The sequence below is a fragment of the Ruegeria sp. ABV3_008 genome (genome assembly GCF_056161185.1).
Map to the genome: position 1 here is coordinate 1 of NZ_JBSWYP010000011.1, position 57,671 is coordinate 57,671.

45 protein-coding genes and 3 pseudogenes (1 of these 48 running past the window's edge) are annotated in these 57,671 nt (G+C 56.3%); 16 read left to right on the top strand and 32 right to left on the bottom strand.

Annotation, left to right across the window (positions count from 1 at the left end; all coding sequences use genetic code 11):
* Positions 1-203 precede the first annotated feature (203 nt).
* Positions 204-1,115 (bottom strand): LysR family transcriptional regulator, encoded by a 912-nt coding sequence (locus ACXAH8_RS17495; RefSeq protein WP_475220037.1) that lies wholly within the window; start codon positions 1,113-1,115, stop codon positions 204-206.
* Positions 1,116-1,222: 107 nt separating this feature from the next.
* Between ACXAH8_RS17495 and ACXAH8_RS17500 the strand changes: the two genes are divergently transcribed.
* The 5 genes from ACXAH8_RS17500 to ACXAH8_RS17520 all read left to right on the top strand — a co-directional run bounded on the left by ACXAH8_RS17500 (position 1,223) and on the right by ACXAH8_RS17520 (position 5,784).
* Positions 1,223-1,999 carry a CmcJ/NvfI family oxidoreductase gene (locus ACXAH8_RS17500; RefSeq protein ID WP_475220038.1) on the top strand — a complete coding sequence of 259 codons (777 nt, stop codon included), beginning with the start codon at positions 1,223-1,225 and terminating at the stop codon, positions 1,997-1,999.
* A 13-nt stretch (positions 2,000-2,012) separates the two neighbouring features.
* Positions 2,013-2,978 (top strand): TIGR03571 family LLM class oxidoreductase, encoded by a 966-nt coding sequence (locus ACXAH8_RS17505; protein ID WP_475220039.1) that lies wholly within the window; start codon positions 2,013-2,015, stop codon positions 2,976-2,978.
* 12 nt (positions 2,979-2,990) lie between these two features.
* Positions 2,991-3,779 carry an SDR family NAD(P)-dependent oxidoreductase gene (locus ACXAH8_RS17510; RefSeq protein WP_475220040.1) on the top strand — a complete coding sequence of 263 codons (789 nt, stop codon included), beginning with the start codon at positions 2,991-2,993 and terminating at the stop codon, positions 3,777-3,779.
* Positions 3,780-3,871: 92 nt separating this feature from the next.
* A complete protein-coding gene (locus ACXAH8_RS17515) occupies positions 3,872-4,717 on the top strand; it encodes an enoyl-CoA hydratase/isomerase family protein (protein WP_475220041.1) in 846 nt (281 codons plus the stop codon).
* Between the two features lie 80 nt (positions 4,718-4,797).
* The gene (locus ACXAH8_RS17520) at positions 4,798-5,784 is read left to right on the top strand and encodes a zinc-dependent alcohol dehydrogenase family protein (RefSeq protein WP_475220042.1); all 987 of its coding nucleotides are present in this window, start codon (positions 4,798-4,800) and stop codon (positions 5,782-5,784) included.
* Between the two features lie 233 nt (positions 5,785-6,017).
* Here ACXAH8_RS17520 and ACXAH8_RS17525 read toward each other — a convergent pair whose 3' ends face one another.
* The 6 genes from ACXAH8_RS17525 to ACXAH8_RS17550 all read right to left on the bottom strand — a co-directional run bounded on the left by ACXAH8_RS17525 (position 6,018) and on the right by ACXAH8_RS17550 (position 13,341).
* Positions 6,018-6,809 carry a hypothetical protein gene (locus ACXAH8_RS17525; RefSeq protein WP_475220043.1) on the bottom strand — a complete coding sequence of 264 codons (792 nt, stop codon included), beginning with the start codon at positions 6,807-6,809 and terminating at the stop codon, positions 6,018-6,020.
* 216 nt (positions 6,810-7,025) lie between these two features.
* On the bottom strand, positions 7,026-8,426 hold the full coding sequence (locus ACXAH8_RS17530; protein ID WP_475220044.1) for a TRAP transporter large permease: 1,401 nt from the start codon (positions 8,424-8,426) through the stop codon (positions 7,026-7,028).
* Between the two features lie 11 nt (positions 8,427-8,437).
* On the bottom strand, positions 8,438-9,070 hold the full coding sequence (locus ACXAH8_RS17535) for a TRAP transporter small permease subunit (protein WP_475220045.1): 633 nt from the start codon (positions 9,068-9,070) through the stop codon (positions 8,438-8,440).
* A gap of 67 nt (positions 9,071-9,137) precedes the next feature.
* Entirely contained in the window at positions 9,138-10,148 is a 1,011-nt protein-coding gene (gene dctP / locus ACXAH8_RS17540; RefSeq protein ID WP_475220046.1) for a TRAP transporter substrate-binding protein DctP, read from the bottom strand.
* Positions 10,149-10,273: 125 nt separating this feature from the next.
* A complete protein-coding gene (locus ACXAH8_RS17545) occupies positions 10,274-11,614 on the bottom strand; it encodes a sigma-54-dependent transcriptional regulator (RefSeq protein WP_475220047.1) in 1,341 nt (446 codons plus the stop codon).
* Entirely contained in the window at positions 11,611-13,341 is a 1,731-nt protein-coding gene (locus tag ACXAH8_RS17550) for a sensor histidine kinase (RefSeq protein WP_475220048.1), read from the bottom strand. The genes ACXAH8_RS17545 and ACXAH8_RS17550 overlap by 4 nt, the downstream gene beginning before the upstream one ends.
* A gap of 130 nt (positions 13,342-13,471) precedes the next feature.
* Between ACXAH8_RS17550 and ACXAH8_RS17555 the strand changes: the two are divergent.
* Positions 13,472-13,964: pseudogene (locus ACXAH8_RS17555) on the top strand (transposase family protein); the annotation flags it as partial.
* Positions 13,965-14,350: 386 nt separating this feature from the next.
* Here the strand turns inward: ACXAH8_RS17555 and ACXAH8_RS17560 are convergent.
* Both ACXAH8_RS17560 and ACXAH8_RS17565 read right to left on the bottom strand, forming a co-directional pair.
* Entirely contained in the window at positions 14,351-15,418 is a 1,068-nt protein-coding gene (locus ACXAH8_RS17560) for a ParB/RepB/Spo0J family partition protein (RefSeq protein ID WP_475220049.1), read from the bottom strand.
* Positions 15,411-16,796 carry an AAA family ATPase gene (locus ACXAH8_RS17565; RefSeq protein ID WP_475220050.1) on the bottom strand — a complete coding sequence of 462 codons (1,386 nt, stop codon included), beginning with the start codon at positions 16,794-16,796 and terminating at the stop codon, positions 15,411-15,413. Before ACXAH8_RS17565 ends, ACXAH8_RS17560 begins: the two co-directional genes overlap by 8 nt.
* A 580-nt stretch (positions 16,797-17,376) precedes the next feature.
* Here ACXAH8_RS17565 and ACXAH8_RS17570 point away from each other — a divergent pair.
* Positions 17,377-18,639, top strand: coding sequence for a replication initiation protein (locus ACXAH8_RS17570; protein ID WP_475220051.1), 1,263 nt, complete (start codon positions 17,377-17,379; stop codon positions 18,637-18,639).
* A 1,495-nt stretch (positions 18,640-20,134) separates the two neighbouring features.
* Here the strand turns inward: ACXAH8_RS17570 and ACXAH8_RS17575 are convergent.
* From ACXAH8_RS17575 to ACXAH8_RS17590, 4 genes are all read right to left on the bottom strand, one after another.
* Positions 20,135-20,479 (bottom strand): nucleoside/nucleotide kinase family protein, encoded by a 345-nt coding sequence (locus tag ACXAH8_RS17575; protein WP_475220052.1) that lies wholly within the window; start codon positions 20,477-20,479, stop codon positions 20,135-20,137.
* 323 nt (positions 20,480-20,802) lie between these two features.
* On the bottom strand, positions 20,803-21,585 hold the full coding sequence (locus ACXAH8_RS17580; RefSeq protein ID WP_170429655.1) for an ATP-binding cassette domain-containing protein: 783 nt from the start codon (positions 21,583-21,585) through the stop codon (positions 20,803-20,805).
* Positions 21,585-22,655, bottom strand: coding sequence for an ABC transporter permease (locus tag ACXAH8_RS17585; protein WP_170380653.1), 1,071 nt, complete (start codon positions 22,653-22,655; stop codon positions 21,585-21,587). The genes ACXAH8_RS17580 and ACXAH8_RS17585 overlap by 1 nt, the downstream gene beginning before the upstream one ends.
* A gap of 116 nt (positions 22,656-22,771) precedes the next feature.
* Entirely contained in the window at positions 22,772-23,791 is a 1,020-nt protein-coding gene (locus tag ACXAH8_RS17590) for a sugar ABC transporter substrate-binding protein (protein ID WP_170380654.1), read from the bottom strand.
* Between the two features lie 188 nt (positions 23,792-23,979).
* Between ACXAH8_RS17590 and ACXAH8_RS17595 the strand changes: the two genes are divergently transcribed.
* The 7 genes from ACXAH8_RS17595 (at position 23,980) to ACXAH8_RS17625 (ending at position 32,690) form a co-directional block, all read left to right on the top strand.
* The gene (locus ACXAH8_RS17595; protein ID WP_170667793.1) at positions 23,980-25,179 is read left to right on the top strand and encodes an ROK family transcriptional regulator; all 1,200 of its coding nucleotides are present in this window, start codon (positions 23,980-23,982) and stop codon (positions 25,177-25,179) included.
* Positions 25,180-25,363: 184 nt separating this feature from the next.
* Complete coding sequence (locus tag ACXAH8_RS17600; protein ID WP_170474867.1) at positions 25,364-26,494, top strand: substrate-binding domain-containing protein; 1,131 nt, start codon at positions 25,364-25,366, stop codon at positions 26,492-26,494.
* Positions 26,495-26,515: 21 nt separating this feature from the next.
* Positions 26,516-27,871, top strand: coding sequence for an ABC transporter substrate-binding protein (locus ACXAH8_RS17605; protein ID WP_170380657.1), 1,356 nt, complete (start codon positions 26,516-26,518; stop codon positions 27,869-27,871).
* Positions 27,872-27,929: 58 nt separating this feature from the next.
* Positions 27,930-29,165 (top strand): carbohydrate ABC transporter permease, encoded by a 1,236-nt coding sequence (locus ACXAH8_RS17610; protein ID WP_475220053.1) that lies wholly within the window; start codon positions 27,930-27,932, stop codon positions 29,163-29,165.
* Positions 29,165-30,373, top strand: coding sequence for a carbohydrate ABC transporter permease (locus tag ACXAH8_RS17615; RefSeq protein WP_475220054.1), 1,209 nt, complete (start codon positions 29,165-29,167; stop codon positions 30,371-30,373). The genes ACXAH8_RS17610 and ACXAH8_RS17615 overlap by 1 nt, the downstream gene beginning before the upstream one ends.
* Positions 30,374-30,378: 5 nt before the next feature.
* Entirely contained in the window at positions 30,379-31,626 is a 1,248-nt protein-coding gene (locus ACXAH8_RS17620; protein WP_475220055.1) for an MGH1-like glycoside hydrolase domain-containing protein, read from the top strand.
* On the top strand, positions 31,626-32,690 hold the full coding sequence (locus tag ACXAH8_RS17625) for an ABC transporter ATP-binding protein (RefSeq protein ID WP_475220056.1): 1,065 nt from the start codon (positions 31,626-31,628) through the stop codon (positions 32,688-32,690). Before ACXAH8_RS17620 ends, ACXAH8_RS17625 begins: the two co-directional genes overlap by 1 nt.
* A gap of 668 nt (positions 32,691-33,358) precedes the next feature.
* On the opposite strand, the gene ACXAH8_RS17630 is transcribed toward ACXAH8_RS17625, so the two are convergent.
* Positions 33,359-35,002 carry a N,N-dimethylformamidase beta subunit family domain-containing protein gene (locus ACXAH8_RS17630; protein ID WP_475220057.1) on the bottom strand — a complete coding sequence of 548 codons (1,644 nt, stop codon included), beginning with the start codon at positions 35,000-35,002 and terminating at the stop codon, positions 33,359-33,361.
* A gap of 4 nt (positions 35,003-35,006) precedes the next feature.
* Positions 35,007-37,487, bottom strand: a complete 2,481-nt coding sequence (locus ACXAH8_RS17635; RefSeq protein ID WP_475220058.1) for a CoA transferase — start codon at positions 37,485-37,487, stop codon at positions 35,007-35,009.
* Positions 37,488-37,569: 82 nt separating this feature from the next.
* Here ACXAH8_RS17635 and ACXAH8_RS17640 point away from each other — a divergent pair, with 82 nt between their 5' ends.
* Positions 37,570-38,511, top strand: a complete 942-nt coding sequence (locus ACXAH8_RS17640; protein WP_475220059.1) for a GlxA family transcriptional regulator — start codon at positions 37,570-37,572, stop codon at positions 38,509-38,511.
* A gap of 381 nt (positions 38,512-38,892) precedes the next feature.
* Here ACXAH8_RS17640 and ACXAH8_RS17645 read toward each other — a convergent pair.
* The 14 genes and pseudogenes from ACXAH8_RS17645 to ACXAH8_RS17710 all read right to left on the bottom strand — a co-directional run.
* A pseudogene (locus ACXAH8_RS17645) lies at positions 38,893-39,576 on the bottom strand (ATP-binding cassette domain-containing protein); the annotation flags it as partial.
* A 75-nt stretch (positions 39,577-39,651) separates the two neighbouring features.
* Positions 39,652-40,534, bottom strand: a pseudogene (locus tag ACXAH8_RS17650) (ABC transporter permease subunit).
* A gap of 67 nt (positions 40,535-40,601) precedes the next feature.
* Positions 40,602-40,937, bottom strand: coding sequence for a glycine betaine ABC transporter substrate-binding protein (locus tag ACXAH8_RS17655; RefSeq protein ID WP_475220060.1), 336 nt, complete (start codon positions 40,935-40,937; stop codon positions 40,602-40,604).
* 27 nt (positions 40,938-40,964) lie between these two features.
* A complete protein-coding gene (locus ACXAH8_RS17660) occupies positions 40,965-41,114 on the bottom strand; it encodes a hypothetical protein (RefSeq protein ID WP_475220061.1) in 150 nt (49 codons plus the stop codon).
* A gap of 143 nt (positions 41,115-41,257) precedes the next feature.
* Complete coding sequence (locus ACXAH8_RS17665; protein WP_475220062.1) at positions 41,258-41,716, bottom strand: glycine betaine ABC transporter substrate-binding protein; 459 nt, start codon at positions 41,714-41,716, stop codon at positions 41,258-41,260.
* A 289-nt stretch (positions 41,717-42,005) separates the two neighbouring features.
* Complete coding sequence (locus tag ACXAH8_RS17670) at positions 42,006-42,305, bottom strand: hypothetical protein (RefSeq protein WP_475220063.1); 300 nt, start codon at positions 42,303-42,305, stop codon at positions 42,006-42,008.
* Positions 42,306-42,684: 379 nt separating this feature from the next.
* A complete protein-coding gene (locus ACXAH8_RS17675) occupies positions 42,685-43,611 on the bottom strand; it encodes a 3-hydroxyacyl-CoA dehydrogenase NAD-binding domain-containing protein (protein WP_475220064.1) in 927 nt (308 codons plus the stop codon).
* Positions 43,611-44,357: an SDR family NAD(P)-dependent oxidoreductase gene (locus ACXAH8_RS17680; RefSeq protein ID WP_475220065.1), complete on the bottom strand. Its 747-nt coding sequence runs from the start codon at positions 44,355-44,357 to the stop codon at positions 43,611-43,613. Before ACXAH8_RS17680 ends, ACXAH8_RS17675 begins: the two co-directional genes overlap by 1 nt.
* Complete coding sequence (locus tag ACXAH8_RS17685) at positions 44,350-45,771, bottom strand: aminobutyraldehyde dehydrogenase (protein WP_475220066.1); 1,422 nt, start codon at positions 45,769-45,771, stop codon at positions 44,350-44,352. Before ACXAH8_RS17685 ends, ACXAH8_RS17680 begins: the two co-directional genes overlap by 8 nt.
* A gap of 12 nt (positions 45,772-45,783) precedes the next feature.
* Entirely contained in the window at positions 45,784-46,713 is a 930-nt protein-coding gene (gene kce, locus ACXAH8_RS17690; protein ID WP_475220067.1) for a 3,5-dioxohexanoate:acetyl-CoA acetone transferase, read from the bottom strand.
* A 154-nt stretch (positions 46,714-46,867) separates the two neighbouring features.
* Positions 46,868-47,662, bottom strand: coding sequence for an SDR family NAD(P)-dependent oxidoreductase (locus ACXAH8_RS17695; RefSeq protein ID WP_475220068.1), 795 nt, complete (start codon positions 47,660-47,662; stop codon positions 46,868-46,870).
* A gap of 1 nt (position 47,663) precedes the next feature.
* Positions 47,664-49,196, bottom strand: a complete 1,533-nt coding sequence (gene betC, locus ACXAH8_RS17700; RefSeq protein WP_475220069.1) for a choline-sulfatase — start codon at positions 49,194-49,196, stop codon at positions 47,664-47,666.
* A gap of 96 nt (positions 49,197-49,292) precedes the next feature.
* On the bottom strand, positions 49,293-50,432 hold the full coding sequence (locus ACXAH8_RS17705) for an aromatic ring-hydroxylating oxygenase subunit alpha (protein WP_475220070.1): 1,140 nt from the start codon (positions 50,430-50,432) through the stop codon (positions 49,293-49,295).
* Positions 50,433-50,528: 96 nt separating this feature from the next.
* On the bottom strand, positions 50,529-51,566 hold the full coding sequence (locus tag ACXAH8_RS17710) for a GlxA family transcriptional regulator (RefSeq protein WP_475220071.1): 1,038 nt from the start codon (positions 51,564-51,566) through the stop codon (positions 50,529-50,531).
* A 442-nt stretch (positions 51,567-52,008) separates the two neighbouring features.
* Here ACXAH8_RS17710 and ACXAH8_RS17715 point away from each other — a divergent pair, with 442 nt between their 5' ends.
* Positions 52,009-52,149 (top strand): hypothetical protein, encoded by a 141-nt coding sequence (locus tag ACXAH8_RS17715; protein WP_475220072.1) that lies wholly within the window; start codon positions 52,009-52,011, stop codon positions 52,147-52,149.
* 165 nt (positions 52,150-52,314) lie between these two features.
* Here ACXAH8_RS17715 and ACXAH8_RS17720 read toward each other — a convergent pair whose 3' ends face one another.
* The 3 genes from ACXAH8_RS17720 to ACXAH8_RS17730 form a co-directional block, all read right to left on the bottom strand.
* A complete protein-coding gene (locus ACXAH8_RS17720) occupies positions 52,315-54,498 on the bottom strand; it encodes an esterase-like activity of phytase family protein (protein ID WP_475220073.1) in 2,184 nt (727 codons plus the stop codon).
* A 1,404-nt stretch (positions 54,499-55,902) separates the two neighbouring features.
* On the bottom strand, positions 55,903-56,676 hold the full coding sequence (locus tag ACXAH8_RS17725; RefSeq protein WP_475220074.1) for a heme ABC transporter ATP-binding protein: 774 nt from the start codon (positions 56,674-56,676) through the stop codon (positions 55,903-55,905).
* Between the two features lie 2 nt (positions 56,677-56,678).
* Positions 56,679-57,671, bottom strand: the 3' portion of a protein-coding gene (locus tag ACXAH8_RS17730; RefSeq protein WP_475220075.1) for a FecCD family ABC transporter permease. Its footprint extends 81 nt past the window's final position; 993 of the gene's 1,074 nt are visible here — the last part of the coding sequence; its start codon lies off the right edge, out of view — the gene reads right to left on this strand; it ends in the stop codon at positions 56,679-56,681.

The window sequence follows — 57,671 nt, forward strand, 5'->3', positions numbered from 1 at the left end:
ACCACCCACTGACTGAAGGGCGGCTTTGTCCGAGCAATAGGCCTTGATGAAACACGTGGCGAAGGTCCGGATCGAACCCACTTTGCCTGAAGCTGTGATGCCCACAAATGTCCGGTCTTAAACAGGTGGCTACAAACCTAGCGAAACAACCGTTTCGCTAGAGGGTTTGTGTCCACGAGGTTTTTCTTCAATGTATGATACCCTTATGTTTCCCAAGGAGGCTTTGCGCCTATCTCTGCAACCAGAAAGTCCATGAACACCCGTACTTTGGGGGACAATACGTTGGACTTGGGGTAGATCAGCCACAAGACATTGTCTTCACTGGCCTCAAAGTTTGGAAGAACCCGTACCAATCGGCCTGACTTCAGTTGGTCATGCACGCTCCATCGAGCATTCAAAGAAATACCTGCTCCGGCTAGTGTGGCGCGAACCTGGCTTTGGCCGTCATCGAAAATCAATTGGCCTTTGGCTGATGCGGGATCGAAAACAGCGTTTTCGCCCGCCGGTCCTGTCAGCGACCGCGGTTGGAGGTTTTGGAAAGCGATCAGACGGTGGTTTGTCAAATCGGCTGGTGTATCGGGAACGCCATGCGTTTCGAGGTAGTGTGGCGCGGCACAAAGGATACGCTGGTCATCAGCCAGTTTGCGGCCTTTCAGGCTGGTGTCGACCAGTGGCGCATTCCTGAGCGCTAGATCATAGCTTCCTTCGATCAGATCGAACTGCACATCGGACAGGCGCAGATCGAGCGTGAGATCGGGGTGCCGTTCAAGGAACCTTGGCAGGATTGGCGCGATGTAGAGCTGTGCAAAACTGCTTGGCGCAGCAAAACGCAATGTACCCTTGACCGTTGTCGTTTGCTTGCCCAAAGCAGCAAATGCCGCCTCTTCCTGCGCAATGATCTCACGGGCGAAGGGCAGGAAATCCGCTCCTTCCACCGACAACGACACTTTGCGTGTCGTGCGGTGCAAAAGTTCGAAACCGAGGTTCTGCTCCAGCTTGGCAAGCCTTGCGCTGGAGACCGCTGGGGCCATGCCCAAGTCACGCCCCGCGGCGCTGATGTTCAGCATGTCTGCTGCCCTTATAAACAATCGAAGCGCGTCTGTGTCTAAACCCATTATATTCGTATTCCGAATTATCAATACATGGTTGGGCAGTTTATCTTCAATTTGATCGAGGTTAAATCCTTTTCACAGAGACAGCACAGATTAGGCAGGAGGCGCAAATGACACGGACAGCCACCGTCAACTACCATGTTCACAAATCCTACCGGCAAGCCTTTGAGCTTGATGCTGGCGGGGTCGCTGGCAACCTGATTTCCCCTGAACTGGTCGCGACATCCGTTGTGCTAGCAGATAACCGCAAAACGACCTCGTCAGTTTCATTTGCGTGTGATGCCGTTGAAATCATGCCACTTGAAACGCAGGTCCGAGACTTTGCAGGCAACAGCTGGAAACCGATTTACGATGCGGAACTCAAGGCTATGCTGAAGGACAAGCTGGGTGCGAGAGAGGTCGTGGTTTTTGATCACACTGTTCGTGTGGATGACCCCGAAGCAATACGTAAACCGGCGCGCAATGTTCATAGCGACTACAGCAAGGATGGAGCCGAACAACGGCTTGTCGACTTGCTGGGCGCCGAGACCGCAGCAGAGTGGGCGCAAGGTCACTACGCTTTTGTCAATGTGTGGCGCCCTGTGGATCATCGGATCAATTCGGCACCTCTGGGCTTTGTACGGCCGTCGTCTGTCGACCTGTCTGACTGGATTCTACTGGACCTGATCTATCCTGACCGCGTGGGGCAAATCATGGGGCTGGCGGGAAACCCCAAACATGAGTGGATCTATCAATCCAAAATGACGCCGGATGAGGTCGCGGTCTTCAACATATATGATAATCAAGGCCTGGCTTCGATTGCTCATAGCGCACTCGATATGGTCGAGGATCCAAACATCGCTACCATTCGCAAAAGCATAGAAAACCGCACTTTGGTGCGCTATTAAAAGAGGGCCAGACATGTTGGATGAAACGCAGCCGTCTGGGTTTGAGCAAATCAATTTGGCCTACAACCAGGTGTTCCGTCCCGGACGACTGAGCGTCGGCCTTGTATTGCCTCTCGAAGCCTATGCCGTCGGGGCAGAACCGACGCTACGAGGGCATTTGGAAGCGGCTCAGAAAGCCGAGGAGCTTGGGTTCGCAGCACTTTGGCTGCGGGACGTGCCCTTCAATGTTCCAAGCTTTGGCGACCCCGGGCAGGTTTTCGATCCATTTGTCTATCTGGGAGCGTTGGCAACGGCGACGGATCGGATTGCGCTTGGAACGTCGAGCGTGATCCTGCCATTGCGTCACCCCGCTCATGTCGCCAAGGCAGCAGCGACAGCAGATGTGCTCTCGAGCGGGCGGGTGTTGTTGGGTATCGCGTCCGGTGACCGGCCCGAGGAATATCCGGCGATGAACCGGAGCTTTGACGACCGTGGGGCACGTTTCCGCGATAGTGTTGAGTATATCCGCGCCGTTGGATCGCCTTACCCCAAGCATGAAAGTGCACAGGGCAAACTGCATGTTGGGATTGATCTATTGCCAAAGCCGCATGGAACGCGCCTGCCGATGCTCATTACCGGTGGCAGCCAACAATCACCTGATTGGGTAGCGCAGAACGGAGATGGCTGGATGACATATCCGCGCAATGCGGCGGCTCAGGGTCAAGTCATCGCAGATTACCGCAGACGCGTGAAAGCTGCAGGTCAACCGGATAAGCCTGTGATGCAATCGCTCTACGTCGATGTTGTAGCCGACGCTGCCGCACCACCACGACCAATCCATCTTGGGTTTCAGTCGGGCACCGACTTCCTGCGCAGTTATCTGCGCGAGATTGAAACGCTCGGGGTCAATCACGTCGCGCTGAACCTAAGGTTCAATCAAGCACCGATCGACACAACCCTCGAACATCTGGCGGACACTCTGCTGCCTGACTTTTCCTGAAGGATCAGACCGATGACCAAGACTATTCTCATTACAGGTTCAACCGACGGCATTGGCCTGCTGACAGCGAAGAAGCTGGCTGCCGGTGGGCACAAGGTGCTCCTCCATGGACGCAGTGCATCAAAATTGAAGAACGCGGCTGCCGCCGTCGGAGGCGATGTCGAAACCTATACCGCTGATCTCAGCGATCTGTCCGCGGTTCGAAAACTGGCCGAAAACGTTCGGGCCAGACATGACAAACTGGATGTGTTGATCAACAACGCAGGTGTGCTGAAAGCCCCACACGCCGTGCTTGAAAATGGTCAGGACATCCGCTTTGTCGTCAACACCCTTGCGCCATATCTGCTGACCGAATTGCTTTTGCCGATCATTCCTGCTGACGGGCGGGTCGTGAATCTGTCATCGGCGGCACAGGCCCCGGTAAACCTCAAGGCCCTGCAGGGCAATGTGCAACTGGCGGATATGGAGGCCTACGCCCAAAGCAAGTTGGCGATCACCATCTGGACCCGCGAATGGGCCAAATCGCTGTCGAATGCACCAGTGATGGTCGCCGTGAATCCCGGATCTCTTTTGGCATCAAAAATGGTGAAAGAAGGCTTTGGCCTCGCCGGGAACGATATGAACATCGGCGCTGATATCTTGATTGATGCGGCCTTGGGTGCTCGGTTTGCGGACGCGTCAGGAGCCTATTTCGACAATGACAGTGGGGCTTTCGCTGATCCCCATGCCGCAGCGCTCGATCAAAACCACGCCGCCGACGTCATGAACACCATGAATCACTTGATCAGCCAGACGGGCTGACCATCCCGGCGCGAAAACGCCGAACACTTCCACCTTTAACACTACCATACCCCTCAAGCGCGCTGCGTCGAGGCCCAAGAAAGGACTGCCTGATGAAATACGAGAACTTTCAAACCTTTGACGTAACTGTTGAGAACGGCATCGCCACGGTCACCTTCAACTTTGGCTCTGTAAATGTGCAAGGCCAGGAAATGCTGGCCGACCTCAACAGTCTGGCAATGCGGCTAGAGCGGGACCGCGACACCAAGGTCGTGATCTTTCAATCGGCCAATCCGGAAATCTGGGTCTGCCACTACGATACCGAGCTACTCAAGGATATGTCGACCAAAGCCGTGTCCCGCGAGGACGCTCAGCTTTTGGACCTGCAATCAGTTTGCGAACGGATCAGCAAGGTGCCACAGGCCACCATTGCAAAGCTGGAAGGCTTTGCGCGTGGTGGCGGGCACGAACTGGCCTTGGCCTTGGATATGCGCTTTGCCGCGCGGGGAAAGTACAAGTTCATGCAGATGGAGGTCGGAATGGGCATCCTGCCCTGCGGCGGTGGCGCCTCGCGCATGGCCCGCCAAACCGGCCTTGGCAAAGCGCTTGAGATCATCCTGAGCGCACAAGACTACGACGCGGATGATGCCGAACGTCTGGGCACCATCAACAAGGCTTTGGAGCCTAATGAGATCGGCCCGTATGTAACCGCACTGGCCGAACGGATCGCACAATTCCCCGCAGAGTCGATCAACGCCTGCAAACAGATGGTCTATGAATCCATCGATAAACCCATCGATGAGGCGCTGAAGGCCGAAGCCTATTGGCTGTATCAGGCGACCAGCAAAACTCCGGCAGTCAAACGTTTCACGATCGCGGATGAACAAGGTTTGGAACACGACATCGAGAACCAGCGCAAATGGGGCGATCTGGTGATGCAGGTGCAGGACATCAACTGACCACCCCCAAGACAATAATCTCGTCAGGCGTGCGTGGTTCCGACGTGGGCCTGACAGCATCTCACAAAAGGAAAATCTCAATGAAAGCAATGGTTCTCAACTCTTACGGACCCGAGGCGCTGTTCGAGCTTGCTGAAATTCCCGATCCGGTCGCGACACCCGGACATGTTGTCGTCAAAGTTGCCGCGACCAGCGTCAACACCGTCGACACAATGATCCGAAGCATGGGCGCGGACTTGCCTCTGTCCCCTCAATTGCCCGCCGTACTTGGCATGGATTTCGCTGGTACGGTCGTCGCAGTTGGCGAAGGCGTGACAGACTTCGCCGTAGGTGATGACGTATATGGCTGCGCGGGTGGATTGATGGATCTCCCCGGCGCTTTGGCGGAGTACATTAACGCAGATGCGCGCCTGATTGCACACAAACCCAAGACGCTGAGCATGCGAGAAGCCGCAGCGCTGCCTCTTGTTGGCATTACCGCCTATGAAGGGCTGACCCGCACTGGTGTTGGCGAAGGGCAGACCGTGCTGGTGCAAGGCGGTGCCGGTGGCGTTGGTCATATTGCCATCCAAATCGCCCGCCACCTTGGTGCCAAAGTATCCGCAACGGGTCGCGGCGCGGATCAGATGGCGCAGATCCAAGAGCTGGGCGCGCGGCCGATAGATTTCACAACGCAAAAGGTTCAGGACTACGTGGCTGAGCACACCAGCGGTTTGGGCTTCGATGTAGTGTTCGATAGCGTTGGCGGTCCGAACATGACGAACTCGTTTGAAGCCGCCAGGCTCAATGGCCATGTCGCCTCAACGGTCGCGATGGTTGAGATTGATTTGACGCCTGTGCATTTCAAAGGTCTGTCTCTGCACGTCGTTTTCATGCTGATCCCGATGATGCACGATGTCGGGCGGCAAACCCATGGCGACATACTGAGGATACTGGCGGGTTTGGCGGATGACGGCGCGCTCAAACCGATTGTTGACGAACAGAAGTTTGGGTGGACCGACGTCGGCGCAGCTTATGCGCACCTGACGAATGGATCTAAGGTCGGAAAAGTCGTAGTGGAGCAGTGACAGGATTCAATTGGGGTTGGTGCGCGCATAGTGACTAATCGCACCAACTCAGTCTGAGCTGTATTTGATGACGCACATCTTGCATTGCTGACCTTTGAGCCGATTGCATCCTATGTTACTTTGGGTTCGCAGCAGCAGATCGCCGCGATCTGCTCGAACGGTCGGTTCGGTGTTTTCGAATGTCCGATTCCCTCAGAGCGTTTGGCGGAAGTGCAGGCAAAGTCACCATTCAATCAAAGGTCGGGTTTATGAATTCCGAAAGCGATGCGCGCGCGCTCGTAAAAACGTGAAAGAAGTGCTCCTAAAAGGTTGAGCCATGTCATCGGAATTAAAACGACAAGGCCATGACCCTTTGTAAAACCTGGATTGCGTAGCTTAAAGAACTGCACGTCTGATGGATCAAGCCGTTCATTGAGACGTTTTTCTTGCGGTGTTTCGATAGTGACCCATCCGACGTCACGCACAAACGGGTCTTCTGGACGAACCGCCGGATCAGAGAAGCTTTCTATGAGCTGGCGAGCGATTACCTGAGTATCAGCGGGCGGCTTAACATTCGGGTGCGGGAAAATTCGCCGAAAATACTTGCAGAACAGGTGATAGCTCGACGTGTGAACGAGTGTGCCGAGATAGTACACTGGGGTGAATGGGTGGCTTAGCTTTTCAGTTAAAGCACGTACGATCCCGAAGCCGTAAGTTGCGCCGCGCCCGCGAAACCCAGGGGCCAACCCAGCCTCTGCCCGCAATACAATGACGCTGCGCCCATGCACTTGGCGTCGATAACGGTGAACTGCACAATAACCAATAACACTTTGGTCTGCCGCGCAGTAAAGCTGGATGGATGTTGCTTCTGCCGGCGGTTCTATCACATGCTGATGAAACTCTTCGGCGGAAACACCCGCAAAGATCTTTTGGTGTACTGAATACAGTTTGTTCGACAGAGCTCGCCGCTCACAGGTCGACAGTTCTGCCGGCACAACAATCCTGCCTCGGGCAATCTTAGGTTCTTTTCCGTTATAGCGTTCCATTTCGTTTGATTTTAGTGAGATGTTGTGGAGATGTCTCTGCTACGCTCTCTCCAGTCATTTGGTCATCCGCAGCATAGATAGACCATGGCACTAACCGTCCCGGCGAGGATGGCCAAAACCGGACATTGAACAAGTGTCATGAATTCTTACACGCAGCTGATTGATGCAAGTCTTAACCGCACCGGCGAACCGCACTCCAAAACCATCCCATGTGGTTCAGACCTGTCCTGGAAGCCATAGAACAATCGCAGGGAAGGCAACAAGCATCGCGATGGTCGCAGCATCCGCTAGAAAGAAAGGCGTTACACCCTTAAAGACATCCTGTACGCTTAGGTCATCACGCACGCCAGCCACTACAAAGCAATTCAGCCCGATAGGCGGGGTGATCAGGCAAAACTCGGCCATTTTGACAACCAGAATTCCAAACCAGATGGCACACATGGGCCCGGACATACCGAAGGTGCTCTCGGCTGCGCTAACGACCTCACCACCGTTCAGAGCCATGACAGCAGGGTACACGACCGGCAGCGTCAGCAGCAGCATCCCAATCGCATCCATGAACATACCCAGCACTGCGTAAGCCAGAAGAATACAGATCAGGATCAGCATCGCAGACATTTCTAGCGAGGTGATCCAGTCGGAGAATGCACTTGGCAGTTCGGCGAAACCAAGAAAACGAACGTAAACCAAAACGCCCCAGATGATCGTGAAAATCATGACGCTCAGCTTGGCGGTTTCCAAAAGCGCGTCTTTGAGTTCGGCCCATCGCATGCCCCGATACAGCGCCATCAGGAACACGACAAATGCTCCAATTGCGCCGCCTTCGGTTGGCGTACCCCAGGCATCGCCGCCGAAGGGGTTGTAGACAAAGAAAATGATGGTGACGACGACAATCACGATGGGCAGTGCGGGCGGCAACGAGAGGAAACGTTCTTTCCAAGTAAATCCGGTCACTGCGGGACCAAATCCTTTGATCACGACGGCCATGCCGATGATCAGCAAGCCATAAATCACAGCCGAGAACATGCCCGGGATGAATCCGGCCAACAGCAGTTTGCCCACGTCCTGTTCAACGATAATCGCGTAAATGACCAGAATGGCCGAAGGCGGGATGAGCGAGGCAAGTGTACCGCCTGCAGCGACGACACCTGCAGCGAAACGCTTGTCGTAGCCGATCTTCAGCATCTCGGGGATGGCGATACGGGCGAACACAGCGGAAGTGGCGACCGAGGCCCCGGATACCGCCGCAAACCCAGCGGTTGCAAAAACGGTCGAAACCGCCAGACCGCCGGGGACCCACGCCAGCCAACGCTTTGCGGCTTCGAACAAGGCTTTGGTTAGCCCCGCATAGTAAGCGAGGTAGCCAATCAGAATGAACGTCGGGATAAGGCTCAACGCCTGGCTTGAAATTTTGGAGTGCGGCACCTGCCCCGCTGTTTTGACGGCCACAGTCACAGCCTTACCGAACCGCGCTGGGTCATACCCAAACTTGGCCCAGAAGATCCAGATCAGACCAACCATGCCAGCTGTAGCGGCGGCGAAGGCCACGCGCATCCCCAACACCACAAGAACAAGCATGCCGCCCGAGACAATCAGACCAATATCAATGGGTTCCATCAGATTTAACCTCAGTTGTCGTGGCCCGAGACGTGCTCGGCTTCCATTGCAGCTTGGGTGGCTGCATCGGCTATCAGTGGGACGGCAATTGGTGCCTGATCGGGGTGCCGGATCGCACGACCGTAGGCCCAGAGTTGCAGAACAAGCCTCAGGCAAAGCACGCTGAAGGCGACAGGGGCCAACAGCTTGGCAGGCCATAGCGGGATACCAATGTCGATGGAGCTGTCGCGGCTCCAGAGTGGAGCACCAAAGTCAAAGCTGCGTGCGAAATGCGCCCAGCTGCCCCAGATCAGCAAGACGATCAGCGCCAGAATGACAGCGGTTGTGATGAACTCAACGATATAGAGCGTCCGGCCTCTGAGCGCTCCAACAACCATGTCCATTCGGATATGACCGCCATCACGCTGCGCATAGGAAATCCCCATGAAGGCGATCAACGGCATGGCCTGCTCGATCCAGTCCACGTAACCGGGAAGCGGCGCATTGGCGAAATTCCGGCCACCAACGGAGACCACGGCCATAACCATCAGCGAGAATACTGCAAAACCGCTGATCAGAGCCAGAAAGCTCTCCAGTTTGTAGAGGCATTGATCGAGAATGCTGAGACGGCTGTCGTCGGACAGCACCAGGGATGACCCGGCCATCGTTGAACTCCGCTGTCAGGGAAAAGGCACCCGACGCCAGCTTGGCCAGCGCCGGGTAGTGAGTGGATTAGCTGCCGTTTGCGATCTTGCCAGTCACAAGGTCATAGAGCTCTTGTGCTGGCAGGCCACGCTCGGTGTTTTCTGCAATCCAGGCCTCGGCAGCTGGGGCGGCAGCGGCTTCTTTGAACGCTGCGATTTCTTCATCACTGAAAGTGACCCGTTCGATGCCGCGTTGATCCAGCTCAGGGCCCCACGCTTCCATCGTTTTGGTCTGGTAGTGGCTCACGTAGTGATCCAGTGCCTCTTCCACCGATCCCAGCAGAGCTTCGCGGTGTTCGTCAGATAGATCTTCCAGCGCCAGCGTGTTCACCACGACAGGGCAGTTGACGGTTCCGGGGTTGAGGTTCGTCGTCCACCACGTGCCATTTTCAATGGTGCCGAAGGACATATGCGCATGTGGCGCAAAGCTGACAGCCTTAACGATGCCGCTGTCCATTGACTGGCGCACTTCGGATGCAGACATTGATGTCGGAACCGCCCCAACCGTCTCCATCGCTTTGCCGATGCCACCTGTCGCCCTTACGCTCAGACCTTCAAAATCGGTTAGAGATTTCGGCGCCTCACCGACACCAACAAGGTTGTACTGCGGCAGCGGCGACGGCATTAGCAGAGTCGCGTCCCAGCGGGCCAGATCCTCAACAACGGCCGGATGTTGATAAACGGCCATCGACAGATCGACTTCTTGTTCAAGGGATGTCACGCCTAGAAACGGCAGCTCCAGGACGGTGATCGAGGGGTTCTTGTCGCGGTGATAGCCTGCGCAGAACTGGGCCATTTCAAACGCACCAATCGAAATCCCATCGAGGTTTTCTTTGTTCTTCGACAGACCGCCATAGCTGATGTTGAGAGTGAACTCACCGCCCGTCTTTTCGCTCACCAGTTCGGCAAGCTTCTCGACATGTTCGGTAAAGGCACGACGCTTGCCCCACAGGGAAACGTTCCATTCGACAGCCAGCGCTTCGGATGCAACGGTCAGTGAAAGGGCTGCAATGATCGCCCGGTTTAGATGTTTGCGCATAATGGCTCCTCCCAGATCACGCAATTCGCTTGGGTGGAGTATTCAGGATGCGCAGCAGCCTGCCTATGAAGGAAAACGCGCGGGAAATTTCTGTTTCCCTGCGGATATCCGCAGAGTGGTTTCGCTTACAACAGCGCCTCTTTATCGAGACCGAGTTTGACGATCTTTTCATTAAGCGTCCGGCGGCCAATCCCTAGCGCTTCGGCGGCGGCATCCATGCGGCCTTTATGTGCCTTGATGGCTTTGCCAATGAGCTCGCGCTCAAAAGCAGCAACCGCCTCGCGCAGTGTATCCGGTACTTCGTCAAAGTGTTGATCGCTGTGTATAGCCTGCGCCATCGACCCTCCTCCGCGTCGCGCCGCTAAAATGCGCCGTTCGCAGACATGGCGCAATTCTCGCACATTGCCGGGCCAGTCATGGGCAAGCAGAGCGGCCAAATCGTCCTGATCAAGCTCTGGCGCGTCAATCTCGTATACCTTCGCGTATTCGCTCAAGAAATGCGTTGCCAACAGAACCAGATCATCTCGTCTTTGTCGTAGCCGGGGCAAGGACAGGACGACAGTATTTAGTCGAAACAATAGGTCCTGACGCAGGCGGCCTTCCTCGGCGGCCAGAACAACGTCTTCGTTGGTTGCTGACACGACCCTGAAACGTATCGGCACTGGCGACACAGCCCCCACCGGAAGGACCTGCTGATCTTCGATGACTCTTAATAGCTTGGCCTGCACCGCCGGTGGGCACGAGCAGATTTCATCCAAAAACAAAGTTCCGCCCGAAGCCGCCACCAGCCTTCCGTCGGATTCACCCGCGACGCCGAACATTTCCGCTTCAAACGTATCGGCCGACAAGGCGGCGCAATTCAGCGCCAGAAACGGTGCCTCCGGCGAGCGGCCCAAATCATGTAAAGCATGGGCAACCAGCTCTTTCCCAGTGCCGGTATCCCCCTGCAACAAAACCGCAACCGAAGTATCGGCAAGATCAAGTACCTCTTGTCGCAAGTCTGCAATGGCGTCTGTTTGGCCCAGCAGGATGCGGTCAAGACCTGACAATTTGAACAGCCTGTCTTTGAGGCGGGCATTGCTTTTCCGCATGCGGTTTTGTTCAGCCGCGTGCCTCAACACCGTCAACAATCGCCTAGGTTCATATGGCTTTTCGATAAACCCGTACGCGCCTTCCTGTATGGCCTGAACCGCCATCGGGATGTCACCGTGCGCCGAAATCAAGACCACCGGAGGCGCCACTTGCCTGTCCAGACTGGCCAGCAATTCAAGCCCCGACATAACGGGCATACGAACGTCGGACAGAATGACATCGGGCGACACGCTAGCCAGATACTCCGTCACCTGGGTCGCGCGCGACAGGGCGCTAACAGTCCAGTCAGCAGCTTCGAGCAACTCGACCAGGGATTGTCGCATCGATTTGTCATCATCAACGACCAGAACTTTGAAGGGTTGCTGCTGGGTCATTCGTCCGTTTCTTCAGTATTTGAGGCCATAGGGAAGGTGACGCGGAAAATTGTTCCTCCGCCATCACGGTTTCGGGCCGTCATTTTGCCATCGTGATCTTTGACAATGCTGGTGGAAATCGCCAGTCCTAAGCCCATGCCTCGCCCGCTCTCTTTTGTGGTTACAAATGGCTCTTGCAACTCAGCCAGCGTTGCCTCGCCCAACCCGTGACCGTTGTCCTGAATTTCCAACACTGCCTCATCATCAGAAGCCCTGATAGAGATTTGAATTTCAGGCGCATCCGCATCGTACGTAGCGTCTATGGCATTGCGCAAAAGATTGGTGATGACCTGTTCGATCCGCAGGGCACTGCCCCGGATAAAGACCGGATCGGTCGGCGCATCAACTGAGATTTTCACCCCACCCTGCTCGATGTTTGGCGCAACCAGAGCCAAAGCGGCATTGACCGAAGTGCATAAGTCTACGTCGTCGAACGCCTCATTCTCGGACCGTGCAAAGAACCGCAATTGGCGCGTGATCCCTTCCATCCTGTCGACCAGGCTTCCGATTTTTTGCGGCAGTTTTGTCTCACCGGAAGATGAGATCTCTGCTGCCACCAGATGATTGCGCATCGCAGCGATGGGCTGGCCCAGTTCATGCGTGACCGACGCGGAGAGTTGCCCCAGAGCCGCCAGTCGGCTTGCGCGCTCCAACTCGCTCTGGGTGCGTTTGAGGCTCCGCTCGGCTGTCTTGCGGTCGTCGATTTCGATTGCAAGCCTTTCATTCGCCTCGCGCAGTTTTGCTTCTTCTTCTTCGGACAGCGCCAAGGCCGCGCTTACGCGTCTCGCGCGTTGTATCTGGAAGAAGATAAACGTGAGCCCCGCCAAAAGGACAAAAATTGCAGTTACAAGCCAACTGCGCGCTACGGCCTGATCGTCACTCGCAAAGTAGTGAAGCGACCAGACATGGGGTAGATCCTTAGCTGCAAGATGCAGGCGCTTCGTCCCCGCAATTCTGGCCTGATCTCCCGGCAACTCAACCCAATCCAACGCATCTAAGTCTTGCCCCGGAAACTGCCTGGCATCTCGAATTCGCTCTCGTTGTGGTTCGGACAATGGCGTCAACGCGCGATATTGCCACTCCGAGTTCGAAGAAAGCAGAACGACGCCGTCTTCATTTGCCAAAAGAACCTGTTCGCCCGAGTTTTTCCAACTGTCCTGAAGATCAGAGAAATCGATCTTAATCGCTATGACACCAGTTGAAGCTCCCTTGTCGTTAAACACTGTGTTGGCGATGAAGTATCCTGGCAGACCAGTCGTTGCCCCGATGGCGTAAAAACGGCCTTGTTCCCCGGAAATGGCGCTTTGGAAATACGGGCGGAAAGCGTAGTTCTGGCCGACAAAGCTCCCTGTGTCGCGGTAGTTCGATGCGGAAATCGTGATCCCGTCTTCGTCCATCAGGTAGATCGCATCCAGACCGGCCTGCTCTGCAAAATCCTCGAGGCGTCGGTTTAAGGTTCCGGTGCCATCGCCTTCGGCTGTTCCAATTACAAAGGAATCCTGCGACAGTACATATGTAAGGTGGGAAAATCGTTCGAGCTCGCTGTTCACCGAACTTTGGTAAAGAGAGAGTCGGCCCTGAGCTTTCGAAAGCTCCTCCGAAACGAAGTACTGGTAAGAAACCAAATAGAGGCCAATGCTAGCGGCAATGGCTACTACAATACCTAAAAAATAAGAAGCTGATCGCATTGACTGCCCATGAACTGCGACAGCATAGGATCACAGTAGGTTTTAGCCGTCCATCCCAAGAGTTATGGGGTCAGGACCCATGATTTCCTTCGGACGGTATGATTCACGTTTTGAAAACTGAGATTTGAACATATCAGATCAATTTCGGCTGACAGAAGCGCAGATGGCTTGTCCTGGGCCTTTCTTGCCCAAGTCCCATGGCAAGCCATGCGTTGATGACCGGCGCGTATTGAGCGGGTTTCTCGTCATCAAAATCGAAGGCATGCGATAGCGTGATGCCCCGGTGGTATCTGGGCCTCATTAGACGCGGTACATCCGTTTGAAGCTATGGAGCGATAAGGGCATCTTCGCCCGGATGATGGCTGCTCTGGCCACCACCCATAGCGAAGAGAATACCCTAAAGATCGACGCGACTTACCTGAACACGCAACGCACAGCGACCAGATTAGAGATCCAAAAGGGGGGCGTAGACGCCTAGTGGGTCGGAGACAGCCGGCATTAACACGAAGCTACATGCCATCTGCGATAGTCTGGGCAGACCGATCAACCTCTTTGTTACTGCCGGTCAGGTCAGCGTTTACACTGGTGCACAGGTGTTGCTTAGCAGCCCACCGTCCGTTCGAGGCGCACAGGTAAGGCATACATGAAAATGAAGGGCGTTGGTTTTCAAATACTAATTTAGATAGTTAGACGAAAGTACCCCAACAACACTGTTGGAGAGGACCGCCCTTTCGATACACGTCGGATCAGGTCCTTTTGGGGGTTAAAACCTCTCGATTCAGCAATTTCTCCAGCTGGCGGGACAATTGCCTTGCCAATCCCATTCACACATTTCTGAAAGAAATTTGCGGCAGAACCGTCAACAGGCAAAGGTTTGCAAGAGTGCCTGGCTGTCCAACGCAAAATAGCCATGCAGAATGCAGTGCTCATTATTTTGATATTTTGCGCACTTCTGAAAAATTGCTTTTCTGCCCTCCTCTCTACCAGCCTCCTGCACCCCAACCACTGCCTACTCAAATTGCTCACAAAGTTGGTTCACCAAGGCTTCCGCATCCGCCAGCGCCAGTTCACGCCCCTTGATTTTTAGCCGCAATTCACCGGATGCGACTTCTGCCAAAACCTCTCCTCCACCTTTCAATGGTCTCTTTGGGAGGCGTAGAACTTCTGTCGGGCGACCACCTCGGCTTTTGCTCTGAGACGCATCCGACGAGTCACTCATTGCTTTTTCAAGGATACCCCATTCGGCCTTAGCATCCAGTGGACCTACTCCTGCCAAAGCGTCGCGAAGTACCGCTTGCGCTCCACTTCGAATGGCCGATGCCAGCTTTAGACCCGCCTTCTCTGACAAGGCGACCGGGTGCTGGAGAAGGTCGCCTAGGCTTTCATGGACCATTGCAAAGCTTCGGACCTTCGAACGCTTTGCTTTTGACGCAGCGGCGAACAGCACATCAACAGCCGCTTCAGTCGACGGGAAAACCCCCTGCCCTGCCGCCAGAACGGCTATGCGTCCTCTCTCATATGGTGTGAGATTGGCGCGAAGCTCGTTCTCTTCGACCATGGAGACATAGGCGCCCTGCCCCGTCCCCGCGTTGCGAACAAAAGCTGGGATTTCGGCAAATCGGGAATCCGTTCCCGCCAGCCGTCGGAACGCTTCGAGCCGTCGAAATCCGGAAATCAGACCGAAGCCATCCCCTTCGGGAGTAACCTCAATCGGGGTTCTCAGACCATTGACGCGAAGGGATTCCAGAAGCTCTGCCATGGCTTCTTCATCCTCGACCATACGGTCACGTCGAATGAAATCGGCGTCAATCTGGTCAAGTGGCAGCATCTGGGCCACCAACCCGGCCTCTTGTGCATCCCGCCACCGTGCTGCATCGCCCTGGTCCTGAGCCAGCGCAACACGGTCTGTGACAGCTGCCATTCCTCCAAGCGATGCTGCCTCCGCTGCGACTTGGGCGATGGGTGGCGGAGCGGATTTGGTCTCAAACGGGCTGACTGAGGGTTTCGCCGCGAAACCGGCCTCTAGTTGTTCAAGCGCCTCTGTATCTGGTGCAATCAGTCTTCTGCGTTTAGCCATCTGCCTGTCCTCCCATCTGCGCATCGCGCCACCAGCATCCGATCAGAACTTCTTTGAATTCGGCATAGGTTCTGTCGAAGGTTTCACGCCCGCGCACATATGTCTCGCGGTTGAAATCGCGATAATCCGCTTCGTAAATGCCGTTCACTTGCTCACCCGCCTGCCCTACCAGCGCTGTATAGTCTTGCCTGTAGGCATTCATGAAATCCCCGAAATATGCCTGAATGACATTTGCCATATCGGTCTGCTGGCTCGCGTCAAACCGCGTGATGATCGCGCGTACTACATCCCATTCGAACTTCAGTTCGGGTAAACCCGCCGCACGTTGCGCTGCGTTCTCACCATCTTCGATGCTGGCGAATGTCGTATAGAGCATATCGAAGAAACGACCGGTGGAATCGAATTCCAGGAACGAAGCCCCCAGCGGCACCAATAAAATGTCGGCCGCAGCCAACGCATTGATCGTTAGGTACCCAAGAGCAGGAGGCGTATCCAGGAAGACAACGTCATAGTCATTCAAAACGCCTTCATCCTGAAGGAAGTTCGTCAGACCGTCCCACAATGGCCAGCTTCTCAGGCCCATACGCCAGACGGGGATTTGGAACTCCGCCCAATACAAGTTCAGCTGCGCCCCGATCAGGTCGATGTTGGGCCAATGCGTTTTTTGAATCACGTCCTGAGGCGTGGTTTTCAAAGCTTCCTGCAGGGTTTCATCCAGAGGAATTTCCGGCTGAGCCGCAGCAGAACGCACCCGATTCTCCTCCTGCACCGCGCGGGCATAGTCTTTGGCGACCAAAGGGAATACGGTTTGCCACTCATCAGCAACCTGGCCTCCAAGTATTGATGTCATCGAACCTTGGCTATCAAGATCGATAACCAACACCTTATACCCATCTAGGGCTGCGGACATTGCCAGATGCGCCGCTGTGGATGTCTTGCCGACACCTCCCTTGAAATTGGCTACTGCCACGACCTTGGCCGGCAGGCCTTCGGGTCGGTAGGGCAGATATTCCTTGGTGCTTACACCTTCCGCCGCAAAGTGCTTGCGCAGCGTTAGTACATCTTCAAGGGTGAACCACTTGGAGCCCGCCTCACCTTCGCCTTGCGGTAAATCTGGGTTCGCTTTTAAAACACGGCGCAGATGTGCCGGTGCAACCGGAATCAGATATTTTGTTATTTCCCAAATTGAAAATCGGCGCAGTCGCTTTTCGCCATCCGGCGCATAGCCTCTACGGGCAAGGTCCTCGCGTCCTTTTGCACAGAAAGCCGCTGCTTTTGCGAATCGAGATGTGCCGATAGGATTGGGCAACTTCTTCGCTGCGATTTCCGGATCGAGGTTCAGATATGGGGGCAGGGGAGGTTGGTTGGTTTTACTCACTGTCGATGCCTCAGAAAATGTTCGTCTTTGCGACGTATATCGGGAAATGTAGCGAACATTATTGGAGATGACTATCCTCTTCCGGTGTTTTTTCCACAGTTGATTACAGCAAGAGGCGGTTTCGTGGCGAAACTAAACATAATGAAAGGAAATCAGCACAAAAAACGTTTTATTTTTTTAGATGTTTTAGAATCTTTACCGTGGAAGAACGTAATAAAAACAATGTAATAGATATACTTGAGTATCCAAATACGGTTCCAAAAGAACCATTTTACGGGATCATGGGTATCCGTTTACAGGACATCAGGGGCCAATGATCAGGAAGTAGGGGACTGATTCTCGGGATACTCAAAATCCTTGGAAAAGAGACACTAATTCGACGGTTTTTCTCGCGACTGGCCGAGGCCGAAGTAGGGTTCGGACTCGGATTGAATCAATTTCTGTGGATAACTTACGTGCGTGATTCTTAAGGTACCTGAATACGGGATTGCCTTCATCCCGTGTTTGGGTACCCAAAAACTATTGAAGCAAAGGTACCTTTTGTGTCAGGCTTTTGCAAAATGAGCAGCCGGGCAGAATCATGCCGGATACACAATTGAACATGGATCAGCTTTCGGGCGCTTTGCGTCGAGAGACTGTTAAGAAGAATGTCGCAGCGATACACATCAGCGGCAAACTTTCTCTGCTGCAGAGAAAGCTTTCGAATGTTTTGTTGATGAACGCCTATGATGCACTGACGACCGCGCAGACCCACACGATTGATGCGCGGACGCTTGCTATGATGGTCGGGTACAATTCAAACGACTTTGACACTCTGCGTGCCAGCCTGCGGGCATTGGCGGAAACAGTCGCGGAATGGGACATGCTGGATGAGCAGGGGCGCCAGGAATGGGGCGTCTCATCCCTGCTGAGTTTTGCCAAACTGAAAGGGGGAGTTTGCGAGTATTCATACTCACCCGCGCTGGCGCAAAAACTGTACGATCCGAAGATCTATGCGCTGATCAACGTGCAGATTCAGCGAAATTTCAGTTCCGGGCATGGGCTTGCTTTGTATGAAAACTGCTACCGATTTGTGCGGACAGGGTCGACTGGTTGGTGGCCCCTGGACGTGTTCCGAAAGCTCATGGGTGTTGATGGCAGTGATTATTACGCCAGTTTCAAACACCTCAACGCAAAGATCATCAAACCAGCAGTCACGGAGGTGAACAAAAGCTCGGATATTTTGATCGAGCCCGAGTTTCAAAAGAAGGGTAGAACCGTCACCGACATCCGTTTTCTGATCAAAGGCAATCCGCAAAAGGCGATGTTTGAGATCGACGATAGTGATGGGGTGCGCAATCTCGCCGTGTACAAAACTCTGAGGAAGCAGGGTGTATCGGATCGCTTGGCGCGGCAATGGATCGCGGAACACGGCGAAGACTACGTCCAGAAGAAGCTCGATTACGTAAAAGGGCAGGGCGGTGTAAAATCGACTGTCGGATACTTGTCGGCTGCTCTGCGGGATGACTACGAAGATCCGAAGGAAGTTCCAACGGCTGAGCCCAGTCCCGAAGCCGTCGAGGCCGCGCGTAAACGGGTCGCGGAAAAAGCGTCAGAAGAAAAGGCATATGCTGCCCGAACAGCCGAAAGGCAGGCAAGGGCACGCAAGCTTGCCATCGTAGAAGACCTGGTTTCGCGGCGAAACCCTACACAGCGAGATGCAGACAAGCGGTTGTTCATGGCCGGTTTGGACAATGACCTCGACCGAGAGCATTTTCGATCTCACGGCTGGCGTTCGGGCTTGAACGCCACAGCTATCTTCGAGTTTTGGGAAGACCTGGAGCCAGAAGCCTTCGCCGTTTAACGCTCTGTTGTGAAGTTTTTTCCTGAAAGAAAAGCTGACACCGAACTCGCGGCTCATGCCTTCAGAACTGCAAACTAACGGAAGTGAAAGTATCTGGGCGTGAATTCAACTTTGCAGCTCATGAGTACCACCTCGCTTCCGTCTGGAGTTGTTGTCACTGAAGTGAGTGTCTCCAACCACAATTTCTGTCGAGTGTGTCTTTTGTTGGAGCTATGGTTCTTTCCCACGACCTCACTCAGATGTTTCCCCGCGACCCTCTTGTTTGGGATTGGGCCGCCTAAGCCAATCAGCATATTTTCTTTGGCCTTGATACCTGCTGCCTTCTTCCCGCTTGCGTCGACACAAACTGTCGCGCAAGATCACTGCGTTAAATCAATTGAGCGACGAGTTCTTAAGCAGCAGGTTTCTTCCGACGCTCTGAAAGCATGAAGCCCAGCGTATTGCCGTGTTTGCCCATAGCTTTATGGAGAGTGACCGTGTACCTTTCACGCTTGTTTAAGTTTCGTCCATCCGCAAGGAGCGGTCACTCGGTCCCTTATACCCGTATGCGACGTCGGCGATTTCACTAACGTATTTTGTGATCCAACGGTTCAGCGTCGGGTGTTTCACCCTAACGCCAAGGTAGGGCATGGTCTCTGTAAGATCTTAGCAGGGAACGCTGTGTCGGACACAGAAGAAGACGAAAATTAGGATCACGTCCTCGGGATGTTTCGCGCCTTCGAAGGAGGTCATGAGTTGGCTTTCGACCAGTTGGGACTGAAGGTTCACCACGTACTAAAACCAAACGGGGCAAGCCAGAGCTTTGAAACAAAGCCTCAAAAGTGGGTGAAATTGTCGAAGCAGATGTAATGTGCAGAACGTTCGAAAAAATACCATAAAATTGTTTGTCAAACTAATTTCGTACACTCTTAGGTCCTGTAGCAAAGTTCCTTGCTGAGTACAGATATCGCGCTTTCCCCACGGGTTAAGCAGCGAATCCCGCGAACTGTAGAAACAGACAAATTCTCTGCGTGAACTGACCTTTACGGATCATCTGCGACACTTTGATTCCTGCAAGAATTGAGGGTGCAGATGCAAAAGGCTTGAAGCCGAGCTTCGTGCGAGTTCGTCTATAGATGGAACGATGGTCCTTTTCCATGATGCTGCCTCTATAAGAATGGGGCGACCAAAGCCTTTGAGCATTTTGTTGATCGCCTCGATACCAGCTGCCTTCTTCCCGCTTGCGTCGACAATACTCTTTCGCGGTAGACCGTTGACAGCAAGAATCCAAACAATGAGCTTTGTGGGACTGTCTAGTTGGCCGTTCGGACAGCATGCAATCCTATATTTTACCGCGTTCAAGCACTTCCAGCAATGATCGAGCATACATGCGCTGCTTCTGGATGCATTCGCACGCTCGTGACCAATTTCCGGATACCGGATCGGGTGACTTGGATTGTACCTGAAGCTGCCCAGAAGCCCTGCCTCAAGGGCTTGTTGAAGCCAGTGCACAGGTTCAGAACGCGTAGCGCATCCCGAATTCGGTGTAGTTTTGACTCAATGTAAGATCGGCTTTCCGGCTATCACGCATGACACGTTCTGCGTTGGGCAGATCGTTGGTTTTCGCGCGTTGTAGCGCGGTTTCCGGGTCAAATCCGTGCTTAATCCAGCGCTGCTGCAATCTGCTTTCGAGTTCTTCCAATGTGGGGCTGACGAAAACCGTTGCGGCGAAAACATCCTCCAACGCCCTCCACGGGTCGCTTTTCATCAAAAGGTAGTTCCCTTCTACAACCACAATCGGAGTTTCAGGGTGAACCGCAACCGCATTGGCGATGGCAAGGTCCATTTGGCGGTCGAACATGGGATGAAAGGATTCATGTCGCGCAGATTGCAGCGCCCCAATTGCCGTGCAAAACCCAACAGCGTCGAAAGTTTCTGGTGCGCCTTTTTTTGCCCGTAAGCCGCGTGTTTCCAAAACGCGATTGTCCAAATGGTAACCATCCATAGGCACGAGTGTGGCTGAAGGAACCGCGGAACTCTGTTGCGCGTTCAGCGATTGCACAACGGCGTCCGCCAAGGTCGACTTTCCGGATGCAGGGGGGCCGGCGATTGCAACAATCGTCCGAACCCCTATCTGCCTCCGGGAGGAGATCAGGTCGCAAACGTGCTTTGCATCCTGCTTGATCACGCGGCGTCCTCTTTTGGAGGTTCCTTGGCGCCGGTCATGAAGGCCACCGCATCGGACATCGTGTAGTCCTTGGGGTCGATTGTGCACAGGCGTTTACCCAACCGGTGCACATGGATGCGATCTGCGACTTCAAAGACATGCGGCATGTTGTGGCTGATCAGGATGATCGGAATGCCACGCGCCCTTACGTCCTGGATCAGCTCAAGCACCTTGCGGCTTTCCTTCACGCCCAAAGCCGCCGTCGGTTCGTCCATGATGATGAACTTGGTCGCAAAGGCAGCTGCGCGCGCAACGGCAACGCCTTGGCGCTGGCCGCCGGATAGTGTCTCTACCGCCTGATTGATTGACTGCACGGTCATCAGCCCAAGCTCGGTCAGTTTTTCGCGGGCGAATTTTTCCATGGCAGGCCGATCCAGCTGACGCATGTATTTGCCCATGAATCCCTGTTTGCGAATCTCGCGCCCCATGAACATGTTGTCCGCAATCGATAGGGCAGGGGACATGGCAAGCTGTTGATAGACGATCTCGATGCCCATGTTCCGGGCATCAATCGGCGAGGTGAAGTTGACCTTTTTGCCCTCGATCAGGATCTCGCCTTCATCCGGGATCGTGGCGCCGCAGATCGCCTTGACGATGGACGATTTGCCCGCGCCGTTATCCCCGATCACCGCAAGGATTTCGCCTTGCCGCAGTTCAAAATCGGAATGGTCGATGGCGGTAACGTGGCCATAGCGCTTCACGATCCCGCGGCCTTGGACGACTGGAGTTGTGTCTGACATTAGCCCGATACCTTTCTGATCCACTGGTCGACTGCGACCGCTGCGATGATGAGAAGTCCGATAAGCAGGAAGGTCCACTGCGCGTCCGCGCCCAGAAGCCTGAGACCCAGAGTAAAGACACCGACGATGAGAGCCCCGAACAGGGACCCCAGAATGGAGCCACGCCCGCCGAACAGTGAGATACCGCCAATCACGACCGCAGTGATGCTTTCGATATTGGCCAATTGACCGGATGTAGGTGAAACCGACCCGATGCGCCCGATCAGGGCCCAGCCTGCAAAGGCACAGATCAATCCGGACAACATATAAACCGACATCAGCGTTCTGTGGACGTTCACACCGGATAGTTCGGCGGCCTCGGGATCATCCCCCACCGCATAGACATGACGGCCCCAGGCCGTGTGCTTAAGCGCGTAGGCCAGCACGAAAATCAGAACGAGCATGAATATCACACCAACCGTAAAGGTCGCGCCACCGACGCTGAATTTTGTGCCAAAGAATTGCAGGAACGGGGCGTTGGCCTCGATATCCTGACTGCGAATTGTTTCGTTGGCAGAATACAGGAAGTTTGTCGCGAGAACGATCTGCCACATGCCGAGCGTGACAATAAATGGCGGCAGCTTTACGCGACTGACCAGCCATCCATTGAGAGCCCCGATCAGAGTCCCCATGGCCAGCCCGCACATCACCGCAATGGGCACAGGGATGCCGTAGCGGAAGGTGAACTGACCCATAATGACGGAAGAAAACACCATAATCGCACCGACGCTTAGGTCGATGCCGGCGGTCAGAATGACAAGGCTTTGTGCCGCGGCCACGATGCCGACGATCTGAACCTGCTGCAGGATCAGCGTCATCGCAAAGGGTGAGAAGAACTTTGAGCCCAGCAGAAGGCCGAAAATTACGATCGCGCCAACCAGAACGATCAAGGGCACAAAGGATGGATTGACGTGGAGAAGATGCTGCAACTTCCCCAGAACACCACGCCGGTGATCTTCAAACTCCGCAACGGTTTCTGACGCGTTGGCGGCGGTTTCGAATTCCTGGGCGTTTTGGTTTGCTTCAGACATATCTCCCCCTTTTCGTGGCTGGCATCGCGTCCACGAAATCAGTGTACAGGAAGTTTCGGTTTGCTGGTGAAAGGATTGATGAGGCGCTGCGGCGCGCCTCACCTAAAGAGCCGTCTTTAGCCCCAGCAGAGATCCAGGCCTTCTGCGACCGACAGCGACTCAACCCCATCAACCGGCTGGTCGGTGATGAGTGCAACGCCCGTGTCATAGAAGTCTTTGCCGGGTGTGTTTTCGGGCTTCACGCCCTCTTCGGCCCATTTCTTTACGGCCTCAACACCAAGCGACGCCATCAACAGCGGATACTGCTGGCTTGTCGCACCGATCACACCGGCTTCGACGTTTTGGACGCCGGGGCATCCGCCGTCGACCGAAACGATCAGAACGTCGTTTTCACGCCCGATGGATTTCAGCGCCTCATATGCGCCCGCAGCGGCCGGTTCGTTGATCGTGTGAACAACGTTGATGGATGGATCCTTGGCCAGAAGGTTTTCCATCGCGCGGCGGCCGCCTTCTTCGTTGCCGTCGGTCACGTCACTGCCGACCAGACGCGCATCGGTTTCGTCACCGATGACATTCGGGTCCGCCAGGTCCACACCGAACCCGTCGAGGAAACCCTGATTGCGCAGAACGTCCACTGTTGGCTGACTGACGTTCAGATCCAGCGTTGCGATCTTGGCGTCGGCAGCGGCGTCGCCCATTTTAGCCTTGGCCCATTGACCGATCAGCAGACCGGCTTTGTAATTGTCCGTCGCGAATGTCGCGTCCGCTGAGTCAATCGGGCTAAGTGGTGTGTCCAGCGCAATGACCAGAACACCTGCATCCCGGGCCTGTTTGACCGCAGGAACGATCGAGCTTGTGTCAGATGCCGTTAGCAGAATGCCTTTTGCGCCGTCGAGAATGCAGGTCTCAATAGCCTGGACCTGAGTTTCATGGTCGCCATCAACCTTGCCGGCAAACGCCTTGAGCGTCATGCCCAGCTCTTCTGCCTTGGCGGTTGCGCCTTCTTTCATCTTAACGAAGAAGGGGTTGGTGTCGGTTTTTGTAATCAGGCAGACGGTTTCCCCGGCAGCCTGCGCAGATGCTGCAGCCAAAGTCAGCGCTGTGGCGGATGCGGCAATCTTAAATAGATTTCTCATTTAGTTTCCTCCCAGAAAATTGTTGTGGCCTTGCGCGAATTAGCGACAAGGCGCGCCTCCATCCTCCAATGAAGGTCCTGCTCAAGAAACCGTGATTCTAGCCTCCGTGTCAATAAATAAATAAAGTTTATTTATTAATTTGACTGCGTGTCTTTTCATAAGAAAACAAGGTGTTTATGTTTAGGTTAATGGAAAGAGAGGCGCTGAAAATACTAACCGGCGGAGTAAGCCAAAGCGGTGTTCGTGATCACAACGAACGCCTGATTCTGACGGTTTTACAACGGCATGGACCTGCTGCCGGGGCCGATGTCGCGAGGCTGACGGGCCTGTCCCCGCAGACCGTGTCGATCATTCTGCGCAAGCTCGCAAAGGACGAGATTCTCAAACGCGGGACGCCGCTAAAGGGTAAGGTGGGGAAACCTTCGATCCCCATGGAGCTCAATCCCGAAGGCATTCTGTCTGTGGGAATGAAGATCGGTCGCCGCAGCGCCGACCTTCTATTGATCGACTTCACTGGTAAGCCACGCCAACAGCTCTCGACGACTTATGACTACCCGCTGCCCGAAGCTGTGTTCGGTTTTTTGGAGGAGGGGTTGCAAGAGCTTCTGGCCAATGAACCCCAGAAGCTTCGCGACCGTGTGTGCGGGATAGGGATCGGTACACCGTTCGAGCTGTGGAAATGGCACGACCTGTCTGGGCTTGCGGCTCAGAAATTCAAATCCTGGAGAAACGTGAACTTTTTTTCCGAAGTGGCCAAGTTCAGCGACCTACCGGTTTTTGTCGTCAATGACGCGACGGCCGCGTGTCACGCCGAACATCTCTATGGCCGCGGGGCCGAGTATCGAGACTATTTTTACTTTTTCATCGGCTCAATGATTGGCGGAGGCGTTGCCTTGAATGGCACCGTATTCGAGGGCAACCAAGGCAATGCCGGTGCCTTGGGCGCCATGCGGACAACGGGTCCCTTGGGTGAAAGCCAGCAACTGATTGACACTGCATCTCTGTTTCTGCTCGAGGACAGGCTGATAGAAGCGGGTATTGATCCGGTAATTTTGTGGAAAAAGCCGCAGGATTGGAGCAGCATTTCTCGCTATGTCGAACCCTGGATCGGTACTACGGCACAAGAACTGGCCAAGGCTGCGCTGTCTATTTGCGCGGTCATAGACTTTGAGGCGATTTTCATCGACGGCGCATTTCCACCTGAAATACGGGAAGAGCTGGTCTCACGGGTTCGTCGTTACCTGGCCAACCAAGACAAACGCGGTTTGATTCCTCCGGTTGTTGAAGCTGCAGCTGTTGGAGAAAATGCCCGCGGTATTGGAGCGGCAAGCAGCCCAATTTTCCGCCAGTTTCTATTGAACACCAATGCTGGGCTTTCTGGGATGTAGCCACCCTCGAACAGGCACCTCCTAGTCGCACCAATGCGACTTGTCCCAACGCTACGACAAAGCGCTTACGCGTGTTCTTTAAGTGTTGTGACGAAATTCAAATAACGTCCAAAAAATAGCCAGATTGCACTTTTTTTAACTTTTTTGTTGCCGAAACCGGTTTCGGAACGAACAAATAGCTTCAATGACTGCGAATCTTTCATATCCACCGCGTGACCAGTCAGGGAGCGCAACCGTCACGGGCCGGGTGAAACTGGACGAATTGGCAGCGCATCTGGGCTTGTCCAAAAGCACGGTTTCACGTGCGCTAAACGGGTATCCAGATATTTCGTCGGCGACGCGCGCACGGGTGGAAAAAGCAGCTCGGGTGTTGGGATATCGGCCACTCAGCCATGCGCAGGCGATCCGTACCGGGCAAGTTCGTTCGATAGCTATGGTTATCAACAGCGAGGAGCCGGATCAGCATAATCCCTTCTTGCAGGATTTTCTGGCCGGAGCTTGCGCAGCGGCAAGTAGCCTCGACTGGACCATGACCATTTCCACGGCGACCTCCGAAAAAGACACATTGAAGGTGCTGAGCCGCCTTTACGAAGAACGGAAGGCCGATGGATTCATTCTCCCGCGGACTGCGGTGAAGGATGCGCGTATTGGCCTTCTGCGCAGTCTCGGGGTGCCTCATATTCTGTATGGGCGCACCGGCTATGGACAACCAAATAACTGGGACGAGACTTCGTGGTTCGACATTGCTGGGGAAAGCGCAATGCGTAACGCCGTTTTGCGACTGAGCAATTTGGGACATACACGCATAGGCTTTGTCGGGAGCGATCCCAAGTTCAACTACGCGCATCTACGCCGTGACGGATATGCCGAAGGTTTGCATGCTGCTGGTCTACCCTTGGATCCGGAATTGATCCTGGAGGGCGCGCGAACGCGTGAAGATGGCGCGGCGCAGGGACGGGCGCTGATGGCTTTGGATCAACCTCCAACGGCGATTGTCTTCGCGACCGACCTGGCCGCGCTGGGATTCTGCGCGGATGCGCAGGATCAGGGTTTCGAGATCGGGCGCGACATCTCGGTGATCGGCTATGATGGAGCTCCTGAATGCCGCTACGCGCGCCCTGCACTGACGACATTTTCCGTCGATTCTCGTGCGGCCGGCGAACGGCTGGCGACCCTACTGATAAGGCAAATCCGTGGCGAAGCGGCTGCAGACTTGCGAGAACTGGCCGAGGCCGCCCTGATCGAAGGTGACTCTGACGGGCCACCAAACCTGACGTCACACGAATTGGCGCAGAAACTAAACCATCTGACGTGAACATAACCGGGGAGGACACCGATGAAACTAACACCCAAAGCTGCGAAGCTGATGCTTGGCTCGTCACTTGCGCTGGCACTGACAGCGCTATCCGTGCAGGCCGACACGATCCGTTTTTGGACCACCGAGGAGCAACCTGAACGTCTGGCAAAACAGCAAGAGATGGCGGACCAGTTTAAAGCCGAAACCGGTACCACGGTTGAGGTGATCCCGGTCACCGAAAGCGATCTGGGCACGCGCGCGACTGCCGCTTTTGCTGCTGGCGACCTGCCGGACGTTGTCTATCACACGCTGCAATATGCCCTGCCTTGGGCCGAGGCTGGTATTCTGGACACCGAAGCCGCGACCGAAGTGATCGAAGAGTTGGGCGCAGACACTTTCGCCCCCGGTGCTTTGGCGATGGCTGCGTTCAACGACGAAACCGCCTCGGTGCCAGTCGATGGCTGGACCCAGATGGTGGTCTACCGCAAGGACCTGTTCGAAGAGGCCGGTTTGGAGGCCCCCGATAGCTTCGCTGATATTCAGGCCGCGCTTGAGGCTCTGCACAACCCGCCGGAAATGTACGGTTTTGTCTCGGCGACCAAGGTTGACGAGAATTTCATGAGCCAGGTGTTGGAGCATGTCTTCCTCGCCAATGGTGTCAGCCCTGTTGGTCCCGATGGGTTCCAACCGCTTGACGAAGCCAAAACTACCGAGGTTCTGGATTTCTACAAAGCAATCTCCAAGGCGTCGCCTCCGGGTGAACTTTTCTGGAAGCAATCGCGCGAACTGTATTTTGACGGCAAGGCCGCAATGATCATCTGGTCGCCCTTTATTCTGGACGAATTGGCCGGCCTGCGTGACAGTGCCCCGCCAACCATCAACGATGATCCGACCTCGCGCGATCTGGCCAGCAAGACTGGCATTGTGACCAAGCTGTCCGGTCCCTCGAACCCGGATGGCGCGGCGTGGGGTGACGTGCGGTACTTCGGTATCACCAACGACGCCGATACCGATGCGGCGATGGAGTTCGTGAAATTCGCCATGGACGACGGCTACACCCAAACGCTTGCAATCGCGCCTGAGGGCAAGTTCCCGGTCCGTCGTGGCAATGCCGACAACCCGACCGCGTTCTCGGAAGCCTGGGCAGAACTGCCCGTGGGTGTCGACCGCAAAGCGCCCCTGGGTGATCTGTACGAACAATCCATGATCGACGAGATCGTCGGTGGTTTGGACGTGGCTCAGCGCTGGGGTGTGGCCGAGGGTCAGCTGGCGCTGGCATCGAAGATGATAAACAGCCAGGCCATCAACCGCGTTGTGCGTCAGTATATTGACGACGAAATCGACGCGGCCGCAGCCATTGCGGCGATGAACGAAGAGTTGGCCAAGGTTCAGTAACCAACCGGCACCTGCAGCGGCGTGCGCGCCGCTGCCCCTAAACCCTTCGAGGTAACCCATGACTTCGGCCTCCCCACCGACAGGAACCGGGGCGTTAGCCAAACGCGAGGCGCGTCTGGCCTGGACGCTGCTGGCTCCGACCATCATCAGTGTGTCGCTGGTTGTGATCCTGCCTTTGCTGGCGATCTTCTGGATCAGCTTCAAGCCCTTCACCCTGTCTGACCTGCGCCCGCCTGCTCCGGTCGTGCGTGAAAGCCTGCGCGGATCGGGTGATGATCTGCGGATAGAATACCGCCTGCGCAACTCCAGTCAGGATATTGCGATCGATGGCGTGACAGTCAGGGATGTCCTGCCCGATGGCGTCACGGCACTCGGCGACGTTGCAGCCCCCTGTGTATTGAACGGGCAAGAGCTGTTCTGCGACTTTGGTACGCTGGAAGGCGGCGAGCGCGAGCGTATTCGCATTCCCGTTGCGGTCGATGGCGACCCGGACGCCTTCGAAGATCTGGTTGAAGGGTCTGAACCGACAGTCACCGGCAGCGGCCCCAGCGTGCTGACAAATTTCGAGTTCAGTCTGGAAAACTTCGCCCGCGTGTTCGACGGCGACGAGTTCTGGGGCGTGCTTTGGGTCACCCTGTTCTACACCGTCTTCGGCACCATCGGCGCACTGGTCATGGGCTTGTTCGCCGCCTTGCTGCTGAACAAAAGCTTCCAGGGGCAGGGCTTTATCCGGGGTCTTTACCTGTTCCCCTACGTAGCCCCCGTCATCGCCGTGGCCTTCACTTGGGTTACGCTGTTCGACCCGTTCTCGGGTTCGGCCAATGCCTTGCTGGTGCAGATGGGGCTGAGCAGCGAACCAATCAACTTCTTTGGGGAACGCCCACTGGCGTTGATCATGGTTACAGTCTTTGAAATCTGGCGTTACTTCCCTCTGTCCTTCCTGTTCATTCTGGCGCGGATGCAGTCCATCGATAGCAGCATGTATGAGGCGGCGGATATGGATGGCGCGTCACCGTTCCAGAAGTTCTGGCTGCTGAGCATCCCGCAATTGCTGGGCATCCTGTCGGTCCTGTTTCTGCTGCGCTTCATTTGGACGTTCAACAAGTTCGACGACATCTTCCTGCTGACCGGAGGCAACGCGGGCACCCGCACGCTGACGGTTAATGTCTATGAACAGGCCTTTGCGGTCTCGAACATCGGGGCGGGCGCCGCCGTGGCCGTGGTCATCCTGATGTGTCTGATTGCCTTCAGCTTTTTCTTCTTCAAATTCATCAGCCGTGAGGAGGGTCTGTGATGCGCCAAGGGTATATCACTGGCCCGATCCTGGGCGCGCTGTGGCTGGTGGTGATTGCTACCACCATCGCGGTCACCATGTCCTTCGCCACGGGTGCCGCCTTCCGTCCCCAAGTTCTGCTGAGCCTGATCTGGGGCGCGTTGGCTGGTCTGGCGTACGTCCGCTTCCCCGCTCGTCATGCCTCGGCGCGTCTGGGCGTGTCGGCCCTGTTGGGTCTGACCTGCCTGACAGGCTTTGGCCCGGTTCTGATCGGCTCGGACACAACGCTGCTGGCGTTATCGGTCACCGTGGTTTCGATTGCCTTGGTCATGCATCTGTCGATGGCTGAAATCCTGAAAGAGCTGCCCTTTGGCGAACTGACCCGCCACGAGTTCGAAGACGCCGTGATCAGGTTTTGCACTGGTTTTGGCTATATCTTCTTCACGGCCATCGTGGTCATCCCCTTCTACGTGATGGTGATGACCAGCTTGAAATCGCAGCAGGCGCTGTTGCAGAACCCGCTGGATTTCTCGCTGGATCTGGATCAGGGCTGGGCGCTTTTCCGCAGCTATACGGAACTGTTCCGCGACTTCAATTTCGGCTCGTACCTGTGGACGTCCTTCTACGTCTCGGTTCTGACGGTCTTCATCACACTGGCCTTCAGCATTCCGGGGGCCTATGCGGTCGCGCGGTTCCGGTTCAAAGGGCAAAAGGCGTTCTCGCGCTCGATCCTGCTGATCTACATGGTGCCGATGATCGTTCTGGCGCTGCCGATCTATATCGCCTTTTCGCTGACCGGCCTGCGCAACTCGATCCTGGGCATCGTCATGATCTACCCGGTCACCACGATCCCGGTCGCGCTGTACATGCTGCAGGGGTATTTCCGTGGACTCCCGACCGAGGTGGAAGAGGCTGGCTTGATGGATGGTCTCTCGCGCTTGGCGGTGATCTGGAAGATCACCCTGCCGCTCAGCCTGCCGGCTCTGGCTTCGGTGTCGCTCTATGTCTTCATGATTGCCTGGAACGAATTCCTTCTGGCTTTCATGCTGCTGGACGATCCCTCGAAATTCACTCTAACCCGCGGCGTCACAATGCTGAACTCCTCGGAAATCCCTCGCCAACACCTCATGGCTGGCGCGGTGATTGCCACTGTTCCAATCATGGCCTTGTTCCTGGGGCTTGAACGTTTCATGACCAAAGGCCTGACGGCTGGCTCGGTCAAAGGATGACAGAAATGAACCACTTTACTTCGCCGACAGAGTCGGCACGCAATATCCTGATCGCCAATGATCGGGGTGGCTATACGATCCCGACCACCGGGCTCTATCCCTACCAATGGAACTGGGACAGCGCGATCGCCGCGCTGGGCTTTGCCGAGTTCGATATCGACCGCGCCTGGACTGAGCTTGAGACGCTGTTCTCGGGCCAGTGGGAGGACGGCATGGTCCCCCACATCCTGTTCCACAAAACGGACCCGGGCTATTTCCCAGGACCGGATGTCTGGGGCGGCATCGGGCCGATTGCCTCCTCCGGCGTAACCCAGCCACCGTTGGCGGCTACCATGGCCCGGCGGGTATGGGAGAAAGACCGCGCGGCTGGTGAAGCCCGCCTCTGCGCCCTGTTCCCCGCTATGCTAGCCTGGCATCGGTGGTTCATGACATGGCGTCTCGATGACCACGGCGCGGTTTGCACCACCCACCCATGGGAGGCAGGGCGTGACAATGCACCGGACTGGGACGACGCAATGGCGAGCATTGATGCCACAGACGTGGGCGAATACCAGCGTCGCGACACGAGCCACGTGAACAGCGCCGACCGGCCCACCAAATACGACTATGACCGCTACATCAAACTGGTTCAGATTGGGCGTGAAGCGGGCTGGGATCAGCAGCAATTGCTAGAGAAGAACCCATTCCGCGTCGCCGATCCGACTATGAGTTTCACAACTCTACGCGCCGCCCGCGATCTGCTGGCGATCAGCGAGGAATTGGGGATCAGGGCCGAAGGTCTCGCTGATGACGTGGACCGGCTCGAGGCGGGCGCAAAGTCACTGTGGAACGAGGCTTTGGGCACCTTTGATTCCCGAAATGCGCATACGGGCAAATGGGCTGAAAGCGTCTCAAATGCGAGCTACCTGTGTTGGTATGCAGGCATCGAATCCCAGCAAATGTTGGATCGGTTGAAAACTGTTTTGACCACGGTCCCCCACCCGATCCCCAGCTATGATCACAAATCGCCCAAGTTTGACGAGCGCCGATATTGGCGTGGGCCTACATGGGCATTCATGAACATGCTGACGGGGTTCGGTCTGAAGGATATGGGCCACGGGGTTGAGGCCGAAGCACTGCGCCTGAAAACCGGTCGTCTGATCGCAGGCCACGGATTTGCCGAATATTACGACCCGATTACCGGCAGTCCCGCTGGGGGCAACTCTTTCACATGGACCGCTGCCGTCTGGCTGCATTGGGCAGGGAGGAACTGATGGGCAGCATAGAGCTCAATTCCGTCGAAAAATGGTTCGGCGAAGTGCAGGTGATCAAAGGCATCGACCTAAAGATCGAAGAAGGTGAGTTCGTCGTCTTCGTCGGCCCGTCGGGCTGTGGTAAATCAACCCTGTTGCGGATGATCGGTGGGCTAGAGGACATCTCGCGCGGGTCTCTTTTGATCAATGGGGATGACGTCACCGACAATCCGCCCTCTAAGCGCGGGCTGACCATGGTGTTCCAGTCCTATGCGCTTTATCCTCACCTGACGGTAGCCGAAAACATGGGGTTCTCGCTGAAAGTGGCGGGCGTATCCAAGGGTGAAATCGCCGAACGCGTGGGTAAAGCCGCCGATGTGCTCAAGCTGGAAACTTATTTGGAGCGCAAACCTAAAGACCTGTCCGGCGGCCAGCGTCAGCGCGTTGCAATCGGTCGGTCAATTGTACGTGATCCCACCGCATTCCTGTTCGATGAGCCGCTATCCAACCTGGACGCAGCCCTCAGGGTCGAGATGCGGTATGAGATTGCCAAGCTGCACCAGAGCCTCAACCGCACCATGATCTATGTGACTCATGATCAGGTCGAGGCGATGACACTGGCCGATCGCATCGTGGTGCTGGAATTCGGCAAGATCGCACAAGTCGGTACTCCACGCGAATTATACGAACGCCCCGCCAACCTGTTCGTGGCGCAGTTCATCGGCAGTCCGAAAATGAACGTCATTCCCTGCACCGTGTCCGGCGATCAGTTTCAGCTGGAAAACGGCGGAGGTGGCCCATTTGATCGGACTGGTACCGCCACGATGCTGGGCATCCGCCCGGAACATATCAGTTTGGTCAAACCTGGCTCGGGTCACTGCGACGGCAAGGTTGAGGTGGTCGAGTATCTTGGCGCCGATATGTTCGTCATCGTCGATTGCGGGTTTGAGGAGAAGGTGACGGTTCGCCTTGGCGGGGACGCGCAGATTAAAGCCGGGACGCAAGTCGGCTTGTATTTTGCACCCGAGAAACTGCAGTTTTTCGACGCGGCAGGGCAGACGATCAGCCCAGATGAACGGGTGTGACACTTTTTGAGATGTTTCGCAAGCTTCTGGAGTGGCCAGAGCCAGCGACTCACTGGACACACCTATCCTGAGATCTTGGCAAATAGTCGAAAACCAGCCGGCTTGGAGCTAGAGAAATGCCGCTTCCAGTAATGTTGGCGATCTCAATACTGTCCATTGCAGCCGAGGCGGATCTGAACGACTTGAACGCGCATATGTGCAGTCTGTTGCAGTTGATGAAGCGATGATCCTGCTCGATCAAGTTTTCAAGAAATTTGACCTGACTGTTTGGATTTTGACTGAGCAACGAAGCCGACTAAGGATTTTGTTCGCTTTTCTAATGCGCGTGAATAGCGATCATCGGCGTGTCTTGAGAACCTACCTATTGAGAGTGGCGCGGCCCACCGGCCGCCGCGTTCAGCCATGATATCTTCGAAGTCACGATTGGACACCGTGTACCGCAGATAGAACTACACGGCGTGCAAAACTGCAACCTTGGGGAATGATAGCATTTCGACGAGTTCATGCCAAAACCTGTTCGAAAATTTTCGATCAGTACAAACCTAAGATCACGCAGGCTCGTCGACAAGACTCGAAAGACTGCGACACATCCGTTCTGGTTCAGTGAACAAGAAAGTGACAAGGACGTTGCCTCCTTCAAGGACTGGCTGCTCGGACAGACGCAGAAGCTACCGCGAGCGTTCCCTCGATTTGCCAAACCTGTTCAGGACGTTGCGTGTGATCTGTTCGACTTGGTCGTCCTGCCGGAACAGGCCCGCGACCCATTCGCAGGTTGCAGCGGTGAATATCTCGCCCTTGCCACGCGGCCACGAGATGATCATTCCGTTGCCGCGTTTGCAGGCGTCCAAGGTTTCGGGCGTGACCTCTCCGAAGAGCACCTGCGCTTTGAACGCCGCATCCGCTGACCCGATGTAGAGCGTTTCACCCCAAATACCGTGATCGGCCTCGATATTGGTTGCGAGCCCCATGGCGAGAATATCGATCTCCGGCACGGCACCATCCGTGCAGGTCGGAAAGGGCAACCCATCCTCGAAACGAAAGTCCAGCCCGTCGACCTCGTAGCCGAAAATCCGCGATCGCGCGCCCAGCAAGTCACCATAGCCGAGCCCGGCTCCGTGAAAGGCCCAGTGTTCGTCGCGGTAGATCGTGAAGCCGCCCGCACCGCCGCCAACACAGTTGCCAAGTCCGGCATAGATGCCGCGCAGGGCGTTGACACCGAAGGTCAACGCGCCGGGACGGTTGACTGGGTTCACCTCGAACGCACCCGAGACAAGGTGCTCTTGATCAGTCCCCATCAAAGGGTCCTGATCTGCGATATACTTGTAGCAGACCTGTGTGCGACCTTCGTCCTCGATCCGGGTCTGCCACAGGAAATTCCCGGCAAAACGCGCGACATGGCCCCCGGAATCGACATAGGCATCGACAGCATCGCGCATGTCCGCGCTCCAGTATTCATCGTGGCCAACGAATATCGCACAGGCATACCGGTTCAGAAGATTAGGGTCGCGGTGCAGATCGTGCTGTGTGATCACGTCGAGCTCATATCCCTCAGCCTCGGCCCAACGGGCGAAATGACGTTCATAGCTTGCCCAGCCCGCTGAGGCGTATTTCTTGGAATAGCCATAGGCATAAGCCCACTCCATGTAGGGATAGCGCACTATCTCGCCGGGCTTGGTCGGATGTTCGCGCAACGCACGCGGTGCGCCCTCGGGCAGTTTGCAGAACCCGCGTGTCCATGGCCTCTGTGTGGAGACGATGGGTGAAAATGCATCGCCATTCGGCCCCGTGATACCCTCATAGTGATTGGACCCGCCCCAGCAATTATAGGCCAGCCAGGTGCCCGTTGCACAAACCAGAACATAGGGCGGTGGCACGGCATTGGGCGCGGTTCTGATTAGAATGACATGGTGTTCTTCAACCACATCATCGCCCTTCCGAGCGCGGAAAGTTACCAGATAACCGCCAGGTGCCCAATCATCGGGGATGGTGAAGGCATAGGCCTCGGGCCAGCCACAGCCCTTGACCGAGCAATCTTTGGGCGTTGGATGATGCACCCCCGGAAGGCCGCTCTTGGTCAGTAGCGGCTCATAGAGCTGCCCGTCGCGGCCGATCTCAAGCTCCCATTCCGTTGCCGTGGTGGACACGTGCAGAGCAATGCAATCCCCGGGGGAATAGCTCATCTCTGGGGTGTATCCCCAGATTTCCAGAACCGCCTCGTCGCGCGCCGGGCCGATATAGTAGTTATCAAGGATATGGCGCGCCTTTGCACGGGTGCGCGGCGTGGTCGCTGGTCCGGGGTGGTCCTGTGTCATATGTCTACTCCGGCAAATACTTGTCCGACCAGCTTTCGGCAGCTGTGCTGCTTTCGATCATGTGCCCGATTTCCTCGTTCGTATAGCCTATCCGTGCGAGGATTTCGCGCGTGTCCTGCCCGTATTTCGGAGCAGGTCCGGGGATCGTGATCGAGGCTTTCTCGGGCCGCACCGCATTGGGCGCGACGAGGTCGACCCACCTCCCCATCGGATGCTGATCATGGCGCACCGCGCGGAAGGTCGCCTTGGATATGTCGATCCTGTCGTCGCTTTCGAACTGCAGGCCTGCGTCGCGCGTTTCATGGAGGGAACCAAGAGGCGTGATACCCACCGAGCCGCTGGCAAAGGCACGCATCCAGTCGGCCACCGGTTTTTGCGCAAACCGCTCGGCAAGGGCGGCTTCCAATTCGGTGTCATCCTTTCCGACGAGGTCGGCCACGTCCGGCACCTGGCTCAGGGCCGCGTCCCGCTCTGTCGGGGCAGCAAAGAACATCCAGCCATCGGCGGCGGCATAACAGCGATAGAACGGCCCCCAACCTCGCACCTCGCGTCCTGAAGGCTCGTCGAACGCTGGACGCCCTTCGAAATCATACATGAATTGGGCCTGGATCATTTCACCTGCCGCGGCCAGTGAGGCGCGGGCAACACCACCTTTGCCAGTCACCCTGCGCCGTTCCAGCGCCGCTCCGAGAGCCACGCAGGCACAATGCCCGGTCAGTGCGTCGATCGTTCCGAAATGAGCATGCTCTTCGGGTGTCTCCGGCCCGCCACCAAAGCGGGTCATCACGCCTGTCGCAGCTTGCGCGAGGTCGTCATAGCCAAGGTGATCCGATTTCGGCCCCCGACGCGGTCCGCCCCACGCATCAAGCTGCACCAGAATGAGACGCGGGTTGATTTCGTTCAGACGGGCCTCAGTCAGTCCTAGTGCATCACGTTGTTGATCGGTGCCGTTCATGGTGATCACGTCTGCCTCGGCCACCAATCTCCAAAGCGCCTCCTGCCCCTGTTCCGAACGCAGATCGAGCAACACGCTTTTCTTGCCGCGTTGCGCATGCAGCCCGAATACCACCGCGTTCCACGGATCGACCGAAGGCTGCACGGGCTGGACCAGCGTGACCTGCGCCCCGAACCGCACCAGTGTAGACCCGATGGTCGGTCCGGCAATGACGTTTGTCAGATCCAGCACCTTCAGCCCGTCGAGCCAGAAGCCTTTGCCGTCGCCGCTCATGGGCATTCGCGGCGTCTCTGCAAGAACACCGCTCAGCGCATCCCGAAAGTCGTCCTGCTGTGGCCCTGCGGCTTTATCCATTGCGCCTGGATCATCGGCCAGCCAAGCGACGTTGCCCATCTGCCGCATCTGCCCGTGGCGGGGATCGTCAAGCGCGACCACCAGCCCCGAGGCCAACGCGTGGGGGTCGGCCAGCCATTCGGCCGTGCAGCGTTGTGCTGTCGTCGGAGCCTTAGCCGCTCCGAACAGCTCTTCCCATTCATGCGCGGGACGGGTCAGGAAGGCCGCTTTCATCGCATCAGCTAGTCGCCTGCAATCGCCCGCCCCCACCGGATAGCTGCGCAAAGCCCATGCAGCGGGCCAATCCGCCTGATCGACATAGACATCAAAATCCGGCAATTCCTTCAACAGATCGCCAAGACCGAGAACCTCCAGCACTCTTTGGGGATGGTTCACGATCGAGCAGGATACGATGTAAAACCCTCGTCCATCGGCACAGGTATAGGTGCGGTAGAACGGATCAAGAAATTCGGAGAGCTCGGCAAAGCTCAGGTTGTTGGGCAGGCCTTCGCGCGCGCGCCGCTCCAACTCCAACTCACGCGGAGATTTGTAACGGTCGGGGTAGTCCTCGATCTGCTCGCAATTGTAAACCAGCCCCTCCATTAGGGCAGACGCAAGCGGCACTTCGATGTGGTCACCTCCCATCCGGGGCCGCGCGGCCAACGCGAACAGTACCGACATCGCGCCGAATGCGGCACCATAGGCCGAGGCCAATCCCAGCGGGGTAAAGGAAGGATTGATCCCCATCAACCGACGATTCAACCCCATGTCGGTAAATTGCCCAGTGCGCGCCGCGATCACCGCCTCCCAGGCTGCCAACCCGGCGAGCTCGGGATCGGTTGACGCAAAGCCGGGAAGCGAAAGCGAGACGATGTCGGCGTTCACCTGCCTTAGCGCCTCCGGCCCAAGCCCAAGCCGCTCCATTACGCCGGGACGGAAGTTCTCGATCACCACGTCAGCGCGGCGAACCAGATCTAGCGCCGTATCGCGTCCGTCGGCTGTCTTGAGATCAAGCGTCAGCGCACGTTTGCCACGCGATAACATGTCGAAAGCTGGGTCTTTCCACTTAGGACCACCTGGCGGATCGATACGGATCACCTCGGCCCCGAGATCGGCCAGCATCATCCCGACCAACGGCCCGGCCAGAAAATGCCCAAAATCAAGGACACGAACGTGGGAAAGCGGGCGGTTCTGCATGGTCACTGGATCCTGTTCCGGCGGCTTACACCCACAACTCTAGGAAATTGTCTAGACTTGTTACATACTCATTCTGCCAAAAATGAGATCTAATCTGCCAATGCATCCCATCCATGTCTCTGTTTTCCTGTGTAATGCCTTTTCCAATATGGTGCTTGCCTGCTTGCTTGAACCGCTGCGGGTGGTGCGCGATCAAACCGGTGCAGATATCCGCTGGAATATCCTGACGGATGGCGACCGCACCGTAAGCAGTTCCAGCGGTCTGAGCGTTTCGCCGGAAATGTCGATGGTAGACGCGCCCGAACCCGATCTGGTCATTGTCATCGGTGGCGACGCCTTTCGCGACACCAAAGGCGTGACCGCCGCCCGCAGTCTTGGACAATTGATGCAGGGCGCAACTGTGATTGCAGCCGATACCGGTGCCTGGGTGTTGGCGCGGGGCGGGTTTCTGAACGCTCGGAATGCCACGTTGCACTGGCAGCTTCTTGAGGAATTCGCCGAGGAGTTTCCCGAGGTCAACGTCCTTCCCGATCGCCATGTGCAAGACGGCCGTTTCTGGACATGCGGCAGCGCGGCAGCGGCGTTTGATCTGATGTTGCAATTCATTCGAGATCAGTTCGGCGCCTCGGTCGCATTTGATGCCGGTGCAATGTTCCTACACGATAACGCCAGACGGCACGGCGCTTCCTATCCCGATCAGGCCTTGTCGCAAGCGGTGTCCCCGAAGCTCAAACGTGTCGTCGTGCTCATGTCCGAAACGCTCGAAACGGCGCTGTCTATCCCCGCCCTGGCGGAACAGGCACACATATCTGAACGGTCCCTGCGCCGTCTGTTCTGGGCAGAATTGCAGACGACGCCTGGGCGATACTACTTGCTGCTTCGCCTGGCCCGCGCCCGCGAGTTGCTTAGACATAGCGACCTCTCACTCGATCAAATCGCTTTGCGTTGCGGTTTTGCCAATGCGATCACCCTGGCACGTAGTCTGCGCAAGAATTTCGCAAACGATCCGCTTCAGGATCGTTAGGCAAATCTGTAACTACTTCGGCCTACGCTCTGCGAAAGTTGCCCGGCAAATTGCAAGCAACAAATTTCCGGGCTTTAATGAGCCTGGCTTACACTAATTGAAGTGTTCAAAAACGGCCGTTGGGACGATTCCCACGAACCGCTGGGCATTGTCTCTAACCTGCTGATATAGCGGCCTGTGGTGAAGCCCAGAGGCCCTTAAAGCGGACTTTGAAGCAAACTGTTGTTTCCGTCGCGAAGGTCGGAAAGTGGAATTTCGCGCTACCTCACGCCGTGCCACATTCTGTACAAAAAAGCTGTGGTCTTTTGATTTAAGGAAAAAGAGACCCTGATTGAATCTGCGAGAAACGTTGATATTCCAAATTTTCGCGCTTACCGGCTGCTCGCCCTGTTGCACCGCAGCGACGTCTTTCAAAACCACAAGGTGATCTTCCAGTTTAAGCGCTTTATCCAAATCGTGAGTGATGAAGACTATGGTTTTTTGCAACTAGTCTTGCAACTCAAGCAGCAGATCCTGCATATTCGTGCGGATCAACGAATCCAGCGCCGAGAATGCCTCGTCCATCAGCATGATGTCCGAGTTTGAGGTCAATGCACGCGCAATGCCCACGTGTTTTTGCATCCCGCTAGACAGTTGCGTGGAATAGCGCGCCTCATACCCCTGAAGCCCCACGGGCGCCAACCATTTGCGCGCCTCATCCTCGCGGGTTTGTTTGTCGATCCCCTGAATTTGCAATGCCATCGCGGCGTTTTGCAGGACCGTGCCATAGGGCAGCGGGGCGAATTTCTGGAACACCATCGACATCTTCTTTTGTTGCAAACGGCGCAGGTCCGCGGCGAACAGCTATGTTACGTCTTCGCCATCCAACGGGATCTCGCCCGCGGTGGGTTCGATCAGGCGATTCAGGTGGCGGATCAGTGTCGATTTGTCAGACCCGGACAGGCCGATGAGCACGGTCGTTTTGCCAGCCTGCATATCAACATTTATATCCTGTAATACCAGCACGTGCTTGTGGCCGGCCAGAAGGTTGGTCTTGCCCAAACCGGCGCGGAAATGGGGCATCATCTCGTCGGGTTGGGCACCAAGTATCTTGTACAGGCCCGCATAAGCGGACCTTACGAGGTATCGCTCATCGAGGCTTCAACGGTGTTCATGGATGACGTTGTTACGTTGCAGCGCGGCCTTCGATGTTCGGTCCAGCACTACCGCCAGCAGGACAATGTCCAGACCGGAAATCATGCCGACACCCTACAGCTTTTGACGGCGGCTCAAGCCGAAAGCATCTGTGGCCTCGATCACATCGCGATCAACCAGGCGGAAGGCCAGATCGGTCACGCAGATCACAGGTAAGATGGCGTGAAGGATGATCGCAATACCATAAAGCTTGGGTTCCATGACCGAGAACAGGAAGGTCAACGGGATCAGATAAACGAAACTAGGCAGGGTCTGGATAAGGTCCAGAACCAGTATGATCAGTCGCTCCATCGTCTCCGACTTAGACATGAGCACACCTATTGGCACGCCAAACACCACGCAAAGCCCGGTACAGACAAATAATCGATAGAGTTTCCAAAGCCACGTCCAAATGGTCGAAAAAGCCAAGAAACAGGAAAGAGAACGCGACGAAAACGGTCACTGCTAGGGACCGCGACACCGCCCAAACCTGCGCGACCAGGAGCGGCACCAAGACCCACCAAGGCGGAGCGGCAAAAAGGTAAAGCGTTCCATCAAGTGCCCAGCTGAGCGGTTGGGTAAGCGGATCCAACACCAATTTCAACCCGTCTCGCATCGAAAGAAACATGTCTTCCACCGCCGTGGTCATATCGCGCGTCTGGGAAATCTCTATACGGCCGTCATGAAGGTTGTCGAGCGACGGGAAGGGCAGCATTTCAGCATTGGCGTCGACTTGGTCGCCGTCCACCTGAGCCAACAGCTGTGCCATCGAAATCGGCCCGCCTTTTGGATTGGCGTCGCTCCAGTCGCGCAGACCAATTGCGTCGAAAAGCTTGCCATAGAAGGCCATGCGCCCCTCCTGTCATGGGAAAGGCCTCGCCGTCTACACGGCGAAGTAGGGAGTGTCGGCAGGGGGGTTACTTCAATAGCGCAGACAGCTTGCCACGTGCCTCCTCTCCTATCCAAGTCGACAAGGTATCGTGATAGTTAGTCAAGAAATAGACCGCAGCCTCTTCATAGGACGCGCTGTTGCCATCCTGCCAGGCCGGCACTGCTCCCATCTGGTCGTTGGTAGACGACGTCAGCTTGAGTAACTCGACCACCTCGGGTTCGCGCTCCAGAAGGCTGGGGATTTTGGCGATGGGATAGGCGGACAATATTGATGCGGCGCATTTGGGGTCCCCGTTGCAGGTATGCGCGCTCTGATCAAAGGGCGCGGTTTCCACATGCACCATCGGGTATTTGCCCAGCATCGAAGTCGGTGCCCGGTAGTAAACGAACTAGGGTTCATTGGCGGCATATGCCGCAGCGATGGTGATGGCCAAGGTTTCGCCCGATCCGTGCTGGAACCGGTCAATCCCGTGGCCAGCCATGTCCACTGCCTTGGCGTTATTTAGGTTCACCAAATCACACGCCCAACCGGCGGGCATTCATGGAACTGCCCTCCGACCAGTTGCGGGTTGGCCAAGATACCGTCCAGCGTCTTCCATTCGGGATGAGCTTCCGCCAGACAGGCGGGAAACCACCTGGCCTCGACACCGCCATCGGCCAGAACATGGCCAAGCTCTACCAGCTATCCTTCTCTGCGCAACTCTGCATAGACCGGCGAGGAATTTGTCCAGAGTTCCGCAAGGATGTCCGGCTCACCGGTTTCCGCAATCGAGGCCATCGCCGGGGTGGTCGAGGATGGTACCATGTTCACCGTGCTACCGTAGCCTGTTTCGAGCAGGAACTTGGCAACTGACGTTACGACCGCCGACGAGACCCAGTCCATTTCAATGATCGACACCTCGCCACACTTGGCAAGGGCAGGCGTCGTCCGAAGAGCGGTATAAAGGGTGTTTGCGGCAAGAATTTTTTCTTGAAGGTCATTTGGTCTCCCAGTCGTTCCTATCGGGAGGGGTGTGGCGCGATTTTCCGCGCTTTGGTTTGATCCGGTGGCATTCAGAATTGTGCGTATTTTCAATCTCAAGATACGTTTTTTGCCGCGATCTGAACCTGAATCGTCATATTTCGCGAGTTTCTTGTTCACCGCCGTCAAAATGGAAAACCTCGCCAGGATTTCCTGACGAGGCGAGAATCGGGAAGCAAATCAGGTCTGGCTTACATCAGGTCTCTGGCCGTGACGCCTAGGGCTGCGACACGTGATTTCGGTGGAGTTTTGCCCGCATCGATCAATCGTTTCGCGAACGTTTACCCGCGCGGGTCGTCGATCGCGTCGACCGCCAAAACGTGTCGCCAAGGTAGTATCAAAGCGGCAACGCTCCGTTGTCAACAGCCCGGTGCACGACCTCGTGGTGACCCACCGACAAGCCCACGATTTAGAGCTTGGTGGCATTCTGACCCGACCAGAACCACGGCTTGGCGTTATGGGACGCGCGGCGCCCGAGAATCGTTGCATCGGCCAAATAGTGTTGAATTGCCAGATGCAACGCGCGGAAATGGACCGAGGTCGCCTGCGACAAGATGCGAACCGCCGCTTCCAACAAGGTCACGGGCAGGCCCAGCTTGACCTGCACCCCTGCGGCTTCAAGCCCCAATTGGCCCCGAACGACTACCAGCGCATTGCTCCCCAACCAAGCGTTGAACGCAAACGCCTCGGCATCTGTCAGATCGCGCATAGTCAACACGCTGTTCAGGCTCCCCCTAAGGCATCTGGCAAGCACGGCGGGCGTGAACCAGTTGACAGCACCAGATGATAATCGAAAACGGAGCCGTCTGTTTCGGTGCGCACCTGCCAGTTGACCCGGTCTATTTCCACGACAAGGCAGCCTGTGCGCAGGGTGATGTCATTCTCACCGCAATACGCTTCAGGCCGCAGAGGCAGCCGCGCGCGCCATCCCGCCCAGAAGAACCACCTTGACAGCGGAGGGCGTTGATAGTGCAGCGCGGCTCCTCTCCGACCAGCGTGATCGGCTCTTAATGCCCACGCTTGCGCAAGTTAGCGCAGTCCGAAAACCGGGTCTGCCCGGCGCCAATAGCCAAAACGTGGTTCATCAACTAACGCAAACCTGAAGTGGCTTTCTGCATCGCCAGGATCAACGCGTCGCGTTTCGCCGACAGCTCGGCGGGGCTTTGCCCGCGTGCCTCGTCGCGCACGCCTTCGATCAAGGTGCGCGAAACATCGCCATCCAGACGCACCTGTCCCAGATCATCCCACCAGCCGTTGAACGTGTCGGTGAAATGGTCGCAAAACGCCTGAAGCCCGCCTGCGCCCGCGCCCAGGTTGAAAAGCATGGTTGGCCCCATCGCGGCCCAACGCAGGCCGGGGCCTGCCCAGACTGCCTTGTCCACGTCTCCTACGCTCGCCACGCCTTCGACCACCAATGAAATCGCTTCGCGCCAGATTGCGGCTTGCAGGCGGTTCGCGACGTGGCCGTTCTTTTCCTTGTTCACCCGGATGGTAACCTTGCCCACAGCTTCGTAAAACCGCTCGGCCCCATCCACTGCCGCCGGGTCGGTCAGGTCATTTCCCAGGATTTCCACCAACGGGATCAGGTGGGGCGGATTGAACGGGTGCCCCAGCACGAAGCGTGCGGGGTCTTTCCAGCCTCCCTGCATCTGGCTCAGCATCAGGCCCGAGGCCGAACTGGCGACAATGGCCTGCGGGTCCAGAATCGGTTCGATCTCAGCAAAGGTGGCGTGTTTGATGGGTAGGCGTTCAGGCACGTTTTCCTGGATGAACGCGGCTCCGGCGACCGCCCTGGCGGCACTGTCGTGAAAGCTGATCGCGTCAGGTGCGCCATTCTCGGTCAGTCCCAGCTCGGCCAGGGTTGGCCAGGCCATCTCGACATAGTCGCGCACCTGCTTTTCTACCTCCGACGCCGGATCGAACACCGCAACCGAACGTCCAGAAGCCAAGAAAAGCGCCGCCCAGCTGGCCCCGATGACGCCACCACCAAGGCAGGCCGTATGTGCAAATTCCATCAGAACAATCCCGGGTTGAGGGGCGAGGCAGCAGTCAAGCCGCCATCGACCGTGAAACATTCGCCAGACACGTAAGCCGCCTGATCCGATGCCAGCCAACTTACCATGTTGGCAATGTCGGCGGGTTCCCCGAACCGGCCCACCGGGTGGCGGGCCATTGCGTCGGCCATGGCTTTCTCAGGGTCTTTTGCCAGGGCAAACCCGTCCTCGGCCATCTCCGTCATGATCCAGCCCGGGCGGATCGCGTTGCAGCGGACTTTTGGCCCGTGATCAACAGCAATCGATCGGGTCAGCCCGTGAACAAAAGCCTTTGACGCATTGTAAAGCGCCATGCTTGGGTCCGCGATCATGCCGGAGATTGACCCAATATTGATGATGTTGCCGCCATGTTCGGCCATATCCAACAAGGCCACCCGGCACATGTTGAACACGCCTTTGCAGTTCACGTTCATCACCAGATCCCAATCGTCATCATCGCTTTCGGCTACGGTTTTTTCGACCTGAACGCCTGCGTTGTTGACCAACAAGGTGACGCGACCGAATGCGTTTTTTGCGGCTTTGATCAGCATCGCCGCATCCCCGGGTTTCGACACATCCGCCGTGAACCAAACGACCGTGTCCGGCATGTCCTCAGGCCGGGCGCCGCGTCCGCATGTGACAACATCAAAACCGTCTGCCAACAGCCGTTCCACAATGGCCCGGCCAATCCCCCGGCTTCCGCCGGTGACAATCGCGCAATTATCCATGGGCGATCATCACATGTCTGACGGCGGTGTAGGCATCGAGTGCAAAAACGCTCATATCACAACCTGTTCCCGAAGATTTCATCGCCGCCCAGGGCATCTCTGGAGTCGCGACGCCGTGGGTATTTACCCAGGTAAATCCGTAACGCAGTTTCGCCGACATCCGCATCGCCCGTCCGGTATTGTTAGTCCAGACCGACGAAGCCAGCCCGAACGTTCCGGCATTGGCAACCCGCAGCGCTTCGTCCTCGTCGCTGAACCGCGAGATCGTAACGACGGGACCAAAGATCTCGTTGCAGAAGACTTCCGCATCATGGGGTACATTGGCGAGAACCGTGGGTTCATAGAAGAAGCCGGGGCCGTCGATCATCCTTCCACCGGCGACAACCGCGCAAGTGTCGCGCGCCCGATCGACAAATCCGGCCACGGTGTTGCGTTGTCCGGCCGAGATGATTGGGCCCATTTCCGTGCCCTCAGCCTTTTGCGCACCAACCTTGATCTGCCCTACCTGATCGAGCACAGCGGCCACCACCTTGTCATATACGGCATCCTGCACCAGCAGGCGGCAGGGTTGCGCGCAATCCTGACCGGCGTTGAAGAACGAGCCATAGCGCACGGTTTCCGCCACCGAGTCGATATCGGCGTCGTCAAAGACGATCACGGGGGCCTTGCCGCCCAGCTCCAGATGCACGTGGCGGATCTGACGCGAGGCCGCTTTCATCGCCTCGGCCCCGGTCGCATTGGACCCGGTGATCGAAATCGCCTCGGTGCGCGGGTCGTTGATCATCTGGCTCCCGATCTCGCGGCCCGAACCGTGTAGAACGTTCACGACGCCTTTGGGGGCGATGTCTGCAATCAGCTCGGCGGCCTTCAATGTGGAAAGTGGCGTGAGCTGAGAGGGTTTCAGCGTCACGGAACAGCCCGCCGCCAAAGGCGCAGCCAGCTTCCAGGCGGCCATCATCAAAGGGTAGTTCCAGGGCGCAATCGCCGCCACCGGTCCGACCGGATCTTTGCGGATCATGCTGGTGTGGCCGGCTACGTATTCGCCCGCCGTCACCCCGGTTATAGTGCGCGCGGCACCAGCGAAAAAGCGGAAGGTGTCCAGCGTCAGCGGGGTTTCATCGTTCAGCGCCGAGGGCCAGGGCTTGCCTGCGTCCAGGCTTTCCAACTCGGCCAACTCCTCGATGTTGGCTTGGAGGACATCCGCGATATCTGTCAACAGTTGCGACCGTTCCGCCGGGCTGGTCTGCCCGAACGTGTCAAACGCCTCATGCGCAGCGGCGGCTGCAGCGTCTGCTTGTTCCGAGGTGGCGGCATTGATGGTGCAAATCTCTTCTCCGGTTGCCGGGTTCAGGGCCGGGATCGCCGCCCCGCCTCCTTCAACAAGCTCGCCATTGATCAACATCTTTGTCTGCATGTGCTCCCCTCCTTAGAATGCGACATGATCGCCGCCCTTCAGGCCCAAACGCGCGCGCGCCTCGGCGGGGGTGGCAACCTGAAGCCCCAAATTTTCGACAATCTCCCGAATTTTGCGAACCTGCTGAGCGCTGGACACAGCTTTCTCTCCGGGTCCGATGTATAGGCTATCTTCCATACCCACCCGCACGTTCCCCCCAAGCAATGCGCTTTGCGTGGTGAACGGCATCTGGTGGCGACCGGCGGCCAGAACCGACCATTCATAGTCATCGCCAAACAGTTTGTTGGCAATGGTGTGCATGTGCATCAGGTTGTCCAGATCGGCCCCAACTCCGCCCAAGATACCAAAGACCATCTGCACGAAAATCGGCCTCTCGATCCAACCCTGATCAATGATCCACGCCAGGTTATAAAGGTGGCCAAGGTCATAACATTCGAACTCGAAACGCGTACCGTGGCCCTGACCCAGTTCCTTGAGGCAGTATTCGATATCCGCGAAGGTGTTGCGGAAGATGAAATCGCGGGTCATGTCCAGGAATTCGGGCTCCCAATCGTGCTTCCAGTTCGAATACTTGTCTTTCATCGGGAAGATACCGAAGTTCATCGACCCGATATTCATGCTTGCCATTTCCGGGCTGGCGACCGTTGCGGCGCGCAGGCGTTCTTCACGAGACATGCCCAATCCACCGCCCGTAGAGACATTCATGACCGCATCTGTCGCCTGCTTGATGCGCGGCAGGAATTCCATGAACAGGTCGGGGTTCGGGTCGGGCTTGCCGGTTTCCGGGTCGCGCGCATGCAGGTGGATGATCGAGGCGCCGGCCTCGGCGGCCTCGATGCTGGCGGTTGCGATCTCGCTCGGAGTGATCGGCAGGTGCTCTGACATGGTAGGGGTGTGAATGCCGCCCGTGGGGGCGCAGGTGATGATGACGGGCTTGGTCATGTGGTTGGCTCCTCGAAGGTATTAGGGACAACTAAGAGGTGGTGTGGGTTCTCTGGTATGCCCCAGATCGGCCTTCGCCAAGCCATCTGTCCAAACGCGAACAGAGGCATCCCAGCGACGACCTCCGGCTCTTGCGAACGCAGCGCCTCTGACATCACAGTCTCATCTGCTGGACTTGCGCAGACAGTCCGCCGTCCAGTACCCAAAGTTGACCGCTCGCATAGCGGGCCTCGTCCGAGGCGAGCCAGTTGACCAGGTTCGCGATGTCCTCGGGCGTGCCATAGGTGCGCATCGGGTGAACGTCACGCACCGCCTGTTGCAGCTCATCAATCGACTTGCCACCGCCGCCGGACCCGTCGCCGGAAAAGAAGCTTTGCAGCATTGGTGTGTCGATATAGCCCGGGCAGATAGCGTTTACGCGGATGCCCTCAGGGCCGTGGTCACAAGCCAAGGCGCGGGTCAGCGCATGCACCGCGCCCTTGGTGGCACAATAAGCCGCAAGGCCGGGATCGGCGATGAACCCGTCATAGCTACCAAAATTGATGATGCTGGCGGAAGCGCCGGTCTTCGCCGCCGCGCGCATCAGGGGTAAGGCGTATTTCGAGGTCAGGAAGGTGCCGGTGCAGTTTACAGCGAAGCTTTGGTTCCATTCCTCAAGCGTGGTGTCTTCGATGGTCTTCTCGATCTCGATCCCGGCTGCGTTCACCAGAATATCGAGCTTGCCTTCGTCGGCCTCGATCTGCGCCATCGCAGCTTTTACCGCAGCCTCGTCTGCCACGTTCATCGCAACAAAACGGCTACCATTATCGTCATGTTCGGCCAATGATCCCTGCGGTGTCAGATCGGCGGCATAGACGATCGCCCTTTCACGCAGAAAGCGCGCTACGATTGCCCGACCAATCCCTCCACGACCACCAGTTACGAGGGCGATTTTTCCCTGTAGTTTCATATCAGTCGTCCTTTTGCGGCGGGAACCGATAGCGGCCTGCGGCCTCGGTCCAATCCATATGGTTGCGCACATATTGCAGGCTGGCATCAGAGGGTGGGTTGTAATCCCAATGCTCCCCGGCATCGGCTTCCATCGCCGCATGAAGCGCGCGGCGGGATTTCTGCGTAGCGATCACATCTGTGCGCAGCTGGTCGCTGTTCCAGCGGGCTCTGACTTCGGCGGCAAAGCCTGCGGCGGCTTTGGCATAGGCTGGATCAGCAGCGACATTCACCTTCTCGAACGGGTCAACCGACAGGTCATAAAGCTGCGGTGGATCGATGTCGCAATGGATGTATTTCAGTGGCCCGCGCCGGATCATAAAGACCGGCCAGGGGGTCATTTCGGCGCAGTATTCACCGATCGCCTCGTCCAACGGGTCGGCCTCACCGCGCGCCAGCGGCATCAGTGATCGGCCGTCGACCGTTTCGCCAAACATGTCCGGGGGGCCGCCTCCGATATCAACAAAGGTGGGTAACAAATCCAGTAGCGAACAGGCGTTGGGCGCGCGGCCTTTGGCCACCCCCGGCCCGGCCATGATCAAGGGCACCCGAGCCGAGTGTTCGAAGAAGTTCATCTTGTACCACAGACCGCGTTCGCCCAGCATGTCGCCGTGATCTGCAGTAACAATAACGATGGTGTTGTCGAGTTCGCCAATGTCTTCGAGCGTCTTGACGATCTTGCCTACCTGGCTGTCGAAGAAGCTGACATTGGCCAGATAGGCACGACGCGCGCGCCGGACTTCTTCGTCTGTCAGAAGGACATAGCTGGCTTCGATCCCATCCATGACACGGCGCGAGAACGGGTCTTGGTCTTCAGGCGGTAACGTGAACTCGGGCATGTCGACGTCATCATCGTCATAGAGGTCCCACCATTCCGGCTGCGCAACATAGGGATCATGTGGGTGAATGAAACTGGCGACCATGCAGAAAGGCACTTCCGATCCGTGCGCCCGATCGCGCGCGCGATCTATCAGCCAGCGGCGCGCGGCAAAGCCGACCTCGTCGTCATAGTCGGTCTGGAAGGTGGCGACGGCCACGCCGCTTTCCTTGACCGTCTGCATGTTGTGGTACCACTTGTCGATGCGCTCATCATGGGCCTCCCAATCGGGCGTCCAGGCGAAATCGGACGGGTAGATGTCGGTGGTCACGCGGTCCTGAAACCCGTGTTTCTGGTCGGGGCCGACAAAGTGCATCTTGCCCGACAGGCAGGTGTGATAGCCCAACGTCTTCAGGTAATGCGCGAATGTTGGCACGCTGGCGCGGAATTCGGAGGCATTGTCGTAGGCGGCGATACGGCTGATCAACTGGCCGGACATGAAGGCGAACCGGGAAGGTGCGCAAAGTGGTGAGTTGCAATAGGCCGCATCAAACCGCATCCCGCGCGCGGCCAGCGCATCGATATGCGGTGTCTTGGCGACTGGGTGGCCATAGGCCCCGCAAAATTGCGGTGCCAATTGGTCGGCCATCACGACGACGATATTTGGTGTTGCTGGCATGATGCTGTTCCTCCCTGCCTGCCAATATGCGGTGACTGCGCGCGTTCAGTCACGGGCGGGGAGGAGGTTGGAACTGCATTCTTTTGGAAAACTGACTCACCCGGCGGCCCTTTTGTATGCGTCCAAAACAAGACCGTGGAAATGGTGCACCGCATGTTCCGACATGCCCGAGCCATCAGGGTCGTTCACGATGCGTCCCGCGTCGAAGGCTGGAGTGTTCATCCCTTTCTGCACGCTTTCAACGATGTTGATGTCTTCAACCTGTAACACTTCGTCCAGATAGCGGATCGTTTCGACCTCGGCCTCGTTGGGCTCCTTGGTCTCAAGGAAGAAGTCATAGGTTTCCAGCGTCCGGTCGGGGCCTGCAGGGATGATGTTGAGGATGATCATCGACGACCGACCAGGATACCGCATGATGCAAGTGTTGGGCCATAGCCACCAAACGGCATGGGTTTTCACCGTGGCATTCGACACGTCATAAGCGCCGTTGGTCGTGTTGCCCGCGTCGGCCATATGACTGGAATAGATGCCGTGCGTGGTCACCTTGTAGGTGTCCATATCGACAAGTTCGCAGAAATCCTTGTGGGCGGTCGGACAGTGATAGCACTCCAGGAAATTGTCGACCACGTTCTTCCAGTTGGACATGATGTCATAGGTTAGTCGGTGAGCAAATGTCAGCTCTTCGATATCCGGCGCCCAGTGGCGGATTTCGGTTTCCAGATCGCCGGACAGCTCCGACAGGGGTGGGGCCTCTCGATCAAGGTTTACATAAACAAACCCACAAAATTCCTCTACCTGCACCTCATCCAGACAAATCTCTTTGGGCTCGAATCCATTCAGATTCTCGGTATGCGGGGCACGCACCAGCTGTCCATCCAACTTGTAAACCCAGGCGTGATAAGGGCACATGATGCGGGTCGTATTACCTTCGCCCGACAAAAGCTGATGGGCGCGGTGTTTGCAGACATTGTAAAACGCACGCAGAACGCCTTCCCGATCACGTACCACAGCTACCGGCTGACCAGCGATCTCGATCGTGACAAAGCTGCCTGGTTTGCGCAGCTTTTCGACATGGCTGACCCATTGCCACGTCTTGGCGATGATCTCGCGCAAGTCCACAGCATGCCAGGCTGGATCCGTATAGGCCTCGGCCCGCAGCGAAAACGAACTGGATGGGTTTTCGTGATAGCCCTTGGAAATATCCGCGAATTGCTGGGACGTTGGCTGTTCAGTCATTGCGGGCGTCTCCTATGAACAAAACCCTGCCGAGTGACTCGGTCATAGGTACAGGATCGCGTCTCTCACACGTTACCATTGTGCGTAGATCGCCATCTAATTAACTTTATTCGCCACCCGCCTATCGGTCTTGCGGTGCATGGGCCAAGCGCGAAATTCGAAGGGCACACGGCCTTCCACTCGATCATTGCGCGGAGACAACCCAAACCGTTCGCGGTATGCGCGGCTGAAATGAACCTGGCTGGCAAAACCCGAGGCCACCGAAACCTCAAGCAAAGACATATCCGTCTGTGTCACCAGCCCGCGTGCACGGTCCAACCGGATGTCACGATAATACATGGTTGGAGTTTTCTTGACGTGCCGCGCGAACAGCCGATTCAACTGGCGTTGTGACAGGTTTATGGAATCACAGATCTCGGGAATGCTTAGCGGTGTTTCCAGGTTCTGCTCCATCAACGCTATCGCCCGTTTGACCGCTGTGGGGGCCAGTTGACCCATCGGCTCGGCCAGTCCCGGACTTTGCATGGCGCCTTGGGGGCGCACGGTCTGGTGAAAAACGTATCTTGCTGCCGCATTGGCCAGGGCGTCACCCTTGGTGCCCTTGATGATATGCAAGGCAAAATCCAAGGCTGCCGCGCCGCCGCAACAGGTGATGCGGGCCTTGTCGAATACGAACAACTCCTCGCTGACCTCAACATTGGGATAGAGCTCTTTCATCGCGTCGATATGCTCATAGTGCACCGTTGCTCGCCGCCCCTTAAGCAATCCCGCTTCGGCGAGAATGAACGCCCCGGTGTCCAGCCCGCCCAGCGTGCTACCCTGACCGGCCCAACGCCATAGCGATGCTTGAAGCGGGGTCGAGTTGTAGGCTTCCGGCGCCCAACTGGACGAGACGATCACGAAATCCTTGCGCCCTTCCTGGACCTCGGCCAGGGCAATCGTGTCGATGGTCATCCCGTTGCTTGCAGTGCACGGACCACCGTCCAGGGATACGATCTGCCAATGGAACCGTGCCTTGCCTTCGAGATAGTTTGCGGCGCGAAACGGGTCGATGAAACCCACTGTCGCCGCCATGTTGAAGTTTGGTGTTACCAGGATAAGAAGGGTCAGAATGTTGTTTGGTTGAGACGCCATGAGGCCATCTAGGTTAAATGGGCGTCGGGATTGGTCAAGACTATCATTTCGATCAGGACTAACACGCTTCGTCTGTTAGTCGCTGTTTAAAGAATGCCTGTCGGTCGAATTCGCATTCGGCTCATTTGGGCAAGAAATATTTCCGCTACATGCCAGCGATCTGAAAGGCCGCCTTTCTCAAATCGGCACAGGCTGGTTGGGGTTCAAAAGGTCTGTTCAGATTCAGTGCACAGAATGGTGATACGGTCCTTCTGAGTCGAATTTTCACGACATCATTTTAGTCTTTGAGCGTTAGAGTACCGAGATGCGCCGTTGCTAACTTCGTCATACACCAAAAATTCCACAAATTTCGCCAAAATACACATGTGCGAACGAATCGGAAGACCTGAGATGACATGCTAGGTCGCCGGTTTTTCTTGCGTATGAGAGCCAAGTACAATTGATGGCCCGTGAGGTTAACCACCACAATGCGAAGTGGTTTGGCACCGAATGGGATGGCAGGATGCGCTACCACAAGATCACCCCTGTTGGCCGCGATGATGACAGGTCGGAGTTCTTCAATTTTGTCGAGGCGTGGTGGTAACTCGAAGTAGATCCCCGAAGAAAGCGACAGACGAAAACAACTTTCCAATCAGGCTGCATGTAAAAGTTCATGAGAAACGATACGGCCAAAGGGATCAAAACTGGCGTTGAATGCAAAAGCCCCGCGCAATTTCTACGCGGGGCACGTTAATTTCTGATGTTTGATCTAGTTCCCAGCCGAAACCGAGCCGATCGACCAGAACATCGTCTCGCCCGAGGCATCATCGACGCCGTCATTGTCGGTCATAACGAATGCCTCGCCTGAAGGCAGGATGGCCAGACCTTCGATCTTGTCCAGTACGTAGCCGCCGGTCGAGGTCAGGTCGGGCAACAAGTCACGGACCTCTTCCTTACTGACCACGGGCAGTTCACCACCCAGCGGGGCCGGGGTCATTTCAGATAGCGGGATGCGGTATATTTTCTTGGTAACTGCACGGTGGTCGTGCTGGTTGTCGCGTTCGATGACATAAACATGGTCACCGAATGCGGTGATCTCCGACAGACCTACCCAACCAGTTTCCGGGTCAGCTTTGGGATAGTGCACTGCGCCCCATTCCTTGGTTTCAAGGTTATAGGCGACAAGTTTCACGTGGTTTTTGGGGTCGTCCTTCCATTCGCGCTGAACTGCCATCCACAGGGTGTCTCCAACCCTGGTTATGCCTTCGAACCCGAAGCGTTTTTCGACGGCCATCAGTTCCGGCGGCAGGCCGATCTCACCCTTGCGGTCCTTGATCAGGCCATCCGCGCTGACATGGTAGATCGCATGCGGGATGACGCGGTCGGTTCGGCCTTCAGAGGCGATGTAGAAGCCACCTTTGCCATCCAGCGTGATACCTTCCAGATCCAGCTTTTGCGCCGGGTTGCCGTCCTGACGGCTGATGCGAATGACGTCCACGATGCGGGCCGGGGTCTGGCTGGGGTCGATTTTGAAGATCGAAGGCTGGAAGCCGTAGAAGCTGTCATTAACCGCGTAGATGATGCCATCCTCATCTGCGACCAGACCGGACAGGGCACCCCATCCGATCAGCGCATCCGCGCCTTCCGAGGTCAGATGCGGATAAGCGGCGGGGGCATCCTGATACTCAAAAATCGACACATGAGCACGCGGGCCGCCGTCTTCGATCAGATCTTTTTCATTGGCCGAGACCAGCAGATTGCGCTCGGGGATTGCCACATAGCCTTCCGGCCCAACGCCCGACGGCAGCAGCTGTTTCAGAACCGGGTTGGTCGGATCGGTGGCGTCATAAACACCCACGACCGAGGCGCGTTCGGCGCCCACAAAGATCATTGGCATGCCACCAAAAGTCGCTGCGGTTACACTTTCTGGTTCTACACCTTTGGCATCAGATCGTTTGTCGGGATAGTGCCCGATCTGGACGATGGCTTTCTCGAAATCGGTGCCATTCTCGTAAACAACGGTGCCATCTTTGTGGAAGATGGTCCAGCCACGCGACCCGCCTTTGTAGTCACCTTCGTTGGCGGTTGCGAAATGGTTGTTGTCGATCCACTTCACCGCATCAGGCTCGCGCAGGCGACCCTCTTGGCTTTCGGTGAAGATCAGCGCGCCGCGCTCATCCGTGGCGTCAATGCCTTCCAGATCAACCGCGCCAGCCGAGAAATGGCTGACTACGTTCCCGTCCTTGTCAACAACCGCGATGTGGTTGTTTTCCTGCAAGGTGATGACGGTTTCGCCCAGACCATTGATGTCAACGAATTCCGGCTCGGGGTCAGTTGGTGCAACTTCGGCCAGGCCAGTCAGCGAGGCCATCTTCGTGCCAGAGCAATCCAGCGCGCCATCTTTCAGCGGCACCAGTGCCAGCGATCCGGCAGGGAGTTGCGGGATGATGCCGTCGTTCAGGTCTTCGTCGCGTTCGTTTTCGATCGCTATGGCGACAAAGCTGCCATCTGGGGCAATCGCAACGCTGTCGGGTTGACCGCCCAGATCACAGGCGCCGGTTTCCGCCTTGCCTTCGATGTCGACCGAGATCAGTTTGCCCGAGGGGGCCGTGTAGCTTTCCGAAGTGTTCACGCCCACAAAAGCCGTCCCACCAACGATCCCAACTGACGTTGGCTCGCCGCCCACTTCCATCGCGCCCAGAGGTGCCGGGTTCGCTGGTTCGGTGATGTCGACCATGCCGATTACACCCAACGGGCTATCTGTATAGACCAACGTCATCCCGTCTGCAGTCGCGGCGATGATCTCGGGTGAGGTCTCACGTTCGGTATCAGTTCCCTCGGCCATATTCTTAACGACGGGGAAAGAAGCAATTCGGTTGAAATTCATTTCTGCCGAAGCCTGGCCGGCGGTCAGGGCAAGGGCAGATGTCAGGCAGACAAAGCGCAACGACATCGGGTGGTATCCTCTCTCACTTGGATGAGAAGGGGATGAACGCGGGTCATTGCGGTTTTGTGACGGTTTGGATTCAGTTTGGTGACAAACGCTAAAAAGTGAAGTTCGCATCGTATTCAGTGACCAATTCGAACACCGTCAGATCAAAGGTGGTGTCGCAAGTATTCAGCGTTTCTATCCGAGGCGAGATACTCGTGTTGGTCGAGTCCTGTGCTTCGACACGAGCCAGTCGTGGCGAACTCGTTCAGGCGCAAACCACCAGTCGCTGTGTCCTTATTTCCCATACGGATTGTCCCTTGGATCGGTCGCGTGGGGATGATCTGGTTTGTCAAACTAGACAAAGCCTCATTGCGGACTTTTGAAAGTCGACGGCCCGCTGGTGAGACGGCATCGAACTTTCAGCGAATGTTTGGCAGGAAGGGCCGCGGTCGTGGGAATCAGCGTATTTAGGCAAGGTCGGCCTTGTCCTGCAATTAGCCAATAATGCTTCGTTCGTGGTTCAGCAATACTGTGCCTATGGCGGCCCCGGCCTATCCTTTTTGAAGAGATATCTGAGCCTGTACCCGCACACTAATAGCTGCAGGGCCTTTGGCCGGTTATGTGGCCTAATACCCAAACCCCAGTTGCCAGCAAATTGGAACATCCGCAAAAACTATTGTTGAAGAGAAAATAGCGAAGTGACCGCGCATCTCGGCGGCCGCTCTAATTCTATTACCGATTAAGCGTCATCACAGTAAGATGCAAAGAAAGGGCTGTGAACACGAACTCATGATATTCGGTCAACATTGGCACCTCCGTTGCTCAGAGGCATAAACCCAGCGTATTTTGTAAATAGCGTAACCTCACAGTTGCGTCATGCGGTTCTTCAGCCCCCGACAACGCTTTTGCCTGGGCAGCCCTTTTTCATGCTGGCACTTCAATAGATATACCGGTTATCGCTACTATAGTTTTCACGGGCTTCAGTTTTCAGGCTGGGTAAATTTTTTTTAGGCGAAACCTCCGACGCCGTAACCCACGCAAGTAAAGATGGCTCCTGCTTGACCGGATTCCTCTATAAATGTAACCCGAAAACCAAGTGTGCAAAAACTTGTGAATCCCAATTAGGAGAGACGGCGGCCTTAATATCTGCATTTCAGACCAATGGCAGCTTTGGGTCGACTGGGTTCCGTTGGAGTAAATAATTCGGACGGCTGCAAAGTCTGCGTTGCCGACCCCTTAAGGCGACGCGATTTTGCGCTTGCTTTTAATGGCTGGCTCGACGGGCCGCATGGCAGCATCCTTGCGTACTGGCGGATGTCCGCTTCGAGCCGTGGATATATCGTGTAAAACGGCGCGCGTACCGAACCTATTGGTATCCTGCTCACGTTATCTTTCATGCTTGGAAGAACGGACGGACCATCGAATTCAGATCATCGCCTGCGGTAGAACAAATGGCATCCCGCCAGCAGGTATCGTGTTGACCGGCAAGTCTGTATCGTAAACTTGCTGCATCGTCTCATTGTTGAGAACGTCGGACACAGAACCTGACGACCAGACCTTCCCTTCGCTCAGAATGTAAACACTGTCGGCGAACAAAGCTGTCAGGTTTAGATCGTGCATAACCACGACAACACCTCCACCTTGGGCCGCGAAGTCCTGCGCGATGCGCAAAACGATGAACTGATGTGCGATGTCCAGGCTTGCAACGGGTTCATCCAGCAACAGCCAGCGCGGCTGATCCAGATCTTTGGTGTCCCAGACCTGCGTCAGAACACGCGCCATCTGGACGCGTTGCTGCTCACCGCCAGATAGGTTCTGGTAGGACCGCGTTTCAAAGCCTCCAAGGTCAACTTGCATCAATGCCCGAGACGGCAACGTGTCGTCTTCGGCAGCCAAGCCATTCGCCAGTCCGAGCCTGACGACTTCGTGCACAGAGAAGGGGAAAGCCACGGTTGTTGACTGCGGAAGAACGCCTCGTATGGCAGCCAATTCCCAAGGCTTTAGTGCTGTGATCTCGTGGCCGTTTATTGAGATCCTGCCGGAGCTTTGGATTTCTCCCGACAGTGCTTTCAGCAAAGTCGATTTACCGGATCCATTCGGGCCGATGATGGCCGTGACTCGCCCGGGTTCTGCTTTAAAATCCACGCCTTTCAGGATCTCTTTGCTTCCGATTTGGACGCGTATGTTTTCGACTTTCATAATTACATTCCCATTGAGCCATGGCGTCGAAGCAGGATCCAGAAAAACACAGGCGCGCCAAGGATCGCGGTCACGATCCCAATTGGCAACTCCGCCGGAGCAACGATTACGCGACTGATCATATCTGCGCATAACAGCAGCGTGGCCCCCAGCAGAGCTGAATTCGTCAGCAAGCGATGGTGGTCTGGTCCAGTGCTGAGACGCAGCAGATGCGGCACCACGATTCCGATAAAGCCTATGCCACCCGACACGGCAACGGCGGCACCTGTTGCCCCAGCAACCGTCAGGATCCCGACGTTTTTGCTTCGCTGGACTGGAATACCCATGTGATGGGCTATTGCCTCACCCATCGCCAAACCGTTCAGAGCACGGGCGAGAAATTGTGTGCATATTACTGCAGCCAAAACAATCGGGGAAGCCGTTGCAACCTTTACCCACGTTGCGCCAGCAAGCGAACCCATACCCCAGAAAGTGAGGTCTCTGAGTTGCTGATCGTCAGCCATGTAGATCATCACGCCGGATACTGCTCCGGCCAGAGCCGCCAGTGCAATGCCTGCAAGCAGCATTGTGGCGACCGATGTCTGTCCTTGACGCGTTGAAACGCGATAAAGAATCAGAACCGAGGCCCATCCCCCCAGAAAGGCCGCAACGGCAATCAGCCCATCGCCCACCCACGCGAGGACCGCACTGGGCAAAAGGCCGCCAAAGACGATAGCTGTGATCGCGCCCAACCCAGCACCCGCGCTCACGCCGACAATGCCAGGATCGGCCAGCGGATTGCGGAACAGCCCTTGCATCACCACGCCCGAGACCGCCAGCGCCGCACCAACAAGTATTCCCATCGCCAGACGGGGCAATCTAATGTCCCATAGAATGATCCGGTTCAGGTCCGACAACTCACGCCCCTGAAATAAGTCCAAGACCGCAATCGTCAGCGAGGCTTCGGACGCTCCTACCGAGACGCTGACCACACTTGTTACGGTCAGGACGACAAC

What these genes read in the sequence shown, in the direction of transcription:
- ACXAH8_RS17495 (WP_475220037.1), bottom strand. Translation starts at nt 1,115, where the DNA reads ATGGGTTTAGACACAGACGCGCTTCGATTGTTTATAAGGGCAGCAGAC.
- ACXAH8_RS17500 (WP_475220038.1), top strand. Translation starts at nt 1,223, where the DNA reads ATGACACGGACAGCCACCGTCAACTACCATGTTCACAAATCCTACCGG.
- ACXAH8_RS17505 (WP_475220039.1), top strand. Translation starts at nt 2,013, where the DNA reads ATGTTGGATGAAACGCAGCCGTCTGGGTTTGAGCAAATCAATTTGGCC.
- ACXAH8_RS17510 (WP_475220040.1), top strand. Translation starts at nt 2,991, where the DNA reads ATGACCAAGACTATTCTCATTACAGGTTCAACCGACGGCATTGGCCTG.
- ACXAH8_RS17515 (WP_475220041.1), top strand. Translation starts at nt 3,872, where the DNA reads ATGAAATACGAGAACTTTCAAACCTTTGACGTAACTGTTGAGAACGGC.
- ACXAH8_RS17520 (WP_475220042.1), top strand. Translation starts at nt 4,798, where the DNA reads ATGAAAGCAATGGTTCTCAACTCTTACGGACCCGAGGCGCTGTTCGAG.
- ACXAH8_RS17525 (WP_475220043.1), bottom strand. Translation starts at nt 6,809, where the DNA reads ATGGAACGCTATAACGGAAAAGAACCTAAGATTGCCCGAGGCAGGATT.
- ACXAH8_RS17530 (WP_475220044.1), bottom strand. Translation starts at nt 8,426, where the DNA reads ATGGAACCCATTGATATTGGTCTGATTGTCTCGGGCGGCATGCTTGTT.
- ACXAH8_RS17535 (WP_475220045.1), bottom strand. Translation starts at nt 9,070, where the DNA reads ATGGCCGGGTCATCCCTGGTGCTGTCCGACGACAGCCGTCTCAGCATT.
- dctP (WP_475220046.1), bottom strand. Translation starts at nt 10,148, where the DNA reads ATGCGCAAACATCTAAACCGGGCGATCATTGCAGCCCTTTCACTGACC.
- ACXAH8_RS17545 (WP_475220047.1), bottom strand. Translation starts at nt 11,614, where the DNA reads ATGACCCAGCAGCAACCCTTCAAAGTTCTGGTCGTTGATGATGACAAA.
- ACXAH8_RS17550 (WP_475220048.1), bottom strand. Translation starts at nt 13,341, where the DNA reads ATGCGATCAGCTTCTTATTTTTTAGGTATTGTAGTAGCCATTGCCGCT.
- ACXAH8_RS17560 (WP_475220049.1), bottom strand. Translation starts at nt 15,418, where the DNA reads ATGGCTAAACGCAGAAGACTGATTGCACCAGATACAGAGGCGCTTGAA.
- ACXAH8_RS17570 (WP_475220051.1), top strand. Translation starts at nt 17,377, where the DNA reads ATGCCGGATACACAATTGAACATGGATCAGCTTTCGGGCGCTTTGCGT.
- ACXAH8_RS17575 (WP_475220052.1), bottom strand. Translation starts at nt 20,479, where the DNA reads ATGTTCGACCGCCAAATGGACCTTGCCATCGCCAATGCGGTTGCGGTT.
- ACXAH8_RS17580 (WP_170429655.1), bottom strand. Translation starts at nt 21,585, where the DNA reads ATGTCAGACACAACTCCAGTCGTCCAAGGCCGCGGGATCGTGAAGCGC.
- ACXAH8_RS17585 (WP_170380653.1), bottom strand. Translation starts at nt 22,655, where the DNA reads ATGTCTGAAGCAAACCAAAACGCCCAGGAATTCGAAACCGCCGCCAAC.
- ACXAH8_RS17590 (WP_170380654.1), bottom strand. Translation starts at nt 23,791, where the DNA reads ATGAGAAATCTATTTAAGATTGCCGCATCCGCCACAGCGCTGACTTTG.
- ACXAH8_RS17595 (WP_170667793.1), top strand. Translation starts at nt 23,980, where the DNA reads ATGGAAAGAGAGGCGCTGAAAATACTAACCGGCGGAGTAAGCCAAAGC.
- ACXAH8_RS17600 (WP_170474867.1), top strand. Translation starts at nt 25,364, where the DNA reads ATGACTGCGAATCTTTCATATCCACCGCGTGACCAGTCAGGGAGCGCA.
- ACXAH8_RS17605 (WP_170380657.1), top strand. Translation starts at nt 26,516, where the DNA reads ATGAAACTAACACCCAAAGCTGCGAAGCTGATGCTTGGCTCGTCACTT.
- ACXAH8_RS17610 (WP_475220053.1), top strand. Translation starts at nt 27,930, where the DNA reads ATGACTTCGGCCTCCCCACCGACAGGAACCGGGGCGTTAGCCAAACGC.
- ACXAH8_RS17615 (WP_475220054.1), top strand. Translation starts at nt 29,165, where the DNA reads ATGCGCCAAGGGTATATCACTGGCCCGATCCTGGGCGCGCTGTGGCTG.
- ACXAH8_RS17620 (WP_475220055.1), top strand. Translation starts at nt 30,379, where the DNA reads ATGAACCACTTTACTTCGCCGACAGAGTCGGCACGCAATATCCTGATC.
- ACXAH8_RS17625 (WP_475220056.1), top strand. Translation starts at nt 31,626, where the DNA reads ATGGGCAGCATAGAGCTCAATTCCGTCGAAAAATGGTTCGGCGAAGTG.
- ACXAH8_RS17630 (WP_475220057.1), bottom strand. Translation starts at nt 35,002, where the DNA reads ATGACACAGGACCACCCCGGACCAGCGACCACGCCGCGCACCCGTGCA.
- ACXAH8_RS17635 (WP_475220058.1), bottom strand. Translation starts at nt 37,487, where the DNA reads ATGCAGAACCGCCCGCTTTCCCACGTTCGTGTCCTTGATTTTGGGCAT.
- ACXAH8_RS17640 (WP_475220059.1), top strand. Translation starts at nt 37,570, where the DNA reads ATGAGATCTAATCTGCCAATGCATCCCATCCATGTCTCTGTTTTCCTG.
- ACXAH8_RS17655 (WP_475220060.1), bottom strand. Translation starts at nt 40,937, where the DNA reads ATGCTGGGCAAATACCCGATGGTGCATGTGGAAACCGCGCCCTTTGAT.
- ACXAH8_RS17660 (WP_475220061.1), bottom strand. Translation starts at nt 41,114, where the DNA reads ATGCCCGCCGGTTGGGCGTGTGATTTGGTGAACCTAAATAACGCCAAG.
- ACXAH8_RS17670 (WP_475220063.1), bottom strand. Translation starts at nt 42,305, where the DNA reads ATGCGCGATCTGACAGATGCCGAGGCGTTTGCGTTCAACGCTTGGTTG.
- ACXAH8_RS17675 (WP_475220064.1), bottom strand. Translation starts at nt 43,611, where the DNA reads ATGGAATTTGCACATACGGCCTGCCTTGGTGGTGGCGTCATCGGGGCC.
- ACXAH8_RS17680 (WP_475220065.1), bottom strand. Translation starts at nt 44,357, where the DNA reads ATGGATAATTGCGCGATTGTCACCGGCGGAAGCCGGGGGATTGGCCGG.
- ACXAH8_RS17685 (WP_475220066.1), bottom strand. Translation starts at nt 45,771, where the DNA reads ATGCAGACAAAGATGTTGATCAATGGCGAGCTTGTTGAAGGAGGCGGG.
- kce (WP_475220067.1), bottom strand. Translation starts at nt 46,713, where the DNA reads ATGACCAAGCCCGTCATCATCACCTGCGCCCCCACGGGCGGCATTCAC.
- ACXAH8_RS17695 (WP_475220068.1), bottom strand. Translation starts at nt 47,662, where the DNA reads ATGAAACTACAGGGAAAAATCGCCCTCGTAACTGGTGGTCGTGGAGGG.
- betC (WP_475220069.1), bottom strand. Translation starts at nt 49,196, where the DNA reads ATGCCAGCAACACCAAATATCGTCGTCGTGATGGCCGACCAATTGGCA.
- ACXAH8_RS17705 (WP_475220070.1), bottom strand. Translation starts at nt 50,432, where the DNA reads ATGACTGAACAGCCAACGTCCCAGCAATTCGCGGATATTTCCAAGGGC.
- ACXAH8_RS17710 (WP_475220071.1), bottom strand. Translation starts at nt 51,566, where the DNA reads ATGGCGTCTCAACCAAACAACATTCTGACCCTTCTTATCCTGGTAACA.
- ACXAH8_RS17715 (WP_475220072.1), top strand. Translation starts at nt 52,009, where the DNA reads ATGGCCCGTGAGGTTAACCACCACAATGCGAAGTGGTTTGGCACCGAA.
- ACXAH8_RS17720 (WP_475220073.1), bottom strand. Translation starts at nt 54,498, where the DNA reads ATGTCGTTGCGCTTTGTCTGCCTGACATCTGCCCTTGCCCTGACCGCC.
- ACXAH8_RS17725 (WP_475220074.1), bottom strand. Translation starts at nt 56,676, where the DNA reads ATGAAAGTCGAAAACATACGCGTCCAAATCGGAAGCAAAGAGATCCTG.